The following is a 44811-nucleotide window of genomic DNA, read 5'->3' on the forward strand; positions in this document are numbered from 1 at the left end:
GGCAGCGGCGGCCTCCGGCGCGTCGTCCGCGGCTGCCGCGGTGACGCTTCCGGCCGCCCCCCTCGCTGCCGCCAGCGCCGCCATGACCGGTGCCGCCGTGGCCGCCATGGCGCCGGCATCGGCCAAGAAGTGATGCCCACGCAGGCCAACGCAAGATCGGACTGAATCATGGCAACCACCGCATCCCGCGCCGACGCTCCTCCGCTCCAGGAGAGGATCGCGGCGCAGTTCCGCAACCTGAACCCGAACGACCCGGCGTCGTGGCCCCTCGTGCCGAAGCTGGCGATGTGCATCGCGCTGGCCGCCCTGATCGTCGTGGCCCTGTGGTTCGCATGGCTCACGAATTCGGCCGACGAACTGACGGCCAAGCAGGCCGAGGAACAGACCCTGCGCCTCGACTACAAGAAGAAGGTCACCCAGGCGGTGAACCTGGACGCCCTGCGCAAGCAGCGCGAGCAGGTGCAGCAGTACGTGACGCAGCTCGAGAAGCAGCTCCCCAGCAAGGCCGAGATGGACGCGCTGCTGTCGGACATCAACCAGGCGGGCCTCGGCCGCAGCCTGGCGTTCGAACACTTCAAGCCGGGCCAGGTGAGCGTCAAGGAGTACTACGCCGAACTGCCGATCTCGATCAAGGTTTCGGGCCGCTACCACGACATGGGCTCCTTCGCGTCCGACATCGCGCACCTGTCGCGGATCGTGACGCTGAACAACATGGACATCCAGCAGGGGAAGGACGGCAACCTCTTCATGGAGGCGCAGGCGCGCACCTACCGCTATCTCGATTCCGACGAGGTCGCCGCGCAGCGCAAGGCGACGGCCAGGCCGGGGGCGAAGAAATGAACCGCAAGCTCTTGCCGGTCCTGCTGGCCGCGGCCTTCCTGAGTGCCTGCGACTCCAACGAGACCGAGATCCAGCAGTGGATGGCGCAGGAACGCGCCGCCACCAAGCCGAACATCCAGCCGATCCCGGAGCCGAAGAAATTCTCGCCCCAGGTGTACCAGCAGGAAGCGCAGATGGAGCCCTTCAGCAACCAGAAGCTGACGGTGGCCCTCAAGCGCGACGCCCAGCAGGCGGGCTCCGCCAGCGCGGCGCTGCTCGCGCCGGAGCTGAGCCGCCGCAAGGAGCCGCTGGAGGCGTACCCGCTGGACGCGATGGTCATGGTCGGCAGCCTGATGAAGGGCGGCCAGCCGGTGGCCCTGGTCAAGGTCGACAACCTGCTGTACCAGGTCAAGCCGGGCAACTACCTCGGCCAGAACTACGGAAAGATCACCAAGGTGGCCGAGAGCGAGGTCGTGCTGCGCGAACTGGTGCAGGACGCGGCCGGGGAATGGGTCGAGAGAACCGCGACACTGCAACTGCAGGAGAAGTCCAAATGAAGAAACAGAACGAGTGGAGTTGGCGAGGGCTGGCCGCCGCCGTGGCGGCCTTGACCTGCGCATGGTCCGGCGTGGCCATCGCGGCACCTGCCGTGGAGAACGTCACCGGCTCGCTGCAAGGCGGCCGTGAGGTGGTGCGGATCGACTTCAGCGAGCCGCTGCAGACGCTGCCGACGGGCTTCGCGACGCAGACGCCCGCGCGCATCGCCCTGGACGTGCCCGGCGCGACCAACGCGATGGGCCGCGGCGGCGTGGACATCAGCATCGGCAACGTGCGCTCGGTCAACGTGATCCAGTCCGGCGAGCGCTCGCGCGTGGTGCTGAACCTCAAGGCCCCGACCAACTACCAGCTGCAGATGGACGGCAAGTCCCTGCTGGTGACGCTGGATCCCGTGGCGCAGACGGCGCAGGCGGTCCAGTCGGGACAGGCCTTCGCCGAGAGCCGCAACCGCGACATGCAGCCGCTGAAGGACATGGACTTCCGGCGCGGCCCCGACGGCGCCGGCCGCGTCGTCGTGGACCTCTCCAGCAACCAGGTGGGCGTGGACATCCGCCAGCAGGGCCAGACGCTGGTGGTGGACTTCCTGAAGTCCTCGCTGCCCGAAGGCCTGCGCCGCAAGATGGACGTGACCGACTTCGGCACGCCGATCCAGACGGTGACGACCACCCAGAACGGCGACCGCGTGCGCATGGTCATCGAGCCGCGCGGCGTGTGGGAGCACAGCGCCTACCAGTCCGACACCCAGTTCGTGGTGGAAGTGCGCGCCCAGAAGCAGGACCCGGGCAAGCTGACGCAGGGCCCCGGCTACAGCGGCGAGAAGCTGTCGCTGAACTTCCAGAACATCGAAGTGCGTTCGCTGCTGCAGGTGATCGCCGACTTCACCAACTTCAACATCGTCACCTCCGACTCGGTGACCGGCGCCGTGACCCTGCGCCTGAAGGACGTGCCCTGGGACCAGGCGCTGGACATCATCCTGCAGGCCAAGGGCCTGGGCATGCGCCGCGGCGGCAACGTGCTGTGGATCGCGCCGAAGGACGAGATCGCCGCCAAGGAAAAGCTGGAGCTCGAGGCCAACGCCGCGATCCAGAGCCTGGAGCCGCTGCGCACGCAGTCCTTCCAGCTCAATTACGCCAAGGCCGAAGACGTGTCCAAGGGCCTGATCGGCCAGGGTACCGGTGCCACGCGCATCCTGTCCGCGCGCGGCAGCGTGATCTCCGAATCGCGCACGAACCAGCTGTTCGTGACCGACGTGCCGACCAAGCTCGAGCAGGTGCAGGGCCTCATCGCCAAGATCGACATCCCGGTGCGCCAGGTGCTGATCGAGGCGCGCATCGTCGAAGCCTCCGATACCTTCGGCAAGACCCTGGGCGCGCGCCTGGGCGCGGTCGACTTGCGCACCAACAGCCCGCGGGGAGCGTCGCCCGGCTACGGCGTCGGTGGCCAGCGCGGCTCGTTCACCGGCACGTACGACGCGGTGTCGGCCCAGACCGGCCAGGTCAAGCGGGACGAGGAATCCTTCAACACGGGCAACACCACGTTCCTGAACCTGCCGGCGGCGGGCGTCGGGGGCTTCCCGGCAGCCACCTTCGCGATCTCGCTGTTCAACGCCGGCGCCAACCGCTTCCTGAACCTGGAACTGTCCGCGCTGGAAGCCGACGGCAAGGGCAAGCTGGTGTCGAGCCCGCGCATCGTGACCGCCGACAAGACCAAGGCGCTGATCGAGCAGGGCACGGAATTCCCGTACCAGCAGGCGACCGCCAGCGGCGCGACCTCGGTGGCCTTCCGCCGCGCGACGCTGAAGCTGGAAGTGACGCCGCAGATCACGCCCGAAGGCAACATCATCCTGGAGCTGGACATCACCAAGGACAGCCGGGGCGAGACGACGGCCGCGGGCATCGCGATCAACACCAAGCACATCAAGACCAACGTGCTGGTGGAGAACGGCGGCACCGTGGTGATCGGCGGCATCTTCGAACTGACCGAGACCGAGAACGAATCGCGCGTGCCGTTGCTGGGCGACATCCCGATCGCGGGCAACCTGTTCAAGAACAAGCAGCGCAGCAGCAACAAGCAGGAGATGCTGGTGTTCATCACGCCCAAGATGGTCACCGACCGCCTGGGCCAGGCAAGCCGCTGATCCGGTGACAATGGCGTCTTGATCCTTTCACTCGTCGGCATGCCCGGCAGTGGCAAGTCCACTGTCGGGCGCCAACTCGCAAGGCGGCTCGGGCTGCCTTTTTTCGATTCCGACCACCTGATCGAGCAGCGCCTGGGCTGCAGCATCCGGGAGTACTTCGCGCGCGAGGGCGAAGCGGCCTTCCGCGATGCCGAGGAGCAGGTCCTGGCCGAACTGGCGCGCGGGGCGGACGCCGTGGTCGCCACCGGTGGCGGGGCGGTGCTGCGTGAAGCGAACCGGCGCCACCTGCGCGAAGGCGGGCGCGTGATCTACCTGCGCTCCACTCCCGAGGAACTGCACCGCCGCCTGCGGCACGACACGCAAAGGCCGCTGCTGCAGGTGGCCGACCCGCTCGGCAAGCTGCGCACGCTCTACGCCGAGCGCGATCCGCTGTACCGCGAGGCGGCGCATTTCCACATCGAGACCGGCCGGCCTTCGGTGCCGACGCTGGTCAACATGATCGTGATGCAGCTGGAGCTGGCGGGGGTGCTGCCGCTGCAGCCTTAAACTCGCGGGCATGCCCGCCCCGACTTCCGCCGTTCCCCAGCAGGTGCGCATCGCCCTGGGCGAGCGCAGCTACGACATCCAGATCGGCGCCGGCCTGCTCGGCGCGCCCGCCGCCTGGCAGGGCCTGCCCGCCGCCACGGCCGCCCTCGTCGTCACCAACACCACCGTCGCGCCGCTGTACGCCGCGCGGCTGCGCGAGAGCCTCACCGCGCATTACGGGACGGTGCACGAGGTCGTGCTTCCCGACGGCGAGGAGCACAAGGACTGGCAGACGCTCAACCTCATCTTCGATGCGCTTCTCTCGAAGGGTTGCGACCGCAAGACGGTGCTCTTCGCGCTGGGCGGCGGCGTGGTGGGCGACATGGCGGGTTTCGCGGCGGCGAGCTACATGCGCGGCGTGCCCTTCGTGCAGGTACCGACCACGCTCCTGGCGCAGGTGGATTCCTCGGTGGGCGGCAAGACCGCGATCAACCATCCGCAGGGCAAGAACATGATCGGCGCCTTCTACCAGCCGGCGCGGGTGGTGTGCGACCTCGACACGCTGAAGACCCTGCCGCCGCGCGAACTCAGCGCGGGCCTTGCCGAGGTGATCAAGTACGGGCCGATCGCCGACATGGACTTCCTGGACTGGATCGAAGCCAACGTCGATGCGCTGGTGCGGCGCGAGCCGGCGGCGCTCGCCCATGCCGTCAAGCGCAGCTGCGAGATCAAGGCGGAAGTCGTCGGCCAGGACGAACGCGAGTCGGGGTTGCGCGCGATCCTCAATTTCGGCCACACCTTCGGCCATGCGATCGAAGCCGGGCTCGGCTACGGCGAGTGGCTCCACGGGGAAGCGGTGGGTTGCGGCATGGTGATGGCGCTGAACCTGTCGCGGCGGCTCGGCCTGGTCGACGAGGCCTTCGAGCGCCGCGTGACCGCGCTGGTCGCGCGTGCGGGGCTGCCCATCGTCGGTCCGGATCTCGGCGCGGAGCGCTATCTCTCGCTGATGCGCGTCGACAAGAAGGCCGAGGCGGGGCAGATCCGCTTCGTCGTGATCGAACGCCCCGGCCAGGCCGCCGTGCGCTCCGCGCCGGACGACGTGGTGCGCGCGGTGCTGGCCGACTGCACCCGCTGACACGCCCCGCATGACGCTCGCCGCCTACGCCTGCGACCCCGCGCGCACGCGCGGGCGCCGCCACCCGGAGCCGCCGGCGCCCACGCGCACCGAGTTCCAGCGCGATCGCGACCGCATCGTGCATTCGACGGCCTTCCGGCGCCTGGTCTACAAGACGCAGGTGTTCCTCAACCACGAAGGCGACCTGTTCCGCACGCGGCTGACGCATTCGATCGAGGTGGCGCAACTCGCGCGCTCGATCGCGCGGCCGCTGGGCCTCAACGAGGACCTGGTGGAAGCGATCGCGCTGGCGCACGACCTCGGCCACACGCCTTTCGGCCACGCGGGTCAGGACGCGCTCGACGAATGCATGGCGGCGCACGGCGGCTTCGAGCACAACCTGCAGAGCCTGCGGGTGGTCGACGCGCTGGAAGAGCGCTATCCGGAGTTCGACGGGCTCAACCTCTGCTTCGAGACGCGCGAAGGCATCCTGAAGCACTGCTCGCGCGCCAACGCGCAGGCGCTGGAGCGCGCGGAGCCGGGCGGCGTGGGCCGCCGCTTCCTCGACCGCACGCAGCCGGGCCTCGAGGCGCAGCTGTGCAACCTGGCCGACGAGATTGCCTACAACGCGCACGACATCGACGACGGCGTGCGCTCCGGCCTGATCACGCTGGAGCAGGTGGCCGAGGTGCCGCTGTTCGGGCGGCATTGCGGCGAGGCGCAGCGCGAGCACCCGCAGCTGCAGGGCCGGCGGCTGCTGTACGAGGCGATCCGGCGGGTGCTGAGCGCGCAGGTGTACGACGCGATCGCGGCGACGCAGTCCGCGCTCGACGCGGCGCGTCCGGAAGATGCGGACGCGGCGCGCCGGCTGCAGCCGCTGGTGTGCTTCAGCGAGGAAGCGCGCAGCCAGTCCGCGCAGCTCAAGAGCTTCCTCTTCCGCAACCTCTATCGGCATCCGCGCGTGACCGAGACCACGGGCCAGGCGCAGGAGGTGGTGCGCGAGCTGTTCGCGCGCTACTGCGCGCAGCCGCAGGAAATGCAGGCGGGGTTCGCCGCGCGCGCCGACACCCCGCGTGCCGTGGCCGACTACATCGCCGGCATGACGGACCGCTACGCGCTGCGCGAGCACGAACGGCTGACGGGCCGGCGCCTGCTCGCCCCATGAAGAGACCGGCCCCGGCGCTGGTGGTCGTCCTCGCCGGCATCAGCGCCGCGCTGCACATCGGCAAGCTGCCGCCCGCGCTGCCGGTGCTGCACGACACGCTGCACGTCACGCTGGTGCAGGCGGGCTTCCTGCTGTCGCTGGTGCAGCTGGCGGGCATGACGCTGGGACTCGCGATGGGGGCCGCGGCCGACGCGATCGGCGCGCGGCGCACGATGATCGCGGGACTCGTGATCCTGTCGGCGGCGAGCCTCGCGGGCGGCATGGCGGCTACGCCGGGAGCGCTGCTGGCCTTGCGGGCGGTGGAAGGCGCCGGCTTCCTGCTGGCATCGCTGCCCGCGCCGGGCCTGATCCGCCGGCTGGTCGCGCCGCAACGCCTGTCCGCGATGCTGGGACTCTGGGGCGCCTACATGCCTTTCGGAACTGCCAGCGCGCTGCTGCTCGGGCCGGCCCTCATCGCCGCGATCGGCTGGCCCGGCTGGTGGTGGCTGCTGGGACTGCTCTCGCTGGCGATGGCGGTCGTGGTGTGGGTTGCGGTTCCCGCGTCGGCGGATCTGCGCACCGGTGCGTCCGGTACGAAGCTTGCGCAACGCATTGCGCGCACGCTCGCTGCTCCGGGGCCCTGGCTCGCTTCGCTGGCCTTCGCGGCCTATTCGGCGCAATGGCTGGCGGTGATCGGCTTCCTGCCGACGATCTACGCGCAGGCCGGGCTGGCGGCGGGTTTCACCGCGGTCGCCACCGCGCTGGCGGCCGCGGTGAACATGGTGGGCAACATCGCGTCGGGACGGCTGCTGCAGCGCGGGGTGCCGGCGCCGCGCCTGCTGCAGTGCGGCTACCTGGCCATGGGCCTGGGTGCGGTGCTGGCCTTCGCGCCCTGGGGCGAAGCCGGCGCCTGGCAGGCGCTGCTGCGCTACGCGGGCGTGCTGGCGTTCTCGATGGTGGGCGGTCTGATCCCGGGCACCCTGTTCTCGCTGGCGGTGCGCGTCGCCCCCGAGGAAGGCGCGGTGTCGAGCACGGTGGGATGGATGCAGCAATGGTCGGCTTTCGGCCAGTTCGCCGGTCCGCCGCTGGCGGCCTGGGTGGCGGCGCGCGCCGGCGGCTGGCATGCGACCTGGTGGGTGACCGGCGCGTTCGCGGTCGCGGGCCTGGGTATCTCCGCGGCAATCGCCCGCTTCCTGGCGGGACATGCGGCGGCACGGCCCACGGTCTCGCAAGGCTCCTCCTAGAATTCCGCATGCGCAGCAACGACACCGCCGTGGCCGACACGCGCCGCTGGCTGGAGCTTGCGGTCGTCGGGCTCAACCTCTGTCCCTTCGCGAAAGCCGTGATGGTGAAGCAGCAGGTCCACATCGTGGCCACGCCGGTCGAGGACGGCCAGTCCATCCTCGACGATTTCGCGCACGAGCTCGATGCGCTGGTGCAAATGGATGCGGACGTGCGCGACACGACGCTGCTCGTGATCCCGCACGGCATGGACGACTTCCTCGCCTTCCACGATCTCACCGCGCGCGCCGAGCGCCTGGTGCGCAAGCGCGGGTTGCAAGGCACGATCCAGGTGGCGAGCTTCCATCCGCGCTTCGTCTTTGCCGACGCGGACGAGGACGACATCGGCAACTACACCAACCGCGCGCCGCATCCGACGCTGCACCTGCTGCGCGAGGCCAGCATCGAACGCGCGGTCGCCGCGTTCCCGGACCCGGCCGCGATCTACGAAGCGAACATGGAAAGACTGCGGCAACTGGGACGCGCCGGCTGGGAAGCCCTGGGCGTGGGAGCGAGCGAATGAAGGCGGCGAAGCAGAACGTGCACGAGGAACTGGGCTTGCGCCAGGGGCAGTCGCTGGAACTGCTGCAGGAGCTGCACATCCTCACGCGCGAGGGCCGCATCAACCAGGACTCGCGGCGCAAGCTCAAGCAGGTCTTCCACCTGGTGCAGTTCATCGAGAAGCTGCTCCTGGAGATTCCGGCGGAAGGCGGCCATCCGACGCTCGCCGATCACGGCGCCGGCAAGTCCTATCTGGGCTTCATCCTCTACGACCTGTTCTTCCGCGAGCGCGGGCAGGGCCACATCTACGGCATCGAGACGCGCGCGGAACTGGTGGACAAGTCGCGCGAGCTCGCGCGGCGCCTCGGCTTCGATCGCATGGGCTTCCTGCACCTGAGCGCGGCGGACGCGGCCGATTCCGCCCAGCTGCCGGAGAAGATCGACGTCGTCACCGCGCTGCACGCCTGCGATACCGCGACCGACGACGCGATCGCCTTCGGCCTGCGCAAGCACGCGAAGTTCATGGTGCTGGTGCCGTGCTGCCAGGCGGAGGTGGCCAGCTGCCTGCGCGACCAGAAGGCGCTGGCGCTGGCGCGCACGCCGCTGTCGGAGTTGTGGCGGCATCCGCTGCATACGCGCGAGCTCGGAAGCCAGGTGACCAACGTGCTGCGCTGCCTGTACCTGGAGGCGATGGGCTACCAGGTGACGGTGACCGAACTGGTCGGCTGGGAGCACTCGATGAAGAACGAGCTGATCCTGGCGCGCTGGACGGGGCAGCGCAAGCGCGCCGCCGCGGATCGGCTGCGCGCGATCCTCGTGGAATTCGGATTGGAAGCCCTGGAGGAGCGGCGTTACCCCGGGCTCCGCAAATTGGGGTCAGATTCCAATTTATGATCTCTGGATGGCACGCCTTCCCCGGCTGACGGTTCCCGGCTATCCGCATCACATCATCCAGCGCGGCAACAACCGCCAGCCGATCTTCTCCCGCGAGGCGGACTACCAGTTGCTGCTGGACCTGATCCACGAGCATGCGCGCCAGCAGCACGTGGCCATCCACGCCTATGTGCTGATGAGCAACCACTTCCACCTGCTCGCCACGCCCGAGACGGAGGAGGGCATTCCGCAGATGATGCAGGCGGTAGGCCGGCGCTACGTGCGCCACTACAACCTGCGGCAGGAGCGCAGCGGAACGCTGTGGGAGGGCCGCTATCGCTCGACGCTGATCCAGGCGGAGCGTTACCTGCTGGCCTGCATGGTCTACATCGACCTGAATCCGGTGCGCGCCGGCATGGCGGCCGATCCCGCGGATTACCGGTGGTCGAGCCACGAGCACTACATCGGTCGGCGGGCGGACAAGCTGGTCACGCCGCACCCGCTTTACTGGGAGCTGGGCAACACGCCCTTCGCCCGGGATGAGGCCTATGGAACGCTGGTCCGCGCGGGGATTGGCGATCGCGAGAAGCAGGCGCTCACGGATTCGGCCCTGCGAGGCTGGGCGCTGGGAGAGCCCGACTACGTCGCGGAGCTGCAGCGGCGCACGCAGCGCAGGGTGGCACGCGCGCAGGCGGGGCGTCCGCGCACCAAAACGGAGTAACCTGTCCCCGATTAAGTCAACTCCATTTTCAGCAGCCAGGTAATTGGAATCTGACCCCAATTATTTTCCTTGGCAGGGCTGCTGCACTGCAGTACCCTCGGGGTTTCCCCGAATCTCGAGGTACGCGCCATGACGACGGCTGCCGAAATCGCCCATTTGCAAGAACAAGGCCTCTACACGGGGGCGAACGAACACGACGCATGCGGCGTCGGCTTCGTGGCCCACATCAAGGGCGAGAAGAGCCACAGCATCGTTTCCCAGGCGCTGAAGATCCTGGAGAACCTGGACCACCGCGGCGCGGTCGGTGCCGACAAGCTGATGGGCGACGGCGCCGGCATCCTGATCCAGCTGCCGGACACCCTGTACCGCGAGGAGATGGCCAAGCAAGGCGTGGAACTGCCCCCGCCCGGCGAGTACGGCGTCGGCATGATCTTCCTGCCCAAGGAGCACGCCTCGCGCCTCGCCTGCGAACAGGAGATGGAGCGCGCGATCAAGGCCGAAGGCCAGGTGCTGCTCGGCTGGCGCGAGGTGCCGGTCGATCGCGACATGCCGATGTCGCCCGCCGTGCGCGCCAAGGAACCGATCCTGAAGCAGGTGTTCGTGGGCCGCGGCTCCGACGTCATCGTGCAGGACGCCCTGGAGCGCAAGCTGTACGTGATCCGCAAGACGGCCAGCGCCGCGATCCAGCGCCTGAAGCTCAAGCACAGCAAGGAATACTACGTTCCGAGCTTCTCCAGCCGCACGATCATCTACAAGGGCCTGCTGCTGGCCGACCAGGTCGGCGTGTACTACAAGGACCTGCAGGATCCGCGCTGCGTGTCCGCCCTGGGCCTGGTGCACCAGCGCTTCTCCACCAACACCTTCCCCGAGTGGCCGCTGGCCCACCCGTACCGCTACGTCGCCCACAACGGCGAGATCAACACGGTCAAGGGCAACTACAACTGGATGAAGGCGCGCGAGGGCGTGATGTCCTCGCCCGTGCTGTCGGCCGACCTGAAGAAGCTGTACCCCATCAGCTTCCCCGACCAGTCCGACACCGCCACGTTCGACAACTGCCTCGAGCTGCTGACGATGGCCGGCTACCCGCTCGCCCAGGCCGTGATGATGATGATCCCCGAGCCGTGGGAACAGCACACGCTGATGGACGAGCGCCGCAAGGCCTTCTACGAGTACCACGCCTCCATGCTGGAGCCCTGGGACGGCCCGGCCTCCATCGTGTTCACCGACGGCCGCCAGATCGGCGCCACGCTGGACCGCAACGGCCTGCGTCCCTCGCGCTACTGCGTGACCGACGACGACCTGGTGATCATGGGCTCCGAGTCCGGCGTGCTGCCGGTGCCGGAGAACAAGATCGTGCGCAAGTGGCGCCTGCAGCCCGGCAAGATGTTCCTGATCGACCTGGAGCAGGGCCGCATGATCGACGACGAGGAAGTGAAGTCCTCGCTCGCCAACGCCAAGCCCTACAAGCAGTGGATCGAGAACCTGCGCATCAAGCTGGACGACCTGTCCGAGACCTCCGGTGACGCGCCGGCCTCGCAAGTCGAACTGCTCGATCGCCAGCAGGCCTTCGGCTACACCCAGGAAGACATCAAGTTCCTGATGGCCCCGATGGCGACGGCCGGCGAGGAGGGCATCGGCTCCATGGGCAACGACAGCCCGCTGGCCGTGCTCTCCGACAAGAACAAGCCGCTGTTCAACTACTTCAAGCAGCTGTTCGCGCAGGTGACGAACCCGCCGATCGACCCGATCCGCGAAGCGATCGTGATGTCGCTCGTCTCCTTCATCGGCCCCAAGCCGAACCTGCTGGACATCAACCAGGTCAACCCGCCGATGCGGCTCGAAGTGAGCCAGCCGATCCTCGACTTCGCCGACATGCAGAAGCTGCGCGAGATCGAGAAGCACACGCACGGCAAGTTCCGCAGCTACACGCTGGACATCACCTACCCCGTCGAGTGGGGCAAGGAAGGCGTCGAAGCCAAGCTGGCCTCGCTCAACGCCGAAGCGGTCGACGCGATCCGCAGCGGCCACAACATCCTGATCATCAGCGACCGCGCGGTGTCGTCGCAGCAGATCGCGATCCCCGCGCTGCTGGCGCTGTCCTCCATCCACCAGCACCTGGTGCGCGAGGGCATGCGCACGACGGCCGGCCTGGTGGTCGAGACCGGCTCCGCCCGCGAAGTGCACCACTTCGGCGTGCTGGCCGGCTACGGCGCCGAGGCCGTGCACCCCTACCTGGCGATGGAGACCCTGGTGTCCATCCACCAGGACCTGCCGGGCGAGCTGAACGCCGAGAAGGCGATCTACAACTACATCAAGGCGATCGGCAAGGGCCTGTCGAAGATCATGTCCAAGATGGGCGTGTCGACGTACATGTCCTACTGCGGCGCCCAGCTGTTCGAGGCCATCGGCATCAACAGCGACACGATCGAGAAGTACTTCACCGGCACCTCCAGCCGCGTGGAAGGCATCGGCGTGTTCGAGATCGCCGAGGAAGCGATCCGCTGCCACAAGTCGGCCTTCGGCGACGACCCCGTGCTGGCCACGATGCTGGATGCCGGCGGCGAGTACGCCTGGCGCACCCGCGGCGAGGAGCACATGTGGACGCCCGACGCGATCGCCAAGCTGCAGCACGCATCGCGCGCCAACAACTGGAACACGTACAAGGAGTACGCCCAGCTGATCAACGACCAGAGCCGCCGCCACATGACGCTGCGCGGCCTGTTCGAGTTCAAGTTCGACCCGTCCAAGGCCATCGCGCTCGACCAGGTCGAATCGGCCAAGGAGATCGTCAAGCGCTTCGCCACCGGCGCGATGTCGCTAGGCTCGATCTCCACCGAGGCGCACGCCACGCTCGCCATCGCGATGAACCGCATCGGCGGCAAGAGCAACACCGGCGAGGGCGGCGAAGACCAGGCCCGCTATCGCCAGGAGTTGAAGGGCATCCCGGTCAAGACCGGCCAGACCATGTCCGACATCATCGGCAAGGATGTGGTCGAGGTCGACATCCCGCTGCAGGACGGCGACTCGCTGCGTTCGCGCATCAAGCAGGTCGCGTCCGGCCGCTTCGGCGTGACGGCGGAATACCTGGTCTCCTCCGACCAGATCCAGATCAAGATGGCGCAGGGCGCCAAGCCCGGCGAAGGCGGCCAGCTGCCCGGCGGCAAGGTGTCCAAGTACATCGGCAAGCTGCGGCACTCGGTGCCCGGCGTCGGCCTGATCTCGCCCCCGCCGCACCACGACATCTACTCGATCGAAGACCTCGCGCAGCTGATCCACGACCTGAAGAACGTGGCGACGCATTCCTCCATCAGCGTCAAGCTGGTGTCGGAAGTCGGCGTGGGCACGATCGCCGCCGGCGTGGCCAAGTGCAAGGCCGACCACGTGGTGATCGCCGGCCATGACGGCGGCACGGGCGCCTCGCCCTGGTCGTCGATCAAGCATGCCGGCTCGCCCTGGGAGATCGGCCTGGCCGAGACCCAGCAGACCCTGGTGCTGAACCGCCTGCGCGGCCGCATCCGCGTGCAGGCCGACGGCCAGATGAAGACCGGCCGCGACGTCATCATCGGCGCGCTGCTGGGCGCCGACGAATTCGGCTTCGCCACGGCGCCGCTGGTGGTCGAGGGCTGCATCATGATGCGCAAGTGCCACTTGAACACCTGCCCGGTGGGCGTGGCCACGCAGGACCCCGTGCTGCGCAAGAAGTTCTCCGGCAAGCCGGAGCACGTCGTCAACTACTTCTTCTTCATCGCGGAAGAAGTTCGCCAGATCATGGCGCAGCTGGGCATCCGCAAGTTCGACGAGCTGATCGGCCGCGCCGACCTGCTGGACATGAAGAAGGGCCTGGCGCACTGGAAGGCGCGCGGCCTGGACTTCAGCCGCCTGTTCGCGCAGCCCAAGGTGCCGGCCGACGTGCACCGCTTCCATTGCGAGGAGCAGGACCACAAGCTCGAGAAGTCGCTGGACAAGGTGCTGATCGAGAAGTCGAAGGCGGCCATCGAGCGCGGCGAGAAGGTCCAGTTCATGGAGCACGCGCGCAACGTCAACCGCTCGGTGGGCGCGATGCTCTCCGGCGCGCTGACCAAGGTGCATCCGGAAGGCCTGCCCGACGACACGCTGCGCATCCAGCTGGAAGGCACCGGCGGCCAGTCGTTCGGCGCCTTCCTGGCCCGCGGCATCACGCTGTACCTGATCGGCGACGCCAACGACTACACCGGCAAGGGCCTGTCCGGCGGCCGCGTGGTGGTGCGTCCCTCGATCGACTTCCGCGGCGAAGCGACCAAGAACATCATCATCGGCAACACCGCGCTGTACGGCGCGACCACCGGTGAAGCGTTCTTCTCCGGCGTGGCCGGCGAGCGTTTCGCGGTGCGGCTCTCGGGCGCGACGGCGGTCGTGGAAGGCACCGGCGACCACGGCTGCGAATACATGACCGGCGGGACGGTGGCGGTGCTGGGCAAGACCGGCCGCAACTTCGCGGCGGGCATGTCCGGCGGCATCGCCTACGTCTACGACGAGGACGGCAAGTTCGCCAGCCGCTGCAACACCTCGATGGTGTCGCTGGAGCGCGTGGGCACGACGGCCGAGCAGCAGTCGGGCGCCGGCCGCACCCGCCTGCACCGCGACCAGACCGACGAGGCACTGCTCAAGAAGCTGCTGGAAGACCACAACCGCTGGACCGGCAGCCGCCGCGCCCGCGAGTTGCTGGACGACTGGGCCAATGCCCGCATGAAGTTCGTGAAGGTGTTCCCGAACGAGTACAAGCGCGCGCTCGCCGAGATGTACGAGCGCGAGGTGGAGCTGGCCAGCACGGGCAACAACGCCCAGGTCGGCATCAAGCACGAACAGAAGCAGCCGGCGCCGGCCAAGTAAGCGGAGCGAAAAGAAATGGGAAAAGTCACCGGCTTCATGGAGTACGAGCGCGTCGAGGAGGGCTACAAGCCCGTGCCCGAGCGCGTGAAGCACTACAAGGAATTCGTCATCGGCCTCACGAACGAGCAGGCCAAGGTGCAGGGTGCGCGCTGCATGGATTGCGGCACGCCCTTCTGCAACTCGGGCTGCCCGGTCAACAACGTGATCCCGGACTTCAACGACCTGGTGTACCGCCAGGACTGGCAGGACGCCTTCACGGTCCTGGACTCCACCAACAACTTCCCGGAGTTCACCGGCCGCATCTGCCCCGCGCCCTGCGAGGCGGCCTGCACGCTGAACGTGAATGACGAGCCGGTCGGCATCAAGTCGCTGGAACACGCGATCGTCGATCGCGCGTGGGAGCACGGCTGGGTGACGCCGCGCGCCGCGCGCGTCAAGACCGGCAAGAAAGTGGCCGTGGTCGGCTCGGGTCCCGCGGGCATGGCTGCCGCGCAGCAGCTGGCGCGCGCCGGCCACGACGTGACGCTGTTCGAGAAGAACGACCGCATCGGCGGGCTGCTGCGTTACGGCATCCCCGACTTCAAGATGGAGAAGCACCACATCGACCGCCGCGTCAAGCAGATGGAAGCCGAAGGCGTGACCATCCGCACCGGCGTGATGATCGGCGAGCTGCCCAAGGACTCCAAGGTCACCAACTGGGCCAAGGAAACCATCTCGGCCAGGCAGCTGCAGCAGGATTTCGACGCCGTGGTGCTGACCGGCGGCGCCGAGCAGTCGCGCGACCTGCCGGTGAAGGGCCGCGACCTCGACGGCATCCACTTCGCCATGGAGTTCCTGCCGCAGCAGAACAAGATCAATGCCGGCGACAAGGTGAAGAACCAGCTTCGCGCCGACGGCAAGCACGTGATCGTGATCGGCGGCGGGGACACCGGCAGCGACTGCGTGGGCACGAGCAACCGCCACGGCGCCAGGTCCGTGATCCAGTTCGAGCTGATGCCCATGCCGCCCGAGCAGGAGAACAAGGAGCTGACCTGGCCGTACTGGCCGTACAAGATGCGCACGTCCTCCTCGCACGAGGAAGGCGTGACGCGCGAGTTCGCCATCGCCACCAAGGAGTTCATCGGCGCCAACGGCAAGGTCACCGGCCTGAAGACGGTGCAGGTGGAATTCAAGGACGGCAAGTTCGTCGAGGTCGCGGGTACCGAAAAGGAGTACAAGGCCGACCTCGTGCTGCTGGCCATGGGCTTCGTCAGCCCCGTGGCGTCCATCCTTGAAGGCTTCGGCGTCGACAAGGACGCGCGCGGCAACGCCAAGGCGACGACCGACTTCGCCGGCGGCTACGTGACGAACGTGCCGAAGGTGTTCGCTGCGGGCGACATGCGCCGCGGTCAATCGCTGGTGGTATGGGCGATCCGCGAGGGCCGACAGGCGGCCCGCGCAGTGGACGAATTCCTCATGGGGTTCAGCGATTTGCCTCGCTGACGCGAGGCTCACGCCACCCCATCGGGGCGTCACGGGAGCGCCGGCTTGCACGCCGGCGCGGCGACCTGCCGCATTAAAGCCACACCCGAACGGGGGAGCTCAGCCTTGGCTCAGGCTGCGTTTGAGTAAACCCCCTATCATCATCTGGTTTCAATTTCCAGCCGGGCAGCGTCCCGGCTTTTTCACCGGATGATGGACCCGGACACCAGCGCGCTCGTCGAATGCCGCAATCTCAGCTTCGGCTACGACAAGCGACGCATCCTCGATGACGTGACCTTCACCGTGCCGCGCGGCAAGGTAACGGCGCTCATGGGCGCGTCCGGCGGCGGCAAGACCACCGTCCTGCGCCTGATCGGCGGGCAGGCGCGGCCGCAGGCCGGCGAACTCCTGTTCGATGGCGAGAGCATCCCGGCGCTGGACCGCGAGGGCCTGTACCGCATCCGCCGCCGCATGGGCATGCTGTTCCAGTTCGGCGCGCTGTTCACCGACCTGACCGTCTTCGACAACGTGGCGTTCCCGCTGCGCGAGCACTCGGGCCTGTCCGAGAACCTGGTGCGCGACATCGTGCTGATGAAACTCAATGCGGTGGGCCTGCGCGGCGCGCGCGACCTGATGCCCAGCCAGGTGTCGGGCGGCATGGCGCGGCGGGTGGCGCTGGCGCGCGCGATCGCGCTCGATCCCGACCTCGTGATGTACGACGAGCCCTTCGCCGGCCTGGATCCGATCTCGCTCGGCACCGCCGCGCAGTTGATCCGCAGCCTGAACGACACGCTGGGCATCACGAGCATCATCGTGTCACACGATCTCGAGGAGACCTTGCGCATCGCCGACCACGTGATCGTCCTCGCCAACGGCCGGATCGCCGCGCAGGGCACGCCGCAGCAGGTGCGCACGTCCGACGACCCGCTGGTGCACCAGTTCGTCAACGCGCTGCCCGAAGGCCCCGTGCGTTTCCACTACCCCGGCCCCTCGGTGGCCGAGGACTTCAGCGGGGGCCTGCAATGAGCTGGTGGAAACCGGCCGACGTCGGCTTCGCCACCCGCAGCAAGTTCGGCGACTACGGCTATTCGGCGCGCCTGCTGTGGAGCCTGCTGGCGACGGTGGGGACTACCTTCGGGCGCGGGCGGCTGCTGCGCGACCAGGTGCATTTCCTGGGCAACTACTCGCTGGCGATCATCGGGGTGTCGGGCCTGTTCGTCGGCTTCGTGCTGGCGCTTCAGGGCTACTACGTGCTGCAGCGCTACGGATCGTCGGAGGCCCTGGGCCTCATGGTGGCCCTGAGCCTGGTGCGCGAGCTGGGGCCGGTGGTGACGGCGCTGCTGTTCGCCGGCCGCGCGGGCACCTCGCTCACCGCGGAGATCGGCCTGATGAAGGCGGGTGAACAGCTCTCTGCCATGGAGATGATGGCAGTCGATCCGGTGCAGCGTATCCTCGCTCCGCGCTTCTGGGGCGGCGTGATCGCGATGCCCTTGCTGGCCTCCGTGTTCAGCGCGGTGGGCATCGTCGGCGGCTGGGTCGTCGGCGTCGTGCTGATCGGGGTCGATCCCGGCGCCTTCTGGAGCCAGATGCAGGGGGGCGTCGACGTGTTCAAGGACGTCGGCAACGGCGTGTTCAAGAGCCTGGTGTTCGGCATCGCCGTCACCTTCATCGCCGTGCTGCAAGGCTACGAGGCGAAGCCGACGCCCGAAGGCGTTTCGCGCGCGACGACGCGTACCGTGGTGATGGCCTCGCTGGCGGTGCTCGGCCTGGATTTCGTGCTGACCGCGATGATGTTCAGCATTTGATGGGGGAGTGAAGAGATGGAGCGCAACAAGAACGACGTGTGGGTGGGACTTTTCGTCCTCATCGGTGGCGCGGCGCTGGTGTTCCTCGCGCTGCAGGCGGCCAACCTGCTGACGCTGAGTTTCCAGCCGACCTACCGCGTGGTGGCCAAGTTCGACAACATCGGCGGACTCAAGCCGCGCACGGCCGTGAAGAGCTCGGGCGTCGTCGTCGGACGTGTGGAATCCATCACGTTCGACGACAAATCGTTCCAGGCGAGGGTCACCCTGGCGCTGGAAAACCGCTATCAATTCCCGAAGGACAGCTCGCTGAAGATCCTGACCAGCGGCCTGCTCGGGGAGCAGTACATCGGGATCGAGGCGGGGGCGGACGACAAAGCGCTCGCGTCCGGGGATACGATCACCACCACGCAGTCCGCGGTGGTGCTGGAAAACCTGATCGGCCAGTTCCTGTACAACAAGGCCGCCGAGGCTCCGGCACCCGGGGCGCAGAAGAAATGAAACTTGCCCGCCTGAAGGCGCACCGCCCGGTCGCCGCCCTGCTGATCGCGCTGACGCTCGCGGCGCTGCAGGGATGCGCCACCGCGCCCGGACGCGAACCGAACCCGCGCGACCCCTTCGAACCGTTCAACCGCCAGGTGACGGAGTTCAACGACGGCGTCGACCGCATCGTGCTGAAACCCTCCGCCACCTGGTACCGCGAGAAGGTTCCGCCGCTGGTGCGCACCGGCGTGTCGAACTTCTTCAACAACCTGGGCGACGCCTGGTCGGCCGTCAACGCGCTGCTGCAGTTCCGCCTGCAGGACGCCGAGGAAAACTTCGCGCGCTTCCACCTGAACACCATGTTCGGCGTGTTCGGCATCTTCGACCCGGCGAGCGACCTGAACATCGAGCGCCATCGGGAGGACTTCGGGCAGACGCTGGGTCGCTGGGGCGTGCCCGCCGGCCCGTACATCGTGCTGCCGCTGCTGGGACCGTCCACGCTGCGGGACACCCTCGCGCTGCCGGTCGATTCGCGCTACGACCCCGTGAGCTTCATCGATCCGGCGCGCACCCGCACCGCCATGTACACGCTGCGCATCGTCGACCGCCGCTCCAATCTCCTGCGCGTGAGCAACGTGCTGGAGGAGGCGGCCCTGGACCGGTATTCCTTCACGCGCGACGCCTTCCTGCAGCGCCGCCGGGCGGAGATCTTCCAGGCCGAGGAGGACCAGGACGTGCCGCCGCCGCTGCCGGACGAATCCAACGTGCCGTCCGAACCGCCCGCCGCCACGCCGGCCGCGCCCGGACAACCACAAGCCACTCCCGCGCGTTGAGGAACCAGCGTTGCATGCTGTTGCGTTCGTTTGGCGCAACGACTGAACCCGGCGCCTCCGGTGGGTTCCAATGCAGGAAACCGGGCTCGGCCCGGCTGAAAGGAAACAGATGAACCGACGTACCCTGGGCCGCTTCGCGGCCGCCGTGCTGGCGACCGGCCTGATGGCCGGCATGCTGCCGCTGGCGCATGCCGCGGAAGAAGCCCCCGATGCCATGATCAAGCGCCTCTCCGACGAGGTGCTGGGCACCATCCGCAAGGACGCCGCCATCCAGGCGGGCGACATCAACAAGGTGATGTCGCTGGTGGATGCCAGGATCATGCCCAACGTGAATTTCCCGCGCATGACCGCCTCCGCGGTCGGCCCGGGCTGGCGCCAGGCCACGCCGGAGCAGCGCCAGCGCCTGCAGCAGGAGTTCAAGCTGCTGCTGGTGCGCACCTATTCGGGCGCGCTGTCCCAGGTGTCGAACGAGGAAGTGCAGATGAAGCCGCTGCGCGCGCAGCCCACCGACACCGACGTGCTGGTGCGCAGCGAGATCCGTGGCCGCGGCGACCCGATCCAGCTGGAATACCGCCTCGAGAAGACGGCCGAAGGCTGGAAGATCTACAACCTGAACGTGCTGGGCGTGTGGCTGGTGGAAACCTACCGCAGCCAGTTCACCCAGGAAGTGAACGCCAAGGGGATCGACGGCCTGATCGCCTCGCTGTCCGAGCGCAACAAGGCCAACGCCGCCGGCAAGAAGGGCTGACGCCCCGTGCTGGTCCTGCCCGCCGAACTGATGCACGCGCAGGCGCCGGCATGCAGCCGCATGCTGGCGCAGGCCCTGCGCTCCGAACCCGGCACCCGGGCGGTGGCGGATGCATCGCCGCTGCGCGCCTTCGATTCATCCGCGCTCGCCGTGCTGCTGGAATGCCGGCGCGAGGCGCTGGCGCTGGGCAAGAGCTTCGCGGTGGCGCACCTGCCGGCCAAGCTGCGCCAGCTCGCGGGCTTGTACGGCGTGGCGGACCTCCTTCCCGACGCCGGCGCTTGACGGGAAGGGTGGGCAAGCGAGCCTGCCCACCCTACGGGGCCCTCGTGACCGCGCGGCCCACCGTCTTTGCTGCCACCCCACGCCGAGCCGGGCCATCCGCCCTCGCTAAAATCGCGGGTTGCCCATGCCCGCCGTCTCCTTCCAGTCCGTCTCCAAGACCTATTCCACCGCGCGAGGCAGCTTCCAGGCGCTGGACGGCGTCGGCTTCGACATCGCGGAGGGCGAATTCTTCGGCCTGCTCGGTCCGAACGGCGCCGGCAAGACCACCCTGATCAGCATCCTCGCCGGCCTCGTGCGCGCCACCTCCGGCCAGATCCTCGTGCGCGGGCACCACGTGCAGAAGGATTACGCCAACGCCCGGCGCCAGCTGGGCGTGGTGCCGCAGGAGCTGGTGTTCGATCCCTTCTTCACCGTGCGCGAGGCGCTGCGCATCCAGTCCGGCTACTTCGGCGTGAAGAACAACGACGACTGGATCGACGAACTCCTCGCCAATCTGGGCCTGGCCGACAAGGCGCAGTCCAACATGCGCCAGCTCTCCGGCGGCATGAAGCGCCGCGTGCTGGTGGCGCAGGCGCTGGTGCACCGTCCGCCGGTGATCGTGCTCGACGAGCCCACCGCCGGCGTCGACGTGGAACTGCGCCAGACGCTGTGGCAGTTCATCGCCAAGCTCAATCGCCAGGGCCACACCGTGCTGCTCACCACGCATTACCTCGAGGAGGCGGAAGCGCTGTGCAGCCGCATCGCGATGCTCAAGCAAGGCAGGGTGGTGGCCCTGGAGCGCACCAGCGACCTGCTGAAGGCCGCATCCAGCAACGTGCTGCGCTTCAAGCTCGATGGCGCCCTGCCGCAGGAATTCGAGGGCAAGGCTCGCGTCACCGGCCGCATCGTGCAGCTGCCTGCCCACGACGCCCACGAGATCGAGCAGCACCTGGCCGTGATCCGCGAGGCGGGACTGCGCGTGGAGGACGTCGAGATCCGCAAGGCGGACCTGGAGGACGTGTTCATCGACGTGATGACCGCGGACCGGCAAGGAGTGCCCGCATGACCGGCTGGCAAACCCTCCTCTACAAGGAAGTGCTGCGCTTCTGGAAGGTGAGCTTCCAGACCGTCGCCGCGCCCGTGCTCACCGCGCTGCTGTACCTCCTGATCTTCGGCCACGTGCTGTCCGGCCAGGTGAAGGTGTACGACCGCATCAGCTACACCGCCTTCCTGGTGCCGGGGCTGGTGATGATGAGCGTGCTGCAGAACGCCTTCGCCAACAGCTCGTCGTCGCTGATCCAGAGCAAGATCATGGGCAGCCTGGTGTTCGTGCTGCTCACGCCGCTGTCGCACTGGAGCTGGTTCATCGCCTACGTCGGCTCCTCGATCGCGCGCGGCCTGTGCGTGGGCCTCGGCGTGTTCCTCGTCACCGTGTGGTTCACCAAGGTGAGCTTCGTGGCGCCGCTGTGGATCCTGGTGTTCGCCTTCCTCGGCGCCGGCATGCTGGGCGCGCTGGGACTCATCGCGGGCCTGTGGGCCGAGAAGTTCGACCAGATGGCCGCATTCCAGAACTTCGTCATCATGCCGATGACGTTCCTCTCCGGCGTGTTCTACTCGATCCACTCGCTGCCGGCGTTCTGGCAGCAGGTGAGCCACCTCAATCCCTTTTTCTACATGATCGACGGCTTCCGCTACGGCTTCTTCGGCGTCAGCGACGTGTCGCCCTGGCTGAGCCTGGCGATTGTCGGCAGCGCCATGCTGGCCGTGAGCGCCATCGCCGTCCATCTCCTGCGAATCGGTTACAAGATTCGTGGGTAGTCCCCGAGCTCTGCCATGACCGCCGACGACCTCCGCTCCCTCATCGCCTCCGGCCTGAAGTGCCACCACATCGAGGTCGATGGCGACGGCCGCCACTGGTCCGCGGTGATCGTGTCAGCGGAGTTCGCAGGATTGCGTCCTATCCAGCGTCACCAGCGGGTCTACGCCACGCTCGGTGCGAGAATGCACACCGACGAGGTGCACGCCTTGTCGATGAAGACATTCACGCCCGACGAATGGGCAGCCCTTCCTCACTGACGCACAGATGGACAAGCTTTTGATTCGCGGCGGCAAGCCGCTGCGTGGCGAGATCCGCATTTCCGGCGCGAAGAACGCGGCGCTGCCCGAGCTGTGCGCGGCGCTGCTCACGCCCGGTCCCATGACCCTGCAGAACATCCCGCGCCTGCAGGACGTCGCGACCATGCTCAAGCTGATCCGCAACATGGGCGCGTCGGCGGAATTCAGTCCCGACGGCACGGTGGTGATCGACTCGAAGGAACTGCATTTCCCGGAGGCGCCGTACGAGATGGTGAAGACCATGCGTGCCGCGGTGCTGGCGCTCGGCCCGCTGCTGGCGCGCTTCGGCGAAGCCACCGTCTCGCTGCCGGGCGGCTGCGCGATCGGTGCGCGCCCGGTGGACCAGCACATCAAGGGCCTGCAGAAGATGGGCGCCGAGATCGTGATCGAGCACGGCTACATGATCGCCAAGCTGCCCAAGGGATGGACCCGCCTGAAGGGCGCGACCATCCGCACCGACATGATCACGGTGACCGGCACCGAGAACTTCATGATGGCCGCGGCGCTGGCCGAAGGCGAGACCATCCTCGAGAACGCGGCGATGGAGCCCGAGATCACCGACCTGGGCGAGATGCTCAATGCGATGGGCGCCAAGGTCGAAGGCCACGGCACCGAGCGCATCCGCATCGTCGGCGTCGACAAGCTGCACGGCGCGACGCACCGCGTGGTGTCCGACCGCATCGAATGCGGCACTTTCCTCTGCGCGGTCGCCGCCACCGGCGGCGACGTGTTCCTGAAGGACGGCCGCGCCGAGCATCTCGGCGCCGTCATCGACCTGTTGAAAGCCGCGGGCGCCACCGTGGAGGCCGTCGACGGCGGCATCCGCGTGAAGTCCGAAGGCCGGCTGGAGGCCCAGAGCTTCCGGACCGTGGAGTACCCCGGTTTCCCCACCGACATGCAGGCGCAGTTCATGGCGCTCAACTGCATCGCCGAGGGCGACTCCAAGATCACCGAGACCATCTTCGAGAACCGCTTCATGCACGTCAGCGAGCTGGCGCGCATGGGTGCGCACATCGACGTCGAGGGCAAGGTCGCGCTCACCCACGGCGTGGAACGCCTGTCCGGCGCCACCGTCATGGCCACGGACCTGCGCGCTTCCGCCAGCCTGGTGATCGCCGGCCTGGTGGCCGACGGCGAAACCCTGGTCGATCGCATTTACCATCTCGACCGTGGCTACGAGCAAATGGAAGCCAAGTTGCGCGCGCTCGGGGCGGACATCGAAAGAGTGACATGACATCTGCGGGCAAGCCCGCCATCACATTGGCCCTCTCCAAGGGGCGGATCTTCGACGAAACCCTGCCGCTCCTGAAAGCCGCAGGGATTTCGGTTTTGGAGGATCCGGAGAAGTCCCGCAAGCTGATCCTGCCGACCAGCGACCCCGGCCTGCAGGTGGTGCTGGTGCGCGCCACCGACGTGCCGACCTACGTGCAGTACGGCGGCGCCGACCTCGGCGTGACCGGCAAGGACACGCTGATCGAGCATGGCGCCCAGGGCCTCTACCAGCCGCTGGACCTGCAGATCGCCAAGTGCCGCGTCAGCGTGGCCGTGCGCTCGGACTTCGACTACGCCTCCGCCGTGCGCCAGGGCGCCCGCCTGAAGGTCGCCACCAAGTACGTAAGCATCGCGCGCGACTTCTTCGCCGCCAAGGGCGTGCACGTCGACCTGATCAAGCTCTATGGCTCCATGGAGCTCGCGCCCCTCACCGGGCTGGCCGATGCCATCGTGGACCTCGTGTCCACCGGCGGCACGCTCAAGGCCAACAACCTGGTGGAAGTGGAGCGCATCATGGACATCAGCTCCCGCCTGGTGGTGAACCAGGCCGCGCTCAAGCTGAAACAGGAACCGATCCGCCAATTGATCGACGTCTTCGCGAAGACCGTCGCCGCCTCCTCGAAATGACTTTCTCCGCCCGACCCCTGCGCCTCGCGACCACCGACGGCGGCTTCGACGCCGCCTTCAAGGCGCGCCTGCACTGGTCGGCGGACACCGATGCGGGCATCGAGCAGGCGGTCGCGGGCATCCTGGCCGACGTGCAGAAACGCGGCGACGCCGCGGTGCTGGAGTACACGAACAAGTTCGACATGCAGGCCGGTTCCATGGCCGCCCTCGAACTGAAGCCCGCCGAACTGAAGGCCGCCTTCGACAGCCTGCCCGCGAAGCAGCGCGACGCCCTCGAGGCCGCGGCCCAGCGGGTGCGCACCTACCACGTGGCGCAGCGCAAGGCGAGCGGCGAAAGCTGGAGCTACCGCGACGCCGACGGCACGCTGCTCGGGCAGAAGGTGACGCCGCTGGACCGCGTGGGCATCTACGTGCCGGGCGGCAAGGCAGCCTATCCGTCGTCGGTGCTGATGAACGCGATCCCGGCGCACGTGGCCGGCGTCGGCGAGATCGTCATGGTGGTGCCGACGCCGCGCGGAGAGCGGAATCCGCTGGTGCTGGCGGCGGCGCACGTCGCCGGCGTGCATCGCGCCTTCACCATCGGCGGCGCCCAGGCCGTGGCCGCGCTGGCCTACGGCACCGAGACCGTGCCGCGCGTGGACAAGATCACCGGTCCCGGCAACGCCTATGTCGCCAGCGCCAAGCGCCGCGTCTTCGGCCAGGTGGGCATCGACATGATCGCCGGCCCCAGCGAGATCCTGGTGCTGGCCGACGGCACGACGCCGGCCGACTGGGTGGCGATGGACCTCTTCTCGCAGGCGGAGCACGACGAGCTGGCGCAGAGCATCCTGCTGTGCCCCGACGCGAAGTACATCGAGCAGGTGCAGGCCGCGATCGACCGCATGCTGCCCGAGATGCCGCGCGCGGAGATCATCGCCAAGTCCCTCAACGGCCGCGGCGCCCTGATCCACGCGCGTTCGATGGAAGAGGCCTGCGAGATCAGCAACCGCATCGCCCCCGAGCACCTGGAGATCGCCAGCGCCGACCCGCACCGCTGGGAGCCGCTGCTGCGCCACGCCGGCGCGATCTTCCTGGGCGCCTACACCAGCGAGTCGCTGGGCGACTACTGCGCGGGCCCCAACCACGTGCTGCCCACCAGCACCACCGCGCGCTTCTCCAGCCCGCTGGGCGTGTACGACTTCCAGAAGCGCAGCAGCCTGATCGAGGTGAGCGAGGCCGGCGCCCAGGCGCTGGGCGTGATCGCCGCCGAACTGGCCTACGGCGAGGGGCTGCAAGCGCATGCCCGCGCGGCGGAGATGCGGCTGAAGCGCTGATAGCCCCAACACCCGGACGCAGAGGGCGCAAAGGGTACGCAGAGGACGCAAAAAAGAAGAAAAGGGATAATTGGTTCCCTTTTGCGCCCTCTGCGTATCTTTCGCGTCCTCTGCGTCCGGAAGTTCTTTCTTCGCAATCCATGACCTCCCGCCTCGACCAACTGATCGCCACCCGCATCCGGCAGGACGTGCAGGGCATGCATGCCTATGCCATCCAGGACTCCCGGGGCATGGTCAAGCTGGATGCCATGGAGAACCCGCACCGGCTGCCGCCGGAGCTGCGCAGGGAGCTGGGCGAACGTCTCGCCGAAGTGGCGCTGAACCGCTATCCGGGCGAGCGCGTCGACGACCTCCGCGCGGCGCTGGCCAGGCATGCGCAGGTGCCGGCCGGCTTCGACCTGATGCTGGGCAACGGCTCGGACGAACTGATCTCGCTGCTGGCCATGGCCTGCGACGTGCCGGGTGCCACGATCCTCGCTCCGCTCCCGGGCTTCGTCATGTACGCCATGAGCGCGCAGCTGCAGGGCCTGAAGTTCGTGGGCGTCGACCTCACGCCCGACTTCGAGCTGGACGAGAAGGCGATGCTCGACGCGATCGGGCGCGAGCAGCCCGCCATCGTCTACCTCGCCTATCCGAACAACCCCACGGCCAACCTCTGGAACGACGCGACGATCGAGAAGATCGTCGAGGCGGCGCCCGGCCTGGTGGTGATCGACGAGGCCTACCAGCCTTTCTCCAGCCGCAGCTACCTGGACCGGATCACGAAGCACGAACACGTGCTCCTGATGCGCACCCTGAGCAAGTTCGGCCTGGCCGGCGTGCGCATCGGGTACATGCTCGGTCGCGCCGAACTGGTCGCGCAGGTGGACAAGGTGCGGCCGCCGTACAACATCAGCGTGCTCAATAGCGAGGCCGCCCTGTTCGCGCTGGAGCACGAGGACGTGTTCGCGGCCCAGGCCGCCGGCCTGAAGCGCGAGCGCGAGCGCCTGCAGAAGGCGCTGAAGGAAATGGGCCTGAAGACCTGGCCCAGCGACGCCAACATGATCCTGGTGCGCGTTCCCGATGCGGCGCGCAGCTTCGAGGGCATGAAAGCCCGCAAGGTGCTGGTCAAGAACGTTTCTAGAATGCACCCATTGCTGGCCGGGTGCCTGCGCCTGACCGTCGGCACCCCCGAAGAGAACACGCAGATGCTCGCCGCCCTGCAGTCCACCCTATGAGAACCGCAGAAGTCACTCGCAACACGGCGGAAACGCAGATCACCGTCCGGGTCAACCTCGATGGCACCGGCGAGGCGAAGCTCGCCACCGGCATCGGCTTCTTCGACCACATGCTCGACCAGATCGCCCGCCACGGCCTGATCGACCTCGAGATCGACGCCAAGGGCGACCTGCACATCGACGGCCACCACACGGTGGAGGACGTCGGCATCACCCTGGGCCAGGCGGTCTACAGGGCGGTGGGCGACAAGAAGGGCATCCGCCGCTACGGCCATGCCTACGTCCCCCTGGACGAGGCGCTGTCGCGCGTGGTGATCGACTTCTCCGGCCGTCCCGGCCTGGTCATGAACGTGCCCTTCAAGAGCGGCATGATCGGCACCTTCGACACCCAGCTGGCGCACGAGTTCTTCCAGGGCTTCTGCAACCACGCTTTCGTGACCCTGCACGTGGACAACCTCAAGGGCGAGAACGCGCATCACCAGTGCGAGACGGTATTCAAGGCCTTCGCCCGCGCGCTGCGCGCGGCGCTGGAGCTCGATCCGCGCGCGGCCGGCACCATTCCTTCGACAAAGGGATCGCTTTGAGGACTGTCGCGGTCGTCGACTACGGCATGGGCAACCTGCGATCGGTGTCGCAGGCGGTGCAGCACGTGGCGGCGCAGGATCCATCGATCCGCGCCATCGTGACCTCGCGCCCCGAAGAAGTGCGTGCCGCCGAGCGCGTCGTCCTGCCGGGGCAGGGCGCGATGCCCGACTGCATGCGCGAGCTGCGCGACTCCGGCCTGCTGGAATCGGTGCTGGAAGCGGCGGCGAGCAAGCCGCTGTTCGGCGTCTGCGTCGGCATGCAGATGCTGCTCGATCGCAGCGAGGAAGGCCCCACCGGCGGCCTCGGCCTCGTCCACGGCGACGTCGTGCGCTTCCAGCTCGCGGGGCAGCTGCAGCCCGATGGCAGCCGTTACAAGGTGCCGCAAATGGGCTGGAACCGGGTCCGCCAGGCGCAGCCGCACCCGATGTGGGCCGGCGTGCCCGACGACGGCTGGTTCTATTTCGTGCACAGCTTCTATGCCAGGCCGTCGGACCCGCGCCACAGCGTCGGGGAATCCGAGTACGGCGTCCGCTTTACCTGTGCGGTGGCTCGCGATAATATTTTTGCGACCCAGTTCCACCCCGAGAAAAGCGCCGACCAGGGCCTCATGCTCTATCGCAACTTCCTGCACTGGAATCCCTGACCGCCGCGGAAAGCGGTCTCCCCAGCTCCAGCTGTCCAAACCTCCATGCTCCTGATTCCCGCCATCGACCTGAAAGACGGCCACTGCGTACGCCTGAAACAAGGCGACATGGACCAGGCCACCACCTTCAGCGAGGATCCCGCCGCCATGGCGAAGACCTGGCTGCAGCGCGGTGCCCGCCGGCTCCACCTCGTCGACCTCAACGGCGCCTTCGCCGGCAAGCCGCAGAACTTCAACGCCGTGCGCTCCATCCTCAAGGCGGTGGGCGACGAGATCCCGGTGCAGCTCGGGGGCGGCATCCGCGACCTCGACACGATCGAGCGATACATCGACGGCGGCCTGCGCTACGTGATCATCGGCACCGCCGCGGTGAAGAACCCCGGATTCCTGAAGGACGCCTGCACGGCCTTCGGCGGCCACATCATCGTCGGCCTCGACGCGAAGGACGGCAAGGTGGCCACCGACGGCTGGAGCAAACTGACCGGCCACGAAGTCGTCGATCTCGCCAGGAAGTTCGAGGATTGGGGCGTCGAATCCATCATCTACACCGACATCGGCCGCGACGGCATGCTCACCGGCATCAACATCGACGCCACGGTGAAGCTGGCGCAGTCGCTGTCCATCCCGGTCATCGCCTCCGGCGGCCTGTCGTCCATGAAGGACATCGAGGCCCTGTGCGCCGTGGAGGACGAGGGCATCGAGGGCGTGATCGCCGGCCGCGCGATCTACTCGGGCGACCTCGATTTCGCCAAGGCCCAGGCGCGGGCGGACGAATTGAACGGAGGTTGAGCGTTGAGGGTTGAGCGTTGAGCGGAACCACGCTGAACGCCCAACGCCCAACGCCCAACGCAAACATGCTCGCCAAACGCATCATCCCCTGCCTCGACGTCACCGGCGGCCGCGTCGTCAAGGGCGTCAACTTCGTGGAGCTGCGCGATGCCGGCGACCCGGTGGAGATCGCCGCGCGCTACAACGAGCAGGGCGCCGACGAACTCACCTTCCTGGACATCACCGCCACCAGCGACGGCCGCGACCTGATCCTGCACATCATCGAGGCGGTCGCCTCGCAGGTGTTCATCCCGCTGACCGTCGGCGGCGGCGTGCGCACCGTCGAAGACGTGCGCCGCCTGCTCAATGCCGGCGCCGACAAGACCAGCTTCAACTCCGCCGCCATCGCCAACCCGGACGTGATCTCCGCGGCTTCGGCCCGCTACGGCGCGCAGTGCATCGTGGTGGCGATCGACGCCAAGCGGCGCAGCCCCGAGGATGCCGCCACGCGCGGGCCCGGCTGGGACGTGTACAGCCACGGCGGGCGCCGCAACACCGGCCTCGACGCCGTGGCCTGGGCCGCCGACATGGCGCGGCGCGGCGCCGGCGAGATCCTGCTCACCAGCATGGACCGCGACGGCACCAAGTCCGGCTTCGACCTGGAACTCACGCGCGCGGTGAGCGACGCGGTGACGGTGCCGGTGATCGCCTCCGGCGGCGTCGGCAACCTCGACCACCTCGCCGACGGCATCCAGAAGGGCGGGGCGGACGCCGTGCTGGCCGCCAGCATCTTCCACTACGGCGAATACACCGTCGCGCAAGCCAAGGCGCGCATGGCCGAGCGGGGGATCCCGGTACGGCTCTGAGCTGTCATTCCCGCGAAGGCGGGAACCCAGGGCGCCCTGGATCCCCGCCTCCGCGGGGATGACGTTGGTGGACAATACGGCCATGGACTGGCTATCGGAAGTGAAATGGGACGAGAAAGGCCTCGTCCCCGTGATCGCGCAGGAGGCATCCACCGGCGACGTGCTGATGTTCGCCTGGATGGACCGTGAGGCGCTGGCGAAGACCGCCGAGACCGGCCGCGCCGTCTACTTCAGCCGGTCGCGCGGCAAGCTGTGGTTCAAGGGCGAGGAGTCCGGCCACGTGCAGCAGGTCCACGAGATCCGCCTGGACTGCGACAACGACGTGGTCCTGCTGAAGGTGACGCAGCTCGGTCACGATCCCTCGATCGCCTGCCACACCGGCCGCCACAGCTGCTTCTTCCACGTGTACCGCGATGGCGCCTGGCAGGCGGTCGAGCCCGTGCTGAAGGACCCGTCCACCATCTACCCGAATCCCGCATGACCGCACCCGACCCGCTGGAGCGCCTGGCGCAGGTGATCGACAGCCGCAAGCCTGGCGCCGGCGGCAACCCCGACGCGAGCTACGTGGCGCGCCTGCTGCACAAGGGCCCCGACGCCTTCCTGAAGAAGATCGGCGAGGAGGCCACCGAGGTCGTGATGGCCGCCAAGGACGTCGACCACGGCGGCGACCGCCAGAAGCTGGTCGGCGAAGTGGCCGACCTCTGGTTCCACAGCATGATCGCGCTCGCGCACTACGGCCTGCGGCCGGCGGACGTGATCGCGGAGCTCACGCGCCGCGAGGGCCTGAGCGGGCTCGAAGAGAAGGCCTTGCGCAAGGCGCAGGCCCGCGAGGACAACGGCGACTGACCCACCCGGAGGCACCCGCATGGCCGAGACCGACTACGCCACCCTGGACGACAAGAGCCCCGGCGACCGGACCGTGATGCACGTGCTGTACGCGCTGCACACGATCGCGCCCTTCACGATGTGGACGCTGTCGGTGGTCGCCGTGATCATCAACTACGTCAAGCGATCGGACGAGGGCGACCCGCTCTACGCGCGGCACCACGACTACATGATCCGCACCTTCTGGTGGGCCGTGCTCTGGCTGGTGCTGACCTCGCCGCTGTGGCTGCTGCTGTGGATTCCCGGCGCGCTCGCCTGGATGGTGATCGGCGCCTGGTACCTCTATCGCTACCTGCGCGGCTGGCTGCGCTTCAACGACCAACAGGTCCCTCCGGTATGAGCTCCGATCCCAACTGCATCTTCTGCAAGATCGCCGAAGGCAAGATCCCCGCGAAGAAGGTCTACGAGGACGACGAGATCGTCGCCTTCCACGACATCCATCCCTGGGCGCCGGTGCACTTCCTGCTCGTGCCGAAGGAGCACATCGCCTCCATGGCGCACGTGGAGGACAAGCACGCCCCCCTGCTGGGCAAGATGATGAGCCTGGTGCCCAGGCTGGCGAAGCAGGAAGGCACCCGGCCGTATCCCGAGGGCGGCTTCCGCGTGGTGATCAACACCGGCGGCGACGGCGGCCAGGAAGTGCCGCACCTGCACGTCCACGTGATCGGCGGCCCGCGGCCCTGGTTGAAGGGTTGAAGGGCTGAAGGTCCACAACCTTTCACGGAATGCCCGGCCGCAGGGATGAACTTCCCTGCCCGACTAGAATCCGAGCCGTATTACAGGAGAAATCCATGGGTTCCTTTTCCATCTGGCACTGGCTGGTCGTCCTGCTGATCGTCGTGCTCGTCTTCGGCACCAAGAAGCTGAAGAACATCGGCACCGACCTGGGCGGCGCCGTCAAGGGCTTCAAGGACGGCATGAAGGACGGCAGCCAGCCGGACACCCCGGTGCCCCCGGCCAGCCAGGTCACGGCCTCGCAGGGCCCGTCCGCCGCGCCCGCGGACAAGACGACCATCGACGTCGAAGCCCGCAACAAGTCCTGATCCGGTAAAGCGTGCTCGACCTCGGCCTCTCCAAGATGGCGCTGATCGGCGCCGTGGCCCTCATCGTGATCGGGCCGGAGAAACTTCCGCGCGTGGCGCGGACGGTGGGCACGTTGCTGGGCAAGGCCCAGCGCTACGTGAACGACGTCAAGGCCGAAGTGAACCGCTCCATGGAGCTCGACGAGCTCAAGAAGATGAAGGAGACGGTCGAAAGCGCCGCGCGCGACGTCGAGACCTCGGTGTCCACCGCCGCTTCCGATTTCGAGAAGCAGTGGCAGGACGCCACCACCACGGCGCTCGCGGAGCCGCCCGCCTTCCCGGAATACAAGCACCCGAAGAAGAAGTGGCGCGTGAAGCAGGGCGCCGTGCCGCACTGGTACAAGGCCCGCACCGGCGTGCGCACCCGCGCGCTGTCCGGCGCCGCGCGTGTGGCAAAGTACCGCCCGCAGAAGTTCAACTGAAAGCGGGGCCGGCAGCGCCGGCGGCCGTTCCCCTATGTCCACCACTCCCAACGACCAGGACGACGAGCTGGCCGGCACCGAGCAGCCCTTCGTTTCGCACCTCATCGAGCTGCGCGACCGGCTGATCAAGGCGACCATCGCGATCGCGGTCGTCGCCGGCGTGCTCGCGATCTGGCCCGGGCCCGCGGCCCTGTACGACATCCTGGCCGCGCCGCTCGTGGCGCACCTGCCCAAGGGCGCCACGCTGATCGCCACCTCGGTGATCTCGCCCTTCATCGTGCCGCTGAAGATCCTGCTGATGGCGGCCTTCCTGATCGCGCTGCCGGTGGTGCTGTGGCAGGTGTGGGCCTTCGTGGCGCCGGGGCTCTATTCGCACGAGAAGAAGCTGGTGCTGCCGCTGGTGGTCTCCAGCACCATCCTGTTCTTCATCGGGGTGTCCTTCTGCTACTTCTTCGTGTTCGGGCAGGTGTTCTCCTTCATCCAGAGCTTCGCGCCCAAGAGCATCACCGCCGCGCCGGACATCGAGGCCTACCTCAGTTTCGTGCTGACCATGTTCCTCGCCTTCGGCGCCGCCTTCGAGGTGCCGATCGTGGTGGTCGTGCTGGCCCGCATGGGCCTGGTGTCGGTGGAGAAGCTGAAGGAATTCCGCGGCTACTTCGTCGTGCTGGCCTTCATCATCGCCGCCGTGATCACGCCGCCGGACGTCGTGTCGCAGCTGGCGCTGGCCCTGCCCATGTGCCTGCTGTACGAGGCGGGCATCTGGGCGGCGCAGGTGTTCATCAAGCACACCAAGGCGCCGGAGGAAGCGGGCGAAGGCGCGAAGCCCTGATTTCGTCATCCCCGCGCAGGCGGGGATCCAGGGCATCGAGAAAAAGCGGCGCAGTACGCCGCTTTCGCTTTGGAAGCTCTGGATTCCCGCCTCCGCGGGAATGACCGTATCAGCGTCCCGGCAGTCCCGGCACCGCCTGCCCGTTCTGCGGCTTGGGCTTCGGCCGGCGGCCCGGGGTGACGGTGGCCTCGACCGTGTCGTCGCGGCGCTGCACCTTGAACTGCGTGGGCGTGCCGGGCTTGAGCGCCGCCACGGTGGACAGCAGCTCCGACACGTTGGCGACGTCCTTGCCGCCCACCTGCGCCACGACGTCGCCGGGGCGGATGCCGGCCTGCGCGGCCGGGCCGTTCTGCAGCACGCCGGTGATCAGCACGCCCTTGCGGGCCTTCACGCCGAAGGTCTCCATCAGCTCGGGCGAGAGGTCGGCGGGCTCGACGCCGATCCAGCCGCGCGTCACCACGCCGTCCTTCACGATGCCTTCCAGCACCAGCTTGGCGGTCGACACGGGGATCGCGAAGCCGATGCCCATGCTGCCGCCGGAGCGCGAGTAGATCGCGGTGTTGATCCCCATCAGGTTGCCGTTGACGTCGACCAGCGCGCCGCCCGAGTTGCCGGGGTTGATCGCCGCATCCGTCTGGATGAAGTTCTCGAAGGTGTTGATGCCCAGCTGGTTGCGTCCCAGCGCGCTGACGATGCCGCTGGTGACCGTGAGGCCGACGCCGAAGGGGTTGCCGATCGCCAGCACCTGGTCGCCCACCTGCAGGGCGTCCGAGTTGCCGAGGGTGACCACGGGCAGCCGGTCGAGCGCGACCTTCAGGATCGCGAGGTCGGTCTCGGGATCGGTGCCGATGATCTTGCCGCGCGTCTTGCGGCTGTCGTTGAGGGTCACCTCGATCTCGGTCGCGCCTTCCACCACGTGGTTGTTGGTGAGGATGAAGCCGTCGGGGCTGATGATGACGCCGCTGCCCAGGCCGCTTTGCGGCACGCCGCCCTGGTCGCCGAAGAAGAAGCGGAACCACGGGTCGTTGGAGGAGGGCTTCTCGCCGGCCTTCAGCGTGTTGATGCTCACCACCGCCGCCGAGGCCTTCTGCGCCGCCTGCCGGAAACTGCCGGGAGGCGGCGGCGCGTTGGGCTGCTGGGGCGCCTCGCTCAGCGCGACGCCGGTGCTGGCGGAAGTCACCGGGCGCTGCTGCAGCCATTCCGGCTTCATCGTGAGGACCACGAAGTACGCCGCCAGCAGCACGGTGACGGCTTGGGAGAAGACCAGCCAGAAACGTCGCATGTCGTTCCGATAGGGGAAAGCCCGAGTTTATGCCTCCCCGGCCTGCCGGTCAGCCCGCGGCGCGGTGCAGGGGCACGACGTTGTGGCCGGGTTCGGGCGGCAGGTGCCGGCGGCCGAATTGGGCCTGTTCCGCCGGCACGATGGCCCGGCTCGCGGGATCGACGATCGCCGCCCGCGAGCGCATCGCCCGGGCGGCCTCGGCCAGGCGCTGCGCTTCGTCCAGCACGTCCTCCGCCTCCGCGTGCCGGGCGCGCAGGTGCACGATGCCCACGCCCACGTCGAAGCGCACCTGCACCGGCTCGCCGCCGCGGCCGGTCACTTCGACCGGCCGGCGCACGCTGGCCGCCAGCCGCAGGCCCAGGCCGCGCAGCGCCACCGGCGCCGGGATGGCCTCCACCAGCGCGACGAAGCAGCGCTCCCAGTAGCGGCCCACCGGGTTGACCACGCCGACCTGCCGCTGGATGCGCGCCGCGATCGTCATCCAGGCTTCGTTGAGTCCGGCGCCGCCCACCAGGGCCGTCACGCGTTCGGCATCGAAGATCGTGACGGCGAGCAGGGCGCCGTCGCGCCGGGTGCGCCCGCGGCGGCGCTGCGACTCGACCAGCCGGTGCACCAGCGCCGCGCTGCTGTACAACTTGGTGACGGGGTCCACCGCCGGCACGCTGCCGCGCTCGCGGGTGCGCCATTCGTGGCGCTCGCGGCGCCACAGCACCGCGCCGGTCAACCCGTTGCTGAAGGCGGCGCAGGCCGCGACCGCCGCCTGCGCCGGCCAGCCCCACTGGCCCAGGCGCATGGCCAGTGCGTACAGGCCCGCCAGGGCCGGCAGCGTGAGCAGGCAGCCCAGTGCCATGGCGAGCGCCAGCCGGTCGCCGAAGGTCCAGGCGCGGAAGGTGAGCCAGCAGGTGAGGGCGCTGCCGCCCACGGCCAGGGCCGCGGCCGCGGGCAGGCGCTGGTGCGCCGGCAGCCAGAGGGCGGCGACCGCGAGCAGCGGCAGCGCCAGCGCGGACAGGCGCAAGGCCGCGGCCATGAAGCGGTCGCGGTGGGCCGCGCCCAGCCAGCCGTGGATCCAGAAATTGGACAGGGCCACGCACAGGGGGCCGGCGAGCACCTGCAGCATCTGCAGCCGCCCGCCGCCCGTGGCGCCTGCCTTGTGCAGCACGCCGCTCAGGACGAGCACCAGCAGGAGCACGCTCAGGTGATAGCTGACCGCCCGCAGCTGCGACACGCTCGGCCGCGCGAGCAGGTCGCCCGCGCGCGCCACCGCGACGGCGGCGATCGCCCCCAGGGCCATGCTCCACACGATCAGCGACTGCACGTTCATCGCGGCTCCTCTCAGCGGCCGTGATGGTGGTCCCGGGCCGGCCGTGGCCGCCGTAGCAGAATGGGGGCTGGATTTGTGCCCTATTCCCCATGCGTTCCCGGCAAGACCTCCAGCAAGCCTTCGACACCCTGCTCGCCCCCGAGCGCTTCAAGGACTACGGGCCCAACGGCCTGCAGGTGGAGGGGCGCGAGCAGGTGCGCAAGATCGTCTCCGGCGTCACCGCGAGCCGGGCGCTGATCGAGGCGGCCGTCGCCCGCGGCGCCGATGCGGTGTTCGTGCACCACGGCCTGTTCTGGCGCGGGCAGGACGGCCGCGTGACCGGCTGGATGAAGCAGCGCCTGGCGCTGCTGCTGGCGCACGACATCAACCTGTTCGCCTACCACCTGCCGCTGGACGCGCACCCGGAGCTGGGGAACAACGCGCAGTTCGGCCGGCAGCTGGGGCTGGTCGCCACCGGGCGCTTCGGCGAGCAGGACCTCGGCTTCCTCGGCGGGCGCGGCGACGGCGCGGTCTTCACCGACACCGAGGCGCTCGCCGTGCACGTGCGCAAGGTGCTGGGCCGGCCGGTCATCTCGGTCGCGGGCGCGCGCGGGCCGCTGCAGCGCATCGCCTGGTGCACGGGCGGCGCGCAGTCGTACTTCGAGGCGGCGATCGCGGCCGGCGCGCAGGCCTTCCTGACCGGCGAGATCTCCGAGCCGCAGGCGCACTACGCGCGCGAATGCGGCGTGAGCTTCATCGCCTGCGGGCACCACGCGACCGAGCGCTACGGCGCACCGGCGGTCGCGGAACACGTGGCGCGCGAGCTGGGGCTGGCGCACGAGTTCGTGGACGTGGACAACCCGGCATGAAATGCTTCGCCGTGACGATGGGCGATCCCGCCGGGATCGGCCCGGAGATCATCGCCAAGGCCTGGCGGCAGCAGCCGGCGGCGATGGCGGGCTGCTTCGTCGCGGGCGATGTGGAATGCCTGCGGCGCGGAGCGGCCGTCGTCGCCCACCCGCCACTCGCCATTGCCCGCATCGCGTCGCCGGCCGAAGCGGCGGACGTCCCGCCGCGCTGCATCCCCGTGCTGCAGGTGGGCGAGCCGGCGCGCACGTTGCCGCCGCTGGGCCAGGTGAGCGCCGCCGCCGGCCGCATGGCGGCCGATGCGGTGCTGTGGGCGACGCGCGCCGCGCTGCGCGGCGAAGTGGCCGCGGTGGTCACCGCGCCGCTGCACAAGGAAGCGCTGTCCGCGGCCGGCCTGCCTTACCCCGGTCACACCGAGCTGCTGCAGGCCGAGGCTGCCGCCCACGCGGGCGTGCCGCTGGATCGCATGCCGGTGCGCATGATGCTGGCCAACGACGAACTGCGCACTGTGCTGGTGAGCATCCACGTGGCGCTGCGCGCGGCGCTCGATGCCGTCACCTTCGACCAGGTGCTGGAGACCCTGCGCATCACCGACGAGGCGCTCACGGCGACGCTCGGCACGCGGCCGCGCATCGCGGTGGCGGGCCTCAATCCGCATGCGGGCGAGGGCGGGCTGTTCGGCCGCGAGGAGATCGACACCATCGTGCCCGCGATCCAGGCGGCGCAGGCCCGTGGCATCCGGGCGACAGGGCCGTTCGCGCCCGACACCGTCTTCATGCGCGCACGCCGCGGCGAGTTCGACGCGGTGGTCGCGATGTACCACGACCAGGGGCTGATCCCGGTGAAGTACCTGGGGGTGGAGAAGGGCGTGAACGTCACCCTGGGGCTGCCGCTGGTGCGCACGAGCCCGGATCACGGCACCGCGTTCGACATCGCGGGCAGCGGCAAGGCGGATGCTTCGAGCCTGCTGGAGGCCGTGGCGATGGCGAGGAAGCTGGTTCGCTCGTAGACGGAGTGCGACGTAGGCTGGGGTGCAAGCCCAGCGGTTCCGCGCACCGCTGGGGTTCCACCCCAGCCTACAAGACTCTAGCGCGCGCGCAGGCTGTCGCGGATCTCGCGCAGCAGCAGCACGTCTTCCGGCGGCGGCGCCGGTTCGGCCGCCACCTCGGGCGGCCCGGCCTGCCGGCGCAGGCGGTTGATGGCCCGCACCATCAGGAAGATGATGAAGGCGAGGATCACGAAGTTCAGGGCCACGGTGACGAAGTTGCCCCAGGCCAGCACGGGGACGCCGGCCTTCTTCAGCGCCTCCAGCGTCATCGGCGTGCCCGCCGGTGGTTGCGCCAGCACCACGAACAGGCTGGAGAAATCCAGCTTGCCGACGATGCGGGCGATGACCGGCATGACGACGTCGCCGACCAGCGAATCGACGATCTTGCCGAACGCCGCGCCGATGATCACGCCGACCGCGAGGTCGACCACGTTCCCCTTGATCGCGAATTCGCGAAACTCCTGCAGCAGTTTCATTGGGCCGCTCCTCTCCATTGGAACGGGCGCAGTATGCAGCACGGGGCCCGGCTGGAATCCCCCATACACGACCCGCTACAATCGCCGGTTGGCTAAACAGCAGAGATCCTTGAGGACCCCATGAGCAACTCCACGGTCGACGCCAGCAAGCGGACCTGGCTGATCGCCTCCGGTTGCGCGGGCGCGGTGGGCGCAGGCTTCGTTGCCGTCCCCTTCGTCAGCAGCTTCGAGCCTTCCGAGCGCGCCAAGGCCGCCGGTGCCCCCGTCGAAGTCGACATCTCCGCGCTGCGTCCCGGCGAGAAGATGACGGTCGAATGGCGCGGCAAGCCCGTGTGGATCCTGCGCCGCACGCCGGAGCAGGTCGCCGCCCTGCCGAAGAACGACGGCCAGCTGGCCGACCCGAAGTCCGACCGCACGGCCTACCCCACGCCGGACTACGCGAAGAACGAGGGCCGCTCGATCAAGCCCGAGTACTTCGTCGCCGTGGGCATCTGCTCGCACCTGGGCTGCTCGCCCACCGACCGCCTGCAGTCCGGGCCGCAGCCCTCGCTGCCGGACGACTGGCAGGGCGGCTTCCTCTGCCCCTGCCACGGTTCGACCTTCGACCTGGCCGGCCGCGTCTACAAGAACAAGCCCGCCCCCGACAACCTGGAAGTGCCCCCGCACATGTACCTGTCGGACACGCGCCTGGTGATCGGCGAAGACAAGAAGGCCTGAACCCATGGCTGAATTCAAGGAAATCTCGCCGAACGCCTCCGCGCCGGCCAAGCTGGACAACTGGCTGCGCAACCGGTTCCCGACCGCGTTCGACGCCTACAAGGTCCACATGTCGGAGTACTACGCTCCGAAGAACTTCAACTTCTGGTACTTCTTCGGCTCGCTGGCGCTGCTGGTGCTGGTGATCCAGATCGTCACCGGCATCTTCCTGGTGATGCACTACAAGCCGGACGCGGCCGTCGCCTTCGCCTCCGTCGAGTACATCATGCGCGACGTGCCGTGGGGCTGGTTGATCCGCTACATGCACTCCACCGGTGCATCGGCCTTCTTCATCGTGGTCTACCTCCACATGTTCAAGGCGCTGATCTACGGCGGCTACCGCAAGCCGCGCGAGCTGGTGTGGATCTTCGGCTGCCTGATCTTCCTGATGCTGATGGCCGAGGCCTTCTTCGGCTACCTGCTCCCGTGGGGCCAGATGTCCTACTGGGGCGCGCAGGTGATCGTGAACCTGTTCGCCGCCGTGCCCTTCGTCGGCCACGACCTCGCCCTGCTGATCCGCGGCGACTACGTGGTGTCCGATGCGACGCTGAACCGCTTCTTCAGCTTCCACGTGATCGCGATCCCGCTGGTGCTGATCGGCCTGGTCGTGGCGCACCTGTTCGCGCTGCACGACGTCGGCTCCAACAACCCGGACGGCATCGACATCAAGGCGAAGGACTACCCGAAGGCCGCCAACGGCTTCTCGGTGGACGCCATCCCCTTCCATCCGTACTACAGCGTGCACGACATGATGGGCGTGGGCGTGTTCCTGATGGTGTTCAGCGCGATCATCTTCTTCGCGCCGGAACTGGGCGGCTACTTCCTGGAGTACAACAACTTCATCCCGGCCGACCCGCTGAAGACGCCGCCGCACATCGCGCCGGTCTGGTACTTCACGCCGTTCTACTCGATGCTGCGCGCCACGACGTCCGTGATGGTGTACGTGTTCTGCGCCATCGTCGTGCTCGCCGTGCTGTTCGTCTTCCTGCGCAGCCGGCTTTCCCTGATGGCCAAGGTCGCGGTCGCGGTCGCCGGTGCCATCGCCATCGCGCTGCTGCTCGCCTTCGACGCCAAGTTCTGGGGCGTGGTGATCATGGGCGCCGCCGTGATCATCCTGTTCTTCCTGCCCTGGCTGGACAAGAGCCCCGTGCGCTCGATCCGCTACCGTCCGGGCTGGCACAAGTGGGTCTACGGCATCTTCGTGATCTGGTTCCTGGTGCTCGGCTACCTGGGCATCCAGCCGCCGTCCGACGGCAAGACCCTGCTCGCCCAGATCGGCACGATCTACTACTTCGGCTTCTTCCTGCTGATGCCGTGGTGGAGCCGCCTCGGCGAGTTCAAGCCGGTGCCCGACCGCATCACCTTCGCCGCGCACTGACGAAGGAGCGCCCGAGAAAATGAAAAAACTGATCCTCACCGTGCTGGCCGCCTTCGGCTTCGCTGCCGGCGCCCACGCCGCCACCGAAGGCATCCACTGGGACAAGGCGCCCGACCGCACCAACGACCTGCCGGCGCTGCAGAACGGCGCCAAGCTGTTCGTCAACTACTGCCTGAACTGCCACTCCGCCGCCTTCATGCGCTTCAACCGGCTGGCGGACATCGGCATCTCCGAGCAGCAGATCAAGGACAACCTGCTGGTGGGCACCGACAAGGTGGGCGACGTGATGAAGTCGTCCATCGACCCGAAGGAAGCCAAGGAATGGTTCGGCGGCAACCCGCCCGACCTGACGCTGATCGCGCGCTCCCGTTCGGGCCATGGCGGCACCGGTGCCGACTACCTCTACACCTACCTGCGCAGCTACTACCGCGACGCGGCCAAGCCCACGGGCTGGAACAACCTGGCGTTCCCCAACGTCGGCATGCCGCACGTGCTGTACGAGCTGCAGGGCGATCGCGAGCCGCAGTTCGACACGATCGAGGCGCACGGCCACGAGACGCACGTCTTCAAGGGCTGGAAGCAGGTGAGCCCCGGCGCGCTGACGCCGCTGCAGTACGAGCAGGCGGTGGGCGACCTCGTCGGCTTCCTGCAGTGGATGGGCGAGCCTTCGCAGAACCACCGCGTGCGCGTGGGCGCCTGGGTGCTGATGTTCCTGGCCGTGCTGACGGTCATCTTCTGGCGCCTCAACGCGGCGTTCTGGAAAGACGTGAAATAAAGTCGGGTACGCGGTCCGCTCCCCGGACACGCGTGCTTCCGAGGATTAGAGTGGGTGTCTTTGCGCCCACTCTTTTTGGTTTTTAGAGGACATTCAAGATGATGGTGCTGTATTCGGGCACGACCTGCCCCTTCTCGCATCGCTGCCGCTTCGTGCTGTTCGAGAAGGGCATGGATTTCGAGATCCGAGACGTCGACCTGTACAACAAGCCGGAAGACATCAACGTGATGAACCCGTACGGCCAGGTCCCGATCCTGGTCGAGCGCGACCTCATCCTGTACGAGTCGAACATCATCAACGAGTACATCGACGAGCGCTTCCCGCATCCGCAGCTGATGCCCGGCGACCCGGTGGACCGCGCCCGCGTGCGCCTGTTCCTGCTCAACTTCGAGAAGGAACTGTTCGTGCACGTGTCGACGCTCGAGTCGCGCGCCTCCAAGGGCAACGAGAAGGCGCTGGAGAAGGCGCGTTCGCACATCCGCGACCGCCTCACGCAGCTCGCTCCGGTGTTCCTGAAGAACAAGTACATGCTGGGCGACAACTTCTCGATGCTCGACGTCGCGATCGCGCCGCTGCTGTGGCGCCTCGATTACTACGGCATCGAGCTGTCGAAGAACGCGGCGCCGCTGCTGAAATATGCCGAGCGCATCTTCTCGCGTCCCGCGTATATTGAAGCGCTGACCCCGTCCGAAAAGGTCATGCGCAAGTAAGGCATACTGCCTGCAGAGCAGTACCCGCCAAGGCATGAACGCACTGGAATCGACGTCCACCCGCCCGTACCTGATACGGGCCCTCTACGAATGGTGCACCGACAACGGCTTCACGCCGTATGTGGCGGTGCTGGTGGACGACTCCGTGCATGTGCCGCGCGAGTACGTGAAGAACGGTGAGATCGTGCTGAACATCAGTTACGACGCCACCAGCTCGCTGAAACTGGGCAACGACTTCATCGAGTTCAAGGCGCGCTTTGCCGGCTCCGCGCGCGAGATCATGGTCCCCGTGAACCGGGTGATCGCGATCTATGCGCGCGAGAACGGCCAGGGCATGGCCTTCCCGGTGCCGGTGGCGGGCACGCCGTCGGACGAACCGAGGCAGCCTTCGCCGCTGTCGAAGGTGCCGGCCGCCCCGGCCGAACCGTCCGACGGCCGCGTCGTGCAGCTGGTCACGCCGGAAGAGGGCGGCAAGCCGCCGGAGCAGGAACCCCCGAAGCCGCCCGCGGGCGGCGGCCCGCGGCCGGCGCTCAAGCGCGTCAAATAAGCCGGCTGGTTTTTGTCGTTGCGGGCTCGGCCCGGCAATCCATGGATCCCGGGTCAAGCCCGGGATGACAGGATCCCTACAATCCCCGCATCGCCGGTTTAGCTCAGTTGGTAGAGCACCCGCCTTGTAAGCGGAAGGTCGTCCGTTCGATTCGGACAACCGGCACCAATCCATCGCGTCGATTCTCCCGGCGCCACTCCACCGCACGCTCGAGAAAACGCAAGCGCGACACGGCACTTTGCGTGGCGCGCCGCATGGCGAACTCCTCAGGGGAAAAGCACACGAAAGTTCTGACATGTCGCTCATGTGACAGTAGAATGCCGCGCCGCAACATGACTGATCGAGGAGGCGCGCTTTGTTTCCTACCTACCGGCGGGCGGGCCGGCCCCACCTGAAGCAGGTGCCCGCATGAGCCCTCGCAAGCCCTTGACCTTGCACCGCCTGCGCGAGATGCACGCGGGCGGCGAGAAGATCGCGATGCTCACCTGCTACGACACCACATTCGCGCGCGTCCTGGACCATGCAGGCGTCGACTGCCTCCTGGTCGGGGATTCGCTCGGCATGGTCCTGCAGGGCCAGCCGGGCACCGTGCCGGTGACTCTCGAGCAGATGGTCTATCACACGCGGTGCGTGGCGGCCGGCAATCGCAGCGCCTGGCTGATCGGGGACCTTCCCTTCGGCAGCTACCAGGAGTCGCGCGAGCTGGCGCTGCGCAGTGCCACTGCCTTGATGCAGGCCGGTGCCCACATGGTCAAGCTGGAAGGCGGCGGCTGGACCGTCGAGACCGTGCGTTTCCTGGTCGAACGGGGAGTGCCGGTGTGCGCGCACCTGGGGCTCACGCCGCAGTCGGTGCATGCCCTGGGAGGCTGGCGCATCCAGGGCCGCGACGATGCCGCCGCCGACAAACTATGCCGCGATGCCCGCGCACTGTCGGACGCGGGCGCGTCCATGCTGGTGCTGGAGCTGATGCCCTCGGTCCTCGGCGCGACGATCTCGCGCGAGCTGCCGATCCCCGTCATCGGCATCGGCGCCGGACCGGGATGCAGCGGCCAGGTGCTCGTGCTTCACGACATGCTGGGGCTCGCACCCGAGCGGCCGCCCCGGTTCGTCCGCGACTTCATGGCGGGAGCGGGCGGCATCGCGGACGCCGTGCGCCAGTACGTGCTGGCCGTGAAGGACGGCTCCTTCCCCGACCCGACCCTGCACTGCTACTGAGGATTCCATGCACATCGTCCACACCATCGCGGAGCTGCGAGATCGGCTCGCCCGCTTTCAACGCCCGGCGTTCGTGCCCACCATGGGCAACCTGCACGAGGGGCACATGGCGCTGGTGCGGCAGGCGAAGCCGCTCGGCGACGTCACCGTGGCGAGCGTCTTCGTCAATCGCCTGCAGTTCCTGCCGCACGAGGATTTCGACACCTACCCGCGCACGCTCGCGGCCGACGCGGCCAAGCTCGCCGGCGCCGGTTGCGACCTGCTGTTCGCACCCAGCGAAGGCGAGCTCTATCCCGGCCCGCAGACTTTCAGGATCGTGCCCGACCCGGCCATCGCCGACATCCTGGAAGGCCACTTCCGCCCCGGGTTCTTCACCGGCGTGTGCACGGTGGTGATGAAGCTGCTGCAGTGCGTGCAGCCGCGCGTGGCGGTGTTCGGCAAGAAGGACTACCAGCAGCTCATGGTGATCCGCCGCATGGTGCGGCAGTTCGCACTCCCGACCGAGATCGTCGCCGGCGAGACGCAGCGCGCGGCGGATGGACTCGCGCTCTCGTCGCGCAACGGCTACCTGTCCGCGCAGGAGCGGCAAGAGGCGGTATCCCTCCACCGCGTCCTCACGCTCATGGCGCAGCGCGCTCGTGCTGGCGAGGCGCATGCCCCGATCGAGAGCGAGGCGATCGAGACTCTCCGTCAACGGGGGTGGAAGCCCGACTACCTCCTCCTGCGCCGGCGCCTCGACTTGCAGCAGCCCGCGGCGGGGGATGACCTGGTCGTGCTGGGTGCCGCACGCCTCGGCGAGACGCGGCTGATCGACAACATCGAAGTGTGATCTAACGCACCAGCCGCGGCGCCAGCTCGCGGATGCGTCCGGCGACGTGCCGGGCCGCGCGGGACAGGGGGCGCTGCGTCGTGACGGCGAGGACGATCGTGCGCCGGATCGCCGGCTTCACGATGGGCGTGGCCGCAAGGGTGCCGCGGGCCAGTTCCTCCTTCACGGCCATCAGCGGCAGCAGGGTGTAGGCGTGGCCGCTGAGCGCCACGTCCTTCATGCTCCCGGAGCTGTCGACTTCCATCACGATCTCGAGCCGCAGGCCATGCCTGCGCGCCAGCTGGTCCAGCATCGCCCGCAGCCCGTTCGGCGCCGAGGGCAGGACCAGAGGAACGCCGGTCAGCGCCTTGAGCGGGACGCCTTCGTCGGCCAGCAGCGGCTGGCCGGTCTTCCCGATCAGGTAGGTGTCCGCGCTGCCCAGCACCTCCTCGCCGCGCCCGGGGGTCGGGCCGTAGCGGTTGATGACGGCGAGGTCCAGCCGTCCGCTGGCCAACTGCTCGTCCAGGTTTCCGCTGAAGCCCTCCGCCGCATGGAGGGTCACGCCGGGCGCAGTCGTCCGCAGGTCGGCAAAGAGCAGCGGCAGCAGCTGGCGCGCCAGCGACGGCAGCACGCCGACATGCACGGTCCCGGTCGGCACGCCGGCGGATTCGCGCGCGATCGCATCGAGCCGCGTCACCTGTTCCAGCGCCGCCCGCACCTCCGGCAGCATGCGGCGCCCGAATTCCGAGAGGGCCATGCCGCGGCCGGTGCGCTCGAACAGGCGGTCACCCCAGGCCGACTCCAGCGCGGCGATGTGGCGGCTGATCAGGGATTCGGCCAGGTCGGTCGCCGCCGTGGCGCGGGCGAGGGAACCCTGCTCGGCGACATGCACGAA

At 68.2% G+C, this 44811-nt stretch carries 49 protein-coding genes and 1 tRNA gene; 46 read left to right on the plus strand and 4 right to left on the minus strand.

Features of this window, described 5'->3' with window-relative positions; all coding sequences use genetic code 11:
* Positions 1-168 precede the first annotated feature (168 nt).
* From VF522_RS02460 to tatC, 36 genes are all read left to right on the plus strand, one after another.
* Positions 169-840, plus strand: coding sequence for a type 4a pilus biogenesis protein PilO (locus tag VF522_RS02460; RefSeq protein WP_330906628.1), 672 nt, complete (start codon positions 169-171; stop codon positions 838-840).
* Positions 837-1376: a pilus assembly protein PilP gene (locus tag VF522_RS02465; RefSeq protein WP_330906629.1), complete on the plus strand. Its 540-nt coding sequence runs from the start codon at positions 837-839 to the stop codon at positions 1374-1376. The genes VF522_RS02460 and VF522_RS02465 overlap by 4 nt, the downstream gene beginning before the upstream one ends.
* Complete coding sequence (gene pilQ, locus VF522_RS02470) at positions 1373-3514, plus strand: type IV pilus secretin PilQ (protein WP_330906630.1); 2142 nt, start codon at positions 1373-1375, stop codon at positions 3512-3514. The genes VF522_RS02465 and pilQ overlap by 4 nt, the downstream gene beginning before the upstream one ends.
* Positions 3515-3532: 18 nt before the next feature.
* Positions 3533-4060, plus strand: coding sequence for a shikimate kinase (locus VF522_RS02475; RefSeq protein WP_330906631.1), 528 nt, complete (start codon positions 3533-3535; stop codon positions 4058-4060).
* A gap of 10 nt (positions 4061-4070) precedes the next feature.
* A complete protein-coding gene (gene aroB, locus VF522_RS02480) occupies positions 4071-5174 on the plus strand; it encodes a 3-dehydroquinate synthase (protein ID WP_330906632.1) in 1104 nt (367 codons plus the stop codon).
* 10 nt (positions 5175-5184) lie between these two features.
* Positions 5185-6318: a deoxyguanosinetriphosphate triphosphohydrolase gene (locus tag VF522_RS02485; protein WP_330906633.1), complete on the plus strand. Its 1134-nt coding sequence runs from the start codon at positions 5185-5187 to the stop codon at positions 6316-6318.
* A complete protein-coding gene (locus VF522_RS02490; RefSeq protein WP_330906634.1) occupies positions 6315-7541 on the plus strand; it encodes an MFS transporter in 1227 nt (408 codons plus the stop codon). The genes VF522_RS02485 and VF522_RS02490 overlap by 4 nt, the downstream gene beginning before the upstream one ends.
* Before the next feature lie 8 nt (positions 7542-7549).
* Positions 7550-8101 carry a DUF1415 domain-containing protein gene (locus tag VF522_RS02495; RefSeq protein WP_330906636.1) on the plus strand — a complete coding sequence of 184 codons (552 nt, stop codon included), beginning with the start codon at positions 7550-7552 and terminating at the stop codon, positions 8099-8101.
* Positions 8098-8973 (plus strand): SAM-dependent methyltransferase, encoded by an 876-nt coding sequence (locus VF522_RS02500; RefSeq protein WP_330906637.1) that lies wholly within the window; start codon positions 8098-8100, stop codon positions 8971-8973. Before VF522_RS02495 ends, VF522_RS02500 begins: the two co-directional genes overlap by 4 nt.
* A 7-nt stretch (positions 8974-8980) precedes the next feature.
* Positions 8981-9673 (plus strand): REP-associated tyrosine transposase, encoded by a 693-nt coding sequence (locus VF522_RS02505; protein WP_330906638.1) that lies wholly within the window; start codon positions 8981-8983, stop codon positions 9671-9673.
* A gap of 129 nt (positions 9674-9802) precedes the next feature.
* On the plus strand, positions 9803-14542 hold the full coding sequence (locus VF522_RS02510; RefSeq protein ID WP_330906639.1) for a glutamate synthase-related protein: 4740 nt from the start codon (positions 9803-9805) through the stop codon (positions 14540-14542).
* Between the two features lie 15 nt (positions 14543-14557).
* Positions 14558-16024 carry a glutamate synthase subunit beta gene (locus VF522_RS02515; RefSeq protein ID WP_330906640.1) on the plus strand — a complete coding sequence of 489 codons (1467 nt, stop codon included), beginning with the start codon at positions 14558-14560 and terminating at the stop codon, positions 16022-16024.
* Between the two features lie 189 nt (positions 16025-16213).
* Positions 16214-17029, plus strand: coding sequence for an ABC transporter ATP-binding protein (locus tag VF522_RS02520; RefSeq protein ID WP_330906641.1), 816 nt, complete (start codon positions 16214-16216; stop codon positions 17027-17029).
* Entirely contained in the window at positions 17026-17808 is a 783-nt protein-coding gene (mlaE, locus tag VF522_RS02525; protein ID WP_330906642.1) for a lipid asymmetry maintenance ABC transporter permease subunit MlaE, read from the plus strand. Before VF522_RS02520 ends, mlaE begins: the two co-directional genes overlap by 4 nt.
* 15 nt (positions 17809-17823) lie before the next feature.
* Positions 17824-18306 (plus strand): outer membrane lipid asymmetry maintenance protein MlaD, encoded by a 483-nt coding sequence (gene mlaD, locus VF522_RS02530; protein ID WP_330906643.1) that lies wholly within the window; start codon positions 17824-17826, stop codon positions 18304-18306.
* On the plus strand, positions 18303-19121 hold the full coding sequence (locus tag VF522_RS02535; RefSeq protein WP_330906644.1) for a VacJ family lipoprotein: 819 nt from the start codon (positions 18303-18305) through the stop codon (positions 19119-19121). Before mlaD ends, VF522_RS02535 begins: the two co-directional genes overlap by 4 nt.
* 109 nt (positions 19122-19230) lie before the next feature.
* Positions 19231-19869 carry an ABC transporter substrate-binding protein gene (locus VF522_RS02540; RefSeq protein WP_330906645.1) on the plus strand — a complete coding sequence of 213 codons (639 nt, stop codon included), beginning with the start codon at positions 19231-19233 and terminating at the stop codon, positions 19867-19869.
* Positions 19870-19875: 6 nt separating this feature from the next.
* A complete protein-coding gene (locus VF522_RS02545; RefSeq protein ID WP_330906646.1) occupies positions 19876-20151 on the plus strand; it encodes an STAS domain-containing protein in 276 nt (91 codons plus the stop codon).
* 124 nt (positions 20152-20275) lie between these two features.
* On the plus strand, positions 20276-21196 hold the full coding sequence (locus VF522_RS02550) for an ABC transporter ATP-binding protein (protein ID WP_330906647.1): 921 nt from the start codon (positions 20276-20278) through the stop codon (positions 21194-21196).
* Positions 21193-21948: an ABC transporter permease gene (locus tag VF522_RS02555; protein ID WP_330906648.1), complete on the plus strand. Its 756-nt coding sequence runs from the start codon at positions 21193-21195 to the stop codon at positions 21946-21948. The genes VF522_RS02550 and VF522_RS02555 overlap by 4 nt, the downstream gene beginning before the upstream one ends.
* A gap of 15 nt (positions 21949-21963) precedes the next feature.
* The gene (locus VF522_RS02560) at positions 21964-22206 is read left to right on the plus strand and encodes a BolA family protein (protein WP_330906649.1); all 243 of its coding nucleotides are present in this window, start codon (positions 21964-21966) and stop codon (positions 22204-22206) included.
* Between the two features lie 7 nt (positions 22207-22213).
* The gene (murA, locus tag VF522_RS02565) at positions 22214-23479 is read left to right on the plus strand and encodes a UDP-N-acetylglucosamine 1-carboxyvinyltransferase (protein ID WP_330906650.1); all 1266 of its coding nucleotides are present in this window, start codon (positions 22214-22216) and stop codon (positions 23477-23479) included.
* Entirely contained in the window at positions 23476-24144 is a 669-nt protein-coding gene (gene hisG / locus VF522_RS02570; protein ID WP_330906651.1) for an ATP phosphoribosyltransferase, read from the plus strand. The genes murA and hisG overlap by 4 nt, the downstream gene beginning before the upstream one ends.
* Positions 24141-25457 carry a histidinol dehydrogenase gene (hisD, locus tag VF522_RS02575; RefSeq protein ID WP_330906652.1) on the plus strand — a complete coding sequence of 439 codons (1317 nt, stop codon included), beginning with the start codon at positions 24141-24143 and terminating at the stop codon, positions 25455-25457. The genes hisG and hisD overlap by 4 nt, the downstream gene beginning before the upstream one ends.
* Positions 25458-25597: 140 nt before the next feature.
* Complete coding sequence (hisC, locus tag VF522_RS02580; RefSeq protein WP_330906653.1) at positions 25598-26674, plus strand: histidinol-phosphate transaminase; 1077 nt, start codon at positions 25598-25600, stop codon at positions 26672-26674.
* Positions 26671-27258, plus strand: coding sequence for an imidazoleglycerol-phosphate dehydratase HisB (hisB, locus tag VF522_RS02585; protein WP_330906654.1), 588 nt, complete (start codon positions 26671-26673; stop codon positions 27256-27258). The genes hisC and hisB overlap by 4 nt, the downstream gene beginning before the upstream one ends.
* Complete coding sequence (gene hisH, locus VF522_RS02590) at positions 27249-27902, plus strand: imidazole glycerol phosphate synthase subunit HisH (RefSeq protein ID WP_330906677.1); 654 nt, start codon at positions 27249-27251, stop codon at positions 27900-27902. Before hisB ends, hisH begins: the two co-directional genes overlap by 10 nt.
* 45 nt (positions 27903-27947) lie before the next feature.
* Positions 27948-28691 carry a 1-(5-phosphoribosyl)-5-[(5-phosphoribosylamino)methylideneamino]imidazole-4-carboxamide isomerase gene (gene hisA, locus VF522_RS02595; RefSeq protein ID WP_330906655.1) on the plus strand — a complete coding sequence of 248 codons (744 nt, stop codon included), beginning with the start codon at positions 27948-27950 and terminating at the stop codon, positions 28689-28691.
* 65 nt (positions 28692-28756) lie between these two features.
* The gene (gene hisF / locus VF522_RS02600; RefSeq protein ID WP_330906656.1) at positions 28757-29536 is read left to right on the plus strand and encodes an imidazole glycerol phosphate synthase subunit HisF; all 780 of its coding nucleotides are present in this window, start codon (positions 28757-28759) and stop codon (positions 29534-29536) included.
* A gap of 82 nt (positions 29537-29618) precedes the next feature.
* The gene (gene hisI, locus VF522_RS02605; protein WP_330906657.1) at positions 29619-30017 is read left to right on the plus strand and encodes a phosphoribosyl-AMP cyclohydrolase; all 399 of its coding nucleotides are present in this window, start codon (positions 29619-29621) and stop codon (positions 30015-30017) included.
* Positions 30014-30382, plus strand: a complete 369-nt coding sequence (locus tag VF522_RS02610; RefSeq protein WP_330906658.1) for a phosphoribosyl-ATP diphosphatase — start codon at positions 30014-30016, stop codon at positions 30380-30382. Before hisI ends, VF522_RS02610 begins: the two co-directional genes overlap by 4 nt.
* A 19-nt stretch (positions 30383-30401) precedes the next feature.
* Entirely contained in the window at positions 30402-30761 is a 360-nt protein-coding gene (locus tag VF522_RS02615; RefSeq protein WP_330906659.1) for a hypothetical protein, read from the plus strand.
* Positions 30758-31117: a histidine triad nucleotide-binding protein gene (locus VF522_RS02620; RefSeq protein WP_330906660.1), complete on the plus strand. Its 360-nt coding sequence runs from the start codon at positions 30758-30760 to the stop codon at positions 31115-31117. Before VF522_RS02615 ends, VF522_RS02620 begins: the two co-directional genes overlap by 4 nt.
* A gap of 95 nt (positions 31118-31212) precedes the next feature.
* The gene (gene tatA, locus VF522_RS02625; protein ID WP_330906661.1) at positions 31213-31464 is read left to right on the plus strand and encodes a Sec-independent protein translocase subunit TatA; all 252 of its coding nucleotides are present in this window, start codon (positions 31213-31215) and stop codon (positions 31462-31464) included.
* An 11-nt stretch (positions 31465-31475) separates the two neighbouring features.
* Complete coding sequence (gene tatB / locus VF522_RS02630) at positions 31476-31925, plus strand: Sec-independent protein translocase protein TatB (RefSeq protein ID WP_330906662.1); 450 nt, start codon at positions 31476-31478, stop codon at positions 31923-31925.
* Between the two features lie 34 nt (positions 31926-31959).
* Positions 31960-32754 (plus strand): twin-arginine translocase subunit TatC, encoded by a 795-nt coding sequence (tatC, locus tag VF522_RS02635; protein WP_330906663.1) that lies wholly within the window; start codon positions 31960-31962, stop codon positions 32752-32754.
* A 109-nt stretch (positions 32755-32863) separates the two neighbouring features.
* Here tatC and VF522_RS02640 read toward each other — a convergent pair whose 3' ends face one another.
* Both VF522_RS02640 and VF522_RS02645 read right to left on the minus strand, forming a co-directional pair.
* Positions 32864-34036, minus strand: coding sequence for a trypsin-like peptidase domain-containing protein (locus tag VF522_RS02640; protein ID WP_330906664.1), 1173 nt, complete (start codon positions 34034-34036; stop codon positions 32864-32866).
* Positions 34037-34085: 49 nt separating this feature from the next.
* Complete coding sequence (locus VF522_RS02645) at positions 34086-35357, minus strand: hypothetical protein (RefSeq protein ID WP_330906665.1); 1272 nt, start codon at positions 35355-35357, stop codon at positions 34086-34088.
* 89 nt (positions 35358-35446) lie between these two features.
* On the opposite strand from VF522_RS02645, the gene VF522_RS02650 reads away from it, so the two are divergent.
* Entirely contained in the window at positions 35447-36205 is a 759-nt protein-coding gene (locus VF522_RS02650; RefSeq protein WP_330906666.1) for a Nif3-like dinuclear metal center hexameric protein, read from the plus strand.
* Positions 36202-37212, plus strand: a complete 1011-nt coding sequence (gene pdxA / locus VF522_RS02655; RefSeq protein WP_330906667.1) for a 4-hydroxythreonine-4-phosphate dehydrogenase PdxA — start codon at positions 36202-36204, stop codon at positions 37210-37212. Before VF522_RS02650 ends, pdxA begins: the two co-directional genes overlap by 4 nt.
* A gap of 77 nt (positions 37213-37289) precedes the next feature.
* Here pdxA and mscL read toward each other — a convergent pair whose 3' ends face one another.
* On the minus strand, positions 37290-37727 hold the full coding sequence (gene mscL / locus VF522_RS02660; protein WP_330906668.1) for a large conductance mechanosensitive channel protein MscL: 438 nt from the start codon (positions 37725-37727) through the stop codon (positions 37290-37292).
* A gap of 120 nt (positions 37728-37847) precedes the next feature.
* On the opposite strand from mscL, the gene petA reads away from it, so the two are divergent.
* The 8 genes from petA to panC all read left to right on the plus strand — a co-directional run bounded on the left by petA (position 37848) and on the right by panC (position 43937).
* A complete protein-coding gene (petA, locus tag VF522_RS02665; protein ID WP_330906669.1) occupies positions 37848-38444 on the plus strand; it encodes a ubiquinol-cytochrome c reductase iron-sulfur subunit in 597 nt (198 codons plus the stop codon).
* Between the two features lie 4 nt (positions 38445-38448).
* On the plus strand, positions 38449-39861 hold the full coding sequence (locus VF522_RS02670) for a cytochrome bc complex cytochrome b subunit (RefSeq protein WP_330906670.1): 1413 nt from the start codon (positions 38449-38451) through the stop codon (positions 39859-39861).
* Positions 39862-39880: 19 nt separating this feature from the next.
* Positions 39881-40636, plus strand: a complete 756-nt coding sequence (locus VF522_RS02675) for a cytochrome c1 (protein ID WP_330906671.1) — start codon at positions 39881-39883, stop codon at positions 40634-40636.
* 98 nt (positions 40637-40734) lie between these two features.
* Complete coding sequence (locus tag VF522_RS02680) at positions 40735-41346, plus strand: glutathione S-transferase N-terminal domain-containing protein (protein WP_330906672.1); 612 nt, start codon at positions 40735-40737, stop codon at positions 41344-41346.
* Positions 41347-41380: 34 nt separating this feature from the next.
* Positions 41381-41893, plus strand: a complete 513-nt coding sequence (locus tag VF522_RS02685; protein WP_330906673.1) for a ClpXP protease specificity-enhancing factor — start codon at positions 41381-41383, stop codon at positions 41891-41893.
* A gap of 92 nt (positions 41894-41985) precedes the next feature.
* Positions 41986-42061 (plus strand) — tRNA-Thr (locus VF522_RS02690).
* 240 nt (positions 42062-42301) lie between these two features.
* On the plus strand, positions 42302-43108 hold the full coding sequence (gene panB, locus VF522_RS02695) for a 3-methyl-2-oxobutanoate hydroxymethyltransferase (protein WP_330906674.1): 807 nt from the start codon (positions 42302-42304) through the stop codon (positions 43106-43108).
* A gap of 7 nt (positions 43109-43115) precedes the next feature.
* Entirely contained in the window at positions 43116-43937 is an 822-nt protein-coding gene (gene panC / locus VF522_RS02700) for a pantoate--beta-alanine ligase (RefSeq protein WP_330906675.1), read from the plus strand.
* Between the two features lies 1 nt (position 43938).
* On the opposite strand, the gene VF522_RS02705 is transcribed toward panC, so the two are convergent.
* The coding region (locus VF522_RS02705) for a LysR family transcriptional regulator (RefSeq protein WP_330906676.1) at positions 43939-44811 on the minus strand (873 nt) is incomplete at its 5' end.

Origin of the sequence: Ramlibacter sp. (assembly GCF_036383835.1) — a bacterium.
GTDB lineage: Bacteria > Pseudomonadota > Gammaproteobacteria > Burkholderiales > Burkholderiaceae_C > Ramlibacter.

What these genes read in the sequence shown, in the direction of transcription:
- VF522_RS02460 (WP_330906628.1), top strand. Translation starts at nt 169, where the DNA reads ATGGCAACCACCGCATCCCGCGCCGACGCTCCTCCGCTCCAGGAGAGG.
- VF522_RS02465 (WP_330906629.1), top strand. Translation starts at nt 837, where the DNA reads ATGAACCGCAAGCTCTTGCCGGTCCTGCTGGCCGCGGCCTTCCTGAGT.
- pilQ (WP_330906630.1), top strand. Translation starts at nt 1,373, where the DNA reads ATGAAGAAACAGAACGAGTGGAGTTGGCGAGGGCTGGCCGCCGCCGTG.
- aroB (WP_330906632.1), top strand. Translation starts at nt 4,071, where the DNA reads ATGCCCGCCCCGACTTCCGCCGTTCCCCAGCAGGTGCGCATCGCCCTG.
- VF522_RS02485 (WP_330906633.1), top strand. Translation starts at nt 5,185, where the DNA reads ATGACGCTCGCCGCCTACGCCTGCGACCCCGCGCGCACGCGCGGGCGC.
- VF522_RS02490 (WP_330906634.1), top strand. Translation starts at nt 6,315, where the DNA reads ATGAAGAGACCGGCCCCGGCGCTGGTGGTCGTCCTCGCCGGCATCAGC.
- VF522_RS02495 (WP_330906636.1), top strand. Translation starts at nt 7,550, where the DNA reads ATGCGCAGCAACGACACCGCCGTGGCCGACACGCGCCGCTGGCTGGAG.
- VF522_RS02500 (WP_330906637.1), top strand. Translation starts at nt 8,098, where the DNA reads ATGAAGGCGGCGAAGCAGAACGTGCACGAGGAACTGGGCTTGCGCCAG.
- VF522_RS02505 (WP_330906638.1), top strand. Translation starts at nt 8,981, where the DNA reads ATGGCACGCCTTCCCCGGCTGACGGTTCCCGGCTATCCGCATCACATC.
- VF522_RS02510 (WP_330906639.1), top strand. Translation starts at nt 9,803, where the DNA reads ATGACGACGGCTGCCGAAATCGCCCATTTGCAAGAACAAGGCCTCTAC.
- VF522_RS02515 (WP_330906640.1), top strand. Translation starts at nt 14,558, where the DNA reads ATGGGAAAAGTCACCGGCTTCATGGAGTACGAGCGCGTCGAGGAGGGC.
- VF522_RS02520 (WP_330906641.1), top strand. Translation starts at nt 16,214, where the DNA reads ATGATGGACCCGGACACCAGCGCGCTCGTCGAATGCCGCAATCTCAGC.
- mlaE (WP_330906642.1), top strand. Translation starts at nt 17,026, where the DNA reads ATGAGCTGGTGGAAACCGGCCGACGTCGGCTTCGCCACCCGCAGCAAG.
- mlaD (WP_330906643.1), top strand. Translation starts at nt 17,824, where the DNA reads ATGGAGCGCAACAAGAACGACGTGTGGGTGGGACTTTTCGTCCTCATC.
- VF522_RS02535 (WP_330906644.1), top strand. Translation starts at nt 18,303, where the DNA reads ATGAAACTTGCCCGCCTGAAGGCGCACCGCCCGGTCGCCGCCCTGCTG.
- VF522_RS02540 (WP_330906645.1), top strand. Translation starts at nt 19,231, where the DNA reads ATGAACCGACGTACCCTGGGCCGCTTCGCGGCCGCCGTGCTGGCGACC.
- VF522_RS02550 (WP_330906647.1), top strand. Translation starts at nt 20,276, where the DNA reads ATGCCCGCCGTCTCCTTCCAGTCCGTCTCCAAGACCTATTCCACCGCG.
- VF522_RS02555 (WP_330906648.1), top strand. Translation starts at nt 21,193, where the DNA reads ATGACCGGCTGGCAAACCCTCCTCTACAAGGAAGTGCTGCGCTTCTGG.
- VF522_RS02560 (WP_330906649.1), top strand. Translation starts at nt 21,964, where the DNA reads ATGACCGCCGACGACCTCCGCTCCCTCATCGCCTCCGGCCTGAAGTGC.
- murA (WP_330906650.1), top strand. Translation starts at nt 22,214, where the DNA reads ATGGACAAGCTTTTGATTCGCGGCGGCAAGCCGCTGCGTGGCGAGATC.
- hisG (WP_330906651.1), top strand. Translation starts at nt 23,476, where the DNA reads ATGACATCTGCGGGCAAGCCCGCCATCACATTGGCCCTCTCCAAGGGG.
- hisD (WP_330906652.1), top strand. Translation starts at nt 24,141, where the DNA reads ATGACTTTCTCCGCCCGACCCCTGCGCCTCGCGACCACCGACGGCGGC.
- hisC (WP_330906653.1), top strand. Translation starts at nt 25,598, where the DNA reads ATGACCTCCCGCCTCGACCAACTGATCGCCACCCGCATCCGGCAGGAC.
- hisB (WP_330906654.1), top strand. Translation starts at nt 26,671, where the DNA reads ATGAGAACCGCAGAAGTCACTCGCAACACGGCGGAAACGCAGATCACC.
- hisA (WP_330906655.1), top strand. Translation starts at nt 27,948, where the DNA reads ATGCTCCTGATTCCCGCCATCGACCTGAAAGACGGCCACTGCGTACGC.
- hisF (WP_330906656.1), top strand. Translation starts at nt 28,757, where the DNA reads ATGCTCGCCAAACGCATCATCCCCTGCCTCGACGTCACCGGCGGCCGC.
- hisI (WP_330906657.1), top strand. Translation starts at nt 29,619, where the DNA reads ATGGACTGGCTATCGGAAGTGAAATGGGACGAGAAAGGCCTCGTCCCC.
- VF522_RS02610 (WP_330906658.1), top strand. Translation starts at nt 30,014, where the DNA reads ATGACCGCACCCGACCCGCTGGAGCGCCTGGCGCAGGTGATCGACAGC.
- VF522_RS02615 (WP_330906659.1), top strand. Translation starts at nt 30,402, where the DNA reads ATGGCCGAGACCGACTACGCCACCCTGGACGACAAGAGCCCCGGCGAC.
- VF522_RS02620 (WP_330906660.1), top strand. Translation starts at nt 30,758, where the DNA reads ATGAGCTCCGATCCCAACTGCATCTTCTGCAAGATCGCCGAAGGCAAG.
- tatA (WP_330906661.1), top strand. Translation starts at nt 31,213, where the DNA reads ATGGGTTCCTTTTCCATCTGGCACTGGCTGGTCGTCCTGCTGATCGTC.
- tatC (WP_330906663.1), top strand. Translation starts at nt 31,960, where the DNA reads ATGTCCACCACTCCCAACGACCAGGACGACGAGCTGGCCGGCACCGAG.
- VF522_RS02640 (WP_330906664.1), bottom strand. Translation starts at nt 34,036, where the DNA reads ATGCGACGTTTCTGGCTGGTCTTCTCCCAAGCCGTCACCGTGCTGCTG.
- VF522_RS02645 (WP_330906665.1), bottom strand. Translation starts at nt 35,357, where the DNA reads ATGAACGTGCAGTCGCTGATCGTGTGGAGCATGGCCCTGGGGGCGATC.
- VF522_RS02650 (WP_330906666.1), top strand. Translation starts at nt 35,447, where the DNA reads ATGCGTTCCCGGCAAGACCTCCAGCAAGCCTTCGACACCCTGCTCGCC.
- pdxA (WP_330906667.1), top strand. Translation starts at nt 36,202, where the DNA reads ATGAAATGCTTCGCCGTGACGATGGGCGATCCCGCCGGGATCGGCCCG.
- mscL (WP_330906668.1), bottom strand. Translation starts at nt 37,727, where the DNA reads ATGAAACTGCTGCAGGAGTTTCGCGAATTCGCGATCAAGGGGAACGTG.
- petA (WP_330906669.1), top strand. Translation starts at nt 37,848, where the DNA reads ATGAGCAACTCCACGGTCGACGCCAGCAAGCGGACCTGGCTGATCGCC.
- VF522_RS02670 (WP_330906670.1), top strand. Translation starts at nt 38,449, where the DNA reads ATGGCTGAATTCAAGGAAATCTCGCCGAACGCCTCCGCGCCGGCCAAG.
- VF522_RS02675 (WP_330906671.1), top strand. Translation starts at nt 39,881, where the DNA reads ATGAAAAAACTGATCCTCACCGTGCTGGCCGCCTTCGGCTTCGCTGCC.
- VF522_RS02680 (WP_330906672.1), top strand. Translation starts at nt 40,735, where the DNA reads ATGATGGTGCTGTATTCGGGCACGACCTGCCCCTTCTCGCATCGCTGC.
- VF522_RS02685 (WP_330906673.1), top strand. Translation starts at nt 41,381, where the DNA reads ATGAACGCACTGGAATCGACGTCCACCCGCCCGTACCTGATACGGGCC.
- panB (WP_330906674.1), top strand. Translation starts at nt 42,302, where the DNA reads ATGAGCCCTCGCAAGCCCTTGACCTTGCACCGCCTGCGCGAGATGCAC.
- panC (WP_330906675.1), top strand. Translation starts at nt 43,116, where the DNA reads ATGCACATCGTCCACACCATCGCGGAGCTGCGAGATCGGCTCGCCCGC.